53 protein-coding genes and 1 pseudogene (2 of these 54 cut by a window edge) are annotated in these 56,326 nt (G+C 61.6%); 35 read left to right on the top strand and 19 right to left on the bottom strand.

Features of this window, described 5'->3' with window-relative positions; translation table 11 throughout:
• Positions 1-582, bottom strand: the 5' portion of a protein-coding gene (locus BW989_RS03670) for a c-type cytochrome (protein WP_076585527.1). The gene continues 318 nt to the left of window position 1, outside the view; the window shows 582 of its 900 coding nt (coding positions 1-582); it begins with the start codon at positions 580-582; its stop codon lies off the left edge, out of view.
• Between the two features lie 121 nt (positions 583-703).
• Between BW989_RS03670 and yihA the strand changes: the two genes are divergently transcribed.
• A complete protein-coding gene (yihA, locus tag BW989_RS03665) occupies positions 704-1,330 on the top strand; it encodes a ribosome biogenesis GTP-binding protein YihA/YsxC (RefSeq protein ID WP_076585525.1) in 627 nt (208 codons plus the stop codon).
• Between the two features lie 26 nt (positions 1,331-1,356).
• Here yihA and BW989_RS03660 read toward each other — a convergent pair whose 3' ends face one another.
• Together BW989_RS03660 and BW989_RS03655 are read right to left on the bottom strand one after the other, a co-directional pair.
• Positions 1,357-2,379: an MBL fold metallo-hydrolase gene (locus tag BW989_RS03660; RefSeq protein ID WP_076586388.1), complete on the bottom strand. Its 1,023-nt coding sequence runs from the start codon at positions 2,377-2,379 to the stop codon at positions 1,357-1,359.
• Between the two features lie 81 nt (positions 2,380-2,460).
• The gene (locus BW989_RS03655; RefSeq protein WP_076586386.1) at positions 2,461-3,300 is read right to left on the bottom strand and encodes a helix-turn-helix transcriptional regulator; all 840 of its coding nucleotides are present in this window, start codon (positions 3,298-3,300) and stop codon (positions 2,461-2,463) included.
• A 102-nt stretch (positions 3,301-3,402) separates the two neighbouring features.
• On the opposite strand from BW989_RS03655, the gene BW989_RS03650 reads away from it, so the two are divergent.
• The 3 genes from BW989_RS03650 to fghA all read left to right on the top strand — a co-directional run bounded on the left by BW989_RS03650 (position 3,403) and on the right by fghA (position 6,807).
• Positions 3,403-4,767, top strand: a complete 1,365-nt coding sequence (locus BW989_RS03650; protein ID WP_076585523.1) for a glutamate--cysteine ligase — start codon at positions 3,403-3,405, stop codon at positions 4,765-4,767.
• Positions 4,768-4,864: 97 nt separating this feature from the next.
• The gene (locus BW989_RS03645) at positions 4,865-5,974 is read left to right on the top strand and encodes an S-(hydroxymethyl)glutathione dehydrogenase/class III alcohol dehydrogenase (RefSeq protein WP_076586383.1); all 1,110 of its coding nucleotides are present in this window, start codon (positions 4,865-4,867) and stop codon (positions 5,972-5,974) included.
• Positions 5,974-6,807: an S-formylglutathione hydrolase gene (gene fghA / locus BW989_RS03640; protein ID WP_076585521.1), complete on the top strand. Its 834-nt coding sequence runs from the start codon at positions 5,974-5,976 to the stop codon at positions 6,805-6,807. The genes BW989_RS03645 and fghA overlap by 1 nt, the downstream gene beginning before the upstream one ends.
• A gap of 40 nt (positions 6,808-6,847) precedes the next feature.
• Here the strand turns inward: fghA and BW989_RS03635 are convergent, their stop codons facing one another.
• From BW989_RS03635 to BW989_RS03605, 7 genes and pseudogenes are all read right to left on the bottom strand, one after another.
• Positions 6,848-7,522 (bottom strand): ABC transporter permease, encoded by a 675-nt coding sequence (locus BW989_RS03635; protein WP_076585519.1) that lies wholly within the window; start codon positions 7,520-7,522, stop codon positions 6,848-6,850.
• Positions 7,523-7,538: 16 nt separating this feature from the next.
• On the bottom strand, positions 7,539-8,066 hold the full coding sequence (locus BW989_RS03630; RefSeq protein ID WP_076585517.1) for an RNA polymerase sigma factor: 528 nt from the start codon (positions 8,064-8,066) through the stop codon (positions 7,539-7,541).
• Positions 8,067-8,171: 105 nt separating this feature from the next.
• On the bottom strand, positions 8,172-8,831 hold the full coding sequence (locus BW989_RS03625) for a Dph6-related ATP pyrophosphatase (protein ID WP_242651273.1): 660 nt from the start codon (positions 8,829-8,831) through the stop codon (positions 8,172-8,174).
• 23 nt (positions 8,832-8,854) lie between these two features.
• A complete protein-coding gene (locus BW989_RS03620; protein WP_076585512.1) occupies positions 8,855-9,190 on the bottom strand; it encodes a hypothetical protein in 336 nt (111 codons plus the stop codon).
• Between the two features lie 80 nt (positions 9,191-9,270).
• Positions 9,271-10,216, bottom strand: a pseudogene (locus BW989_RS03615) (DegV family protein).
• 105 nt (positions 10,217-10,321) lie between these two features.
• Positions 10,322-11,608, bottom strand: coding sequence for an amidohydrolase family protein (locus BW989_RS03610; protein WP_076585510.1), 1,287 nt, complete (start codon positions 11,606-11,608; stop codon positions 10,322-10,324).
• Positions 11,605-13,017: an amidohydrolase gene (locus BW989_RS03605; RefSeq protein ID WP_083688192.1), complete on the bottom strand. Its 1,413-nt coding sequence runs from the start codon at positions 13,015-13,017 to the stop codon at positions 11,605-11,607. Before BW989_RS03605 ends, BW989_RS03610 begins: the two co-directional genes overlap by 4 nt.
• A gap of 111 nt (positions 13,018-13,128) precedes the next feature.
• On the opposite strand from BW989_RS03605, the gene BW989_RS03600 reads away from it, so the two are divergent.
• A complete protein-coding gene (locus BW989_RS03600; RefSeq protein ID WP_076585508.1) occupies positions 13,129-13,671 on the top strand; it encodes a DUF924 family protein in 543 nt (180 codons plus the stop codon).
• A 7-nt stretch (positions 13,672-13,678) separates the two neighbouring features.
• Here BW989_RS03600 and grxD read toward each other — a convergent pair whose 3' ends face one another.
• Positions 13,679-14,602 (bottom strand): Grx4 family monothiol glutaredoxin, encoded by a 924-nt coding sequence (gene grxD / locus BW989_RS03595; protein WP_076585506.1) that lies wholly within the window; start codon positions 14,600-14,602, stop codon positions 13,679-13,681.
• A gap of 52 nt (positions 14,603-14,654) precedes the next feature.
• On the opposite strand from grxD, the gene BW989_RS03590 reads away from it, so the two are divergent.
• Positions 14,655-15,425 (top strand): polysaccharide deacetylase family protein, encoded by a 771-nt coding sequence (locus tag BW989_RS03590; RefSeq protein ID WP_076586379.1) that lies wholly within the window; start codon positions 14,655-14,657, stop codon positions 15,423-15,425.
• Here BW989_RS03590 and BW989_RS03585 read toward each other — a convergent pair.
• From BW989_RS03585 to BW989_RS03575, 3 genes are read right to left on the bottom strand one after another with little or no spacing between them, the layout of a single operon-like run.
• Entirely contained in the window at positions 15,422-16,108 is a 687-nt protein-coding gene (locus tag BW989_RS03585) for a class I SAM-dependent methyltransferase (protein WP_076585504.1), read from the bottom strand. The genes BW989_RS03590 and BW989_RS03585 overlap by 4 nt on opposite strands.
• Positions 16,105-16,725, bottom strand: a complete 621-nt coding sequence (locus tag BW989_RS03580) for an SGNH/GDSL hydrolase family protein (protein WP_076585502.1) — start codon at positions 16,723-16,725, stop codon at positions 16,105-16,107. Before BW989_RS03580 ends, BW989_RS03585 begins: the two co-directional genes overlap by 4 nt.
• Before the next feature lie 45 nt (positions 16,726-16,770).
• The gene (locus tag BW989_RS03575) at positions 16,771-18,018 is read right to left on the bottom strand and encodes an aminotransferase class I/II-fold pyridoxal phosphate-dependent enzyme (protein ID WP_076585500.1); all 1,248 of its coding nucleotides are present in this window, start codon (positions 18,016-18,018) and stop codon (positions 16,771-16,773) included.
• Positions 18,019-18,160: 142 nt separating this feature from the next.
• Between BW989_RS03575 and rsgA the strand changes: the two genes are divergently transcribed.
• The 7 genes from rsgA to BW989_RS03540 all read left to right on the top strand — a co-directional run bounded on the left by rsgA (position 18,161) and on the right by BW989_RS03540 (position 28,463).
• Entirely contained in the window at positions 18,161-19,255 is a 1,095-nt protein-coding gene (gene rsgA / locus BW989_RS03570; RefSeq protein WP_076586377.1) for a ribosome small subunit-dependent GTPase A, read from the top strand.
• Positions 19,252-20,514, top strand: coding sequence for a flavohemoglobin expression-modulating QEGLA motif protein (locus BW989_RS03565; RefSeq protein ID WP_076585498.1), 1,263 nt, complete (start codon positions 19,252-19,254; stop codon positions 20,512-20,514). The genes rsgA and BW989_RS03565 overlap by 4 nt, the downstream gene beginning before the upstream one ends.
• A gap of 65 nt (positions 20,515-20,579) precedes the next feature.
• Positions 20,580-22,865 carry an NADP-dependent malic enzyme gene (locus tag BW989_RS03560; RefSeq protein WP_076585496.1) on the top strand — a complete coding sequence of 762 codons (2,286 nt, stop codon included), beginning with the start codon at positions 20,580-20,582 and terminating at the stop codon, positions 22,863-22,865.
• Positions 22,866-22,875: 10 nt separating this feature from the next.
• The gene (locus BW989_RS03555; RefSeq protein WP_076585494.1) at positions 22,876-23,895 is read left to right on the top strand and encodes a glycosyltransferase; all 1,020 of its coding nucleotides are present in this window, start codon (positions 22,876-22,878) and stop codon (positions 23,893-23,895) included.
• Positions 23,888-24,670 carry a class I SAM-dependent methyltransferase gene (locus tag BW989_RS03550; protein WP_076585492.1) on the top strand — a complete coding sequence of 261 codons (783 nt, stop codon included), beginning with the start codon at positions 23,888-23,890 and terminating at the stop codon, positions 24,668-24,670. Before BW989_RS03555 ends, BW989_RS03550 begins: the two co-directional genes overlap by 8 nt.
• Positions 24,671-24,798: 128 nt before the next feature.
• Entirely contained in the window at positions 24,799-27,489 is a 2,691-nt protein-coding gene (gene aceE, locus BW989_RS03545) for a pyruvate dehydrogenase (acetyl-transferring), homodimeric type (RefSeq protein ID WP_076585490.1), read from the top strand.
• Between the two features lie 5 nt (positions 27,490-27,494).
• Complete coding sequence (locus BW989_RS03540; protein ID WP_076585488.1) at positions 27,495-28,463, top strand: polysaccharide deacetylase family protein; 969 nt, start codon at positions 27,495-27,497, stop codon at positions 28,461-28,463.
• 118 nt (positions 28,464-28,581) lie between these two features.
• Here the strand turns inward: BW989_RS03540 and BW989_RS03535 are convergent, their stop codons facing one another.
• From BW989_RS03535 to BW989_RS03525, 3 genes are all read right to left on the bottom strand, one after another.
• Positions 28,582-29,463 (bottom strand): NgoMIV family type II restriction endonuclease, encoded by an 882-nt coding sequence (locus BW989_RS03535; RefSeq protein ID WP_076585486.1) that lies wholly within the window; start codon positions 29,461-29,463, stop codon positions 28,582-28,584.
• Between the two features lies 1 nt (position 29,464).
• Complete coding sequence (locus tag BW989_RS03530) at positions 29,465-30,436, bottom strand: DNA cytosine methyltransferase (RefSeq protein WP_076585484.1); 972 nt, start codon at positions 30,434-30,436, stop codon at positions 29,465-29,467.
• Between the two features lie 80 nt (positions 30,437-30,516).
• Positions 30,517-31,752 (bottom strand): serine hydrolase domain-containing protein, encoded by a 1,236-nt coding sequence (locus BW989_RS03525; RefSeq protein ID WP_242651271.1) that lies wholly within the window; start codon positions 31,750-31,752, stop codon positions 30,517-30,519.
• Between the two features lie 135 nt (positions 31,753-31,887).
• Between BW989_RS03525 and BW989_RS03520 the strand changes: the two genes are divergently transcribed.
• The 15 genes from BW989_RS03520 (at position 31,888) to ubiE (ending at position 44,982) form a co-directional block, all read left to right on the top strand.
• On the top strand, positions 31,888-32,289 hold the full coding sequence (locus tag BW989_RS03520; RefSeq protein ID WP_076585482.1) for a baeRF12 domain-containing protein: 402 nt from the start codon (positions 31,888-31,890) through the stop codon (positions 32,287-32,289).
• 110 nt (positions 32,290-32,399) lie between these two features.
• Positions 32,400-32,951 (top strand): ATP-dependent protease subunit HslV, encoded by a 552-nt coding sequence (gene hslV, locus BW989_RS03515; protein WP_076585480.1) that lies wholly within the window; start codon positions 32,400-32,402, stop codon positions 32,949-32,951.
• Between the two features lie 111 nt (positions 32,952-33,062).
• Positions 33,063-34,436, top strand: coding sequence for an ATP-dependent protease ATPase subunit HslU (hslU, locus tag BW989_RS03510; protein ID WP_076585478.1), 1,374 nt, complete (start codon positions 33,063-33,065; stop codon positions 34,434-34,436).
• 130 nt (positions 34,437-34,566) lie between these two features.
• Positions 34,567-35,328, top strand: coding sequence for a hypothetical protein (locus BW989_RS03505; protein WP_129582804.1), 762 nt, complete (start codon positions 34,567-34,569; stop codon positions 35,326-35,328).
• Between the two features lie 128 nt (positions 35,329-35,456).
• A complete protein-coding gene (locus BW989_RS03500; protein WP_076586370.1) occupies positions 35,457-36,017 on the top strand; it encodes a sigma-70 family RNA polymerase sigma factor in 561 nt (186 codons plus the stop codon).
• Positions 36,014-36,775 carry an anti-sigma factor gene (locus BW989_RS03495; protein ID WP_076585476.1) on the top strand — a complete coding sequence of 254 codons (762 nt, stop codon included), beginning with the start codon at positions 36,014-36,016 and terminating at the stop codon, positions 36,773-36,775. The genes BW989_RS03500 and BW989_RS03495 overlap by 4 nt, the downstream gene beginning before the upstream one ends.
• A gap of 109 nt (positions 36,776-36,884) precedes the next feature.
• Positions 36,885-37,844, top strand: a complete 960-nt coding sequence (locus BW989_RS03490; RefSeq protein ID WP_076585474.1) for an acyl-CoA desaturase — start codon at positions 36,885-36,887, stop codon at positions 37,842-37,844.
• A complete protein-coding gene (locus tag BW989_RS03485) occupies positions 37,844-39,136 on the top strand; it encodes an NAD(P)/FAD-dependent oxidoreductase (RefSeq protein WP_076585472.1) in 1,293 nt (430 codons plus the stop codon). Before BW989_RS03490 ends, BW989_RS03485 begins: the two co-directional genes overlap by 1 nt.
• Complete coding sequence (locus BW989_RS03480) at positions 39,133-39,921, top strand: DUF1365 domain-containing protein (RefSeq protein ID WP_076585470.1); 789 nt, start codon at positions 39,133-39,135, stop codon at positions 39,919-39,921. Before BW989_RS03485 ends, BW989_RS03480 begins: the two co-directional genes overlap by 4 nt.
• Complete coding sequence (locus BW989_RS03475) at positions 39,918-41,195, top strand: SAM-dependent methyltransferase (RefSeq protein ID WP_076585468.1); 1,278 nt, start codon at positions 39,918-39,920, stop codon at positions 41,193-41,195. Before BW989_RS03480 ends, BW989_RS03475 begins: the two co-directional genes overlap by 4 nt.
• Position 41,196: 1 nt before the next feature.
• On the top strand, positions 41,197-41,736 hold the full coding sequence (locus BW989_RS03470; protein ID WP_076585467.1) for a DUF2878 domain-containing protein: 540 nt from the start codon (positions 41,197-41,199) through the stop codon (positions 41,734-41,736).
• Complete coding sequence (locus BW989_RS03465) at positions 41,733-42,506, top strand: DUF1295 domain-containing protein (RefSeq protein ID WP_076585465.1); 774 nt, start codon at positions 41,733-41,735, stop codon at positions 42,504-42,506. Before BW989_RS03470 ends, BW989_RS03465 begins: the two co-directional genes overlap by 4 nt.
• Positions 42,503-43,579, top strand: coding sequence for a cyclopropane-fatty-acyl-phospholipid synthase family protein (locus BW989_RS03460; RefSeq protein WP_076585463.1), 1,077 nt, complete (start codon positions 42,503-42,505; stop codon positions 43,577-43,579). The genes BW989_RS03465 and BW989_RS03460 overlap by 4 nt, the downstream gene beginning before the upstream one ends.
• A 1-nt stretch (position 43,580) precedes the next feature.
• A complete protein-coding gene (locus BW989_RS03455) occupies positions 43,581-44,114 on the top strand; it encodes a lipocalin family protein (protein ID WP_076585461.1) in 534 nt (177 codons plus the stop codon).
• 112 nt (positions 44,115-44,226) lie between these two features.
• Complete coding sequence (gene ubiE, locus BW989_RS03450; protein WP_076585459.1) at positions 44,227-44,982, top strand: bifunctional demethylmenaquinone methyltransferase/2-methoxy-6-polyprenyl-1,4-benzoquinol methylase UbiE; 756 nt, start codon at positions 44,227-44,229, stop codon at positions 44,980-44,982.
• A 42-nt stretch (positions 44,983-45,024) separates the two neighbouring features.
• On the opposite strand, the gene BW989_RS03445 is transcribed toward ubiE, so the two are convergent.
• Positions 45,025-47,283, bottom strand: a complete 2,259-nt coding sequence (locus BW989_RS03445) for a DUF5916 domain-containing protein (protein WP_076585457.1) — start codon at positions 47,281-47,283, stop codon at positions 45,025-45,027.
• Between the two features lie 166 nt (positions 47,284-47,449).
• Between BW989_RS03445 and BW989_RS03440 the strand changes: the two genes are divergently transcribed.
• Together BW989_RS03440 and BW989_RS03435 are read left to right on the top strand one after the other, a co-directional pair.
• Positions 47,450-49,396, top strand: a complete 1,947-nt coding sequence (locus BW989_RS03440) for a M1 family metallopeptidase (RefSeq protein WP_076585454.1) — start codon at positions 47,450-47,452, stop codon at positions 49,394-49,396.
• Entirely contained in the window at positions 49,393-50,103 is a 711-nt protein-coding gene (locus BW989_RS03435; protein ID WP_242651267.1) for a hypothetical protein, read from the top strand. Before BW989_RS03440 ends, BW989_RS03435 begins: the two co-directional genes overlap by 4 nt.
• Before the next feature lie 75 nt (positions 50,104-50,178).
• On the opposite strand, the gene BW989_RS03430 is transcribed toward BW989_RS03435, so the two are convergent.
• Positions 50,179-51,111, bottom strand: coding sequence for a carbohydrate kinase family protein (locus tag BW989_RS03430; protein ID WP_076585451.1), 933 nt, complete (start codon positions 51,109-51,111; stop codon positions 50,179-50,181).
• A gap of 153 nt (positions 51,112-51,264) precedes the next feature.
• Between BW989_RS03430 and BW989_RS03425 the strand changes: the two genes are divergently transcribed.
• The 5 genes from BW989_RS03425 to rodA form a co-directional block, all read left to right on the top strand.
• Positions 51,265-52,311, top strand: coding sequence for a rod shape-determining protein (locus BW989_RS03425; RefSeq protein ID WP_076585449.1), 1,047 nt, complete (start codon positions 51,265-51,267; stop codon positions 52,309-52,311).
• Between the two features lie 102 nt (positions 52,312-52,413).
• The gene (mreC, locus tag BW989_RS03420) at positions 52,414-53,427 is read left to right on the top strand and encodes a rod shape-determining protein MreC (RefSeq protein ID WP_076585448.1); all 1,014 of its coding nucleotides are present in this window, start codon (positions 52,414-52,416) and stop codon (positions 53,425-53,427) included.
• The gene (gene mreD / locus BW989_RS03415; RefSeq protein ID WP_076585446.1) at positions 53,424-53,909 is read left to right on the top strand and encodes a rod shape-determining protein MreD; all 486 of its coding nucleotides are present in this window, start codon (positions 53,424-53,426) and stop codon (positions 53,907-53,909) included. The genes mreC and mreD overlap by 4 nt, the downstream gene beginning before the upstream one ends.
• Positions 53,910-53,912: 3 nt before the next feature.
• Positions 53,913-55,865: a penicillin-binding protein 2 gene (mrdA, locus tag BW989_RS03410; RefSeq protein ID WP_076585445.1), complete on the top strand. Its 1,953-nt coding sequence runs from the start codon at positions 53,913-53,915 to the stop codon at positions 55,863-55,865.
• Positions 55,862-56,326 carry the beginning of a rod shape-determining protein RodA gene (gene rodA, locus BW989_RS03405; RefSeq protein WP_076585443.1) on the top strand. Its footprint extends 648 nt past the window's final position, so only the first 465 of its 1,113 coding nucleotides appear in the window; it begins with the start codon at positions 55,862-55,864; the stop codon falls past the right edge of the window. Before mrdA ends, rodA begins: the two co-directional genes overlap by 4 nt.

Raw genomic sequence — 56,326 nt, 5'->3', positions numbered from 1 at the left:
GTTGCCGCTGCCGCTGGGGCCGTGGCAGGCGAAACAGGCCGGGATGCCGCGGCTGGCGTCACCGACGCGGTACAGGTCCTGGCCCGGCTGGTAGAACTTCTGACCGTTGTAGGGGCTGGCCGGGTCGTTGATCACGGTGTCGATGGCGACGCCGGCACCGCTGCGCTGGGCGGCGTAGTGCGCGCCTACATCACGCATGTCCTGGGCGCTCAGTACATCGGCATAGGGCTTCATCAGCGACGCCAGGCCCGTGGTGCGGTGGTTGGCCTTGAACAGCGCCAGCTGCTTGGCGACATAGCGTTCCGGCATGCCGGCGATGCGTGGGGCATCTTGTTGCATGGCATTGCCGTCCAGACCGTGACAGGCGGCGCAGGCACCGGCCAGCGTACCGCCCTTCTGCGCATCACCCCATTGGGTCTTGGCCAGTGCGGCCACGGCGTCGGTGGCGGCTGCGGCGTCGATCGAGATGGTCTCGGCCGGCGCTGCTTCCGGCAGCGGATTCACAGTGGTCTGGGCGACGGCGACGGCGGCGACAGCCAAGATGGCCAGACCGGCGATGCCATAAACGCGGGCGTTGCGCATGTGGAGCTCCAATCGAAGACGCGTGCGACAGGGACGCATCGTAACCGTGGAATTATCGGCGCGACCCGGGCGTACGGTCAAACGGCCCGGTTCCGAGGCGGCCACGTGTCATTCTATGGGGATGTCGAATCCCTTTGCCCGCGCCCGCTATCTCCTCTCGGCCCATACTGCCCGCCAATTGCCTGTGGAGGGTGGCCGCGAGGTCGCCTTCGCCGGCCGCTCCAACGCCGGCAAGTCCAGCGCCCTGAACGCGATCTGCCAGCAGAACGCGCTGGCCCGTGTCTCCAAGACCCCGGGCCGCACCCAGCAACTGGTGTATTTCGACCTGCCGCCGTTTGCCGATATCTATCTCGTGGACCTGCCCGGTTACGGTTACGCCAAGGTGCCCAAGGAGATGCAGGAGCACTGGCAGGCCTTCATCGCCGACTATTTCGAGACACGGCGGTCATTGTCGGGTTTGGTGGTGGTGATGGATATTCGCCATCCGCTCAAGGAGTACGACCAGCAGATGCTGGGTTATGCGGTCCGGCGCGGCATCCCCGCACATGTGCTGCTGACCAAGGCCGACAAGTTGTCTCGCGGCGCTGCCGGCAACGTGCTTTTGCAAGTCCGTCGCGATCTGGCTGCGATGTTCGGCGATGCCGTCAGCGTGCAAGTGTTCTCGGGCGAGTCCAAGCAGGGTGTGGATGAAGCGCGCAGTGTGCTGCACGGCTGGCTGGAACTGGCCACGGCCAAGCGCGCCACTTGATGGGGCGATGCCGCTCAAGACAATAATCAGGGCGACGTAGGCAGCGGCGAATATTCCACCGGCAGCCAGGCATAGCCTTGGCTCTCGCGGCGCACATGCCCCAGCCCGGGGAAACTTACGTGCGCGGCGGCGATCCACCAATCTTCGCGTGCGGCGCGCTCGAGGAGGGTTTGTCTCGCCGGCACAGCATGGTTGGCATCCGCGTCATATTGATAATGCGCCTCCGGATGCGCGAATTGCGCGCGGTAATGCAGCGTATCGCCCCAGGCGAGCACGGGCTTCGCACCGATAGCATCAAACAGATACGCAGTATGTCCGGGCGTGTGCCCATGCACAGCCACGGCTTTCACGCCTGCGGGCAATGCATCCTTCGCGGTAAACAGGCGCAATCTGTCTTGCGCACGGTATGGCGCGACCGCGGCGCGCTGCATTGCAAAAAACATGCGCAATGTTTGTGGGACACCAGGGCGGTCTTCTGCTCCTTCGGCAGGGAAAGCTGCGCCATCCTCCCCAGGTAGCCACACCGTGGCGTTCGGGTAGGCTGCGTTGCCTTCGGCATCCAGTAATCCGCAAAGGTGATCAGGGTGCGCGTGGGTGATGAAGATGTCGCTTACCTCTGCCGGCCTGTAGCCGGCAGCACGCAAATTGGGCAATGTCTGCGCGAGGCCGGGGCCGAAGCATTGTGCGCTCCCGGTATCGACCATCATCAGGCGCTTGCCGTCGTTGATCAGAAAAACGTTCACCGAGGTCTGCAAGCCGTTCGCCGTTTCAGGGAGCAAGTCACGGTCAATCAACGCGTCGCGTGCTGCGGGCGTTATGCCGAGTAGCTGTGTGCGCGGCAAATAGAGCACGCCGTCGAACAACGCGGTCACCCGCAGATTGCCAATGGGCTGATGGTAATAACCCGGCGCTTGTTGTTGGGGGATGGGCGATGGCGCGGCAAGGTCGCGCGCGATGAGTGTTTCTGTAGCGAAAAGCTGGCAAGCAAGTGCAAGCATGGTCGCGCGGATGACGCGCGCAAAAGAGGTGCTGCGGGAGTTCGTTTGCATGATGATTCGCGCCGATGTCGTGGGGCGGCCAGCATCGCGCACCGATATTGCGCCGGGTGATCAAAAAAGCGCGTCAATCGCTCAGGCAGCAGCGTTGCCGATCTGTGCGGGGTCTAATCCGTAGCGGTCATGGAATCGATGCACGAAGCTGGACACAGACCGGTAGCCGACCTTAGCGGCGACGGTCTTGACCGGCCAGCGTGTGGTGTAGAGCAGCTCGATCGCGCAGGCGAGCCGCGCCGAGGCAATGATCTCGCGCAAGGATGTGCCTTCGGCAGCAAGCCTGCGACGCAAGGTCGGGCCGCTGAGTCCAAGCCTGTCTTCAACATCCTGTGATTGCCAATTGCGCGCAGGGTGCTCGGCGACCATTGCACGCAACTGGGCGGCAAGATTGGGCGGTGGTGGCAGCAGCATCGAGGCATGTCCGCGACGGCAGAGCTCCAGCACCACCGCGAGCATCGCTACCCGTGATTCGGTCTCTTGCCCGGCCTGCTGCGCGTGCAGCCAGCGGCGCAAAGGCTCGACGAAATCCGCAACATCGAATCGAGCGATGTCGTCCCCTTGTGCGTTGATAGGGACTTCCCATAACAGGCGTGCAGCAGCCATTACTTCCTCACATAGCGGGCCAAGCACGCTCAGATAGAGGCCGCTATCGGGATCTGGAATATTCACTACATCCAGCTGGCAGCGTCGCGTGATTACCAGCAAGTCACCAGGCACGAGTTCCAGCCTGAGGGTTGCCCCTGCGATGCGCTTGCGCCCCTGGAGCAGCACTGCAAGCGTTGGTCGCTCGACCTCCAGCCCCTTGGCGCCATGCTCATGTCGCGCGGTAATGCAGGGATGGCCGCCGTCAGTTGCCTGGGCTGCAAACGCGGCAAACGCTGCCAATAAAGCTTGCTTGGGCGTAGGGGCCAGATTCATGCCGCCGGATGCTACACCCACGCGCATGCGCCTGGTCACCTTCGACACTGCGAATGATCAAGTTGCCGAGCTATGCTGGCGGCACCTCTACGGATCTTGCCCATGTCAGGCCCCTCTGCCCAGAACGAAACACAGATCACCGACTACCGCCAGCTGGTGGACGTCATGGCTTCCGGCGAAAAGCCGCCCGCGGATTGGCGCATCGGTACCGAACACGAAAAGTTCGGTTTCCGTCTCGATGATCTGCGTCCGCCGACCTTCGACGGCCCGCAGGGCATTGAAGCCTTGCTGAAAGGGCTGACCCGCTTCGGTTGGCAGCCCTATGAAGAAAACGGCCAGGTCATCGCACTCTCGCGGGATAACGCGTCAGTGACATTGGAGCCGGCGGGCCAGTTGGAACTCTCCGGCGCGCCGCTCGAAACCATCCACGACACCTGCAAGGAGGTTGGCGGCCACTTGCGCGAAGTGCGTGAAGTCGCGGACGAGTTGGGGCTCGGCTTCCTCGGCATGGGCTTCCAGCCCAAATGGCGGCGCGACCAGATGCCGTGGATGCCGAAAGGCCGCTACAAGATCATGCGTGACTACATGCCCAAGGTTGGCAAGCTGGGCCTGGACATGATGACGCGCACCTGCACCGTGCAAGTCAACCTGGATTACGCCAGTGAAGCTGACATGGTGAAGAAGTTCCGCGTGTCGCTGGCGTTGCAGCCGGTCGCGACTGCATTGTTCGCCGACTCGCCCTTCACCGATGGCGAACCGAATGGCTATCGCAGCTATCGCTCGCACATCTGGACCGATACCGATGGCGACCGCACCGGCATGCTTGATTTTGTGTTCGAGGATGGCTTCGGTTACGAGCGTTACGTTGATTACCTGATTGATGTGCCTATGTACTTCAGTTATCGCAATGGCGAATATATGGATCTCGCCGGCCGCTCGTTCCGCAAGTTCCTTGCCGGTGAATTGGACGAGTTGCGCGGCGAATTACCAACCATGCGCGACTGGAACGATCACATGACCACGGCGTTCCCGGAAGTACGGCTTAAGAAATACCTGGAAATGCGGGGCGCCGATGGCGGGCCGTGGGGTCGGCTGTGTGCGCTGCCTGCGTTTTGGGTGGGCCTCTTGTATGACGATGCCGCCCTGGATGCCGCGTGGGACCTGGTCAAAGATTTCACCATGGCTGAACGTCACGCATTGCGTGACGGCGTGCCCAAGCACGGTCTGGCGTTGCCATTCCGTGACGCCACCATGCGCGAGTTGGCGATCGAAGCCGTGAAGATATCCATCGCGGGCTTGCGCCGTCGCGCGCGGCGCAACATCGCAGGGCAAGATGAAACCGCTTTCCTCGATACGCTGATCGAAATCGCCGAGGCCGGCCAGACCGCCGCTGATCGCAAACTCGCCCTGTTTCATGGCGAGTGGAACGGCGACATCGATCGCGTGTTCAAGGAATTTGCGTACTAAGGTGCACCTGTTCGCCAGTCATCCAAATGGATGACGATATTGATATTGATGCAACAAGGAGTTGACGATGAATGACACATCCACCGCCGGGCAAACGATCAAATCCCGTGCCGCCGTCGCGTTCGCCGCAGGCAAGCCGCTGGAGATCGTCGATATCGACGTGGCCCCGCCCAAGGCCGGCGAAGTGCGCGTGCGCATCACCCACACCGGCGTTTGCCACACTGATGCTTTCACCTTGTCCGGTGATGATCCGGAAGGCCTGTTCCCGGTGGTGTTGGGGCATGAAGGCGCAGGCATCGTGGTCGATGTCGGCGAGGGCGTGACCAGTGTCAAACCAGGCGACCACGTCATCCCGCTCTACACCGCCGAATGCGGCGAGTGCCTTTTCTGCAAATCGGGCAAGACAAATTTGTGCACCTCCGTGCGCGCAACGCAGGGCAAGGGCGTGATGCCGGACGGCACGTCCCGTTTTTCGTACGAGGGCAAGCCGCTCTATCACTACATGGGCTGTTCAACCTTCAGCGAGTACACAGTAGTTGCCGAAGTGTCCTTGGCCAAGATCAACCCTGACGCCAATCCAGAGCACGTCTGCTTGTTGGGATGTGGCGTCACTACCGGCATCGGCGCGGTGCACAACACAGCCAAAGTGCAGGAAGGGGATTCCGTCGCCGTGTTCGGCTTGGGCGGAATTGGTCTTGCCGTCATCCAGGGCGCACGTCAGGCCAAGGCAGGTCGCATCATCGCCATCGATACCAATCCGTCGAAGTTCGAGATGGCGAAGGAGTTTGGTGCGAGTGACTGCGTGAATCCGAAAGAGTACGACAAGCCGATCCAGGAGGTCATTGTCGAGATGACCGGCTGGGGCGTAGATCATTCCTTCGAATGCATTGGCAACGTCAACGTGATGCGCGCCGCGCTAGAATGCGCGCATCGTGGCTGGGGTCAGTCGGTGATCATCGGCGTTGCTGGGGCGGGTCAGGAAATTTCTACGCGGCCCTTCCAGTTAGTGACTGGCCGCAAGTGGATGGGCACCGCATTCGGTGGCGTGAAAGGTCGCAGTCAATTGCCAGGCATGGTGGAAGACGCGATGAAGGGCGACATCCAACTCGCACCTTTCGTCACTCATACGATGCCGCTGGATGGCATCAACGAAGCCTTCGATTTGATGCATGAGGGCAAGTCGATTCGTTCGGTGGTTCATTACTAATGATGCGCATAGAACATCACGTCTGCTTTGGCGGCGCGCAGGAAGTTTGGCAGCATCATTCCGATGTGCTGGGTTGCGACATGCGCATCGGTGTATACCTGCCGCCGCAGGCGAAAGACGGCCCGTGCCCGGTGTTGTACTGGTTGTCCGGGCTTACCTGCACCGAGCAAAACTTCATCACCAAGGCAGGTGCGCAGCGATACGCGGCAGAGCACGGCATCATCCTGGTCACGCCGGACACCAGTCCGCGTGGCGATGATGTCGCCGACGCAGAGGGTTACGACATCGGAAAAGGTGCAGGCTTTTACGTCAACGCGACCGAGGCACCATGGTCTGCGCATTACCGCATGTATGACTATGTCGTCGATGAACTACCTGCGTTGATCGAGGCTAGCTTCCCGGCAAACGATGCACGCGCCATCAGCGGGCATTCGATGGGCGGGCATGGTGCGCTGGTGATTGCATTGCGCAATCCGACCCGCTATCGCAGCGTGTCCGCGTTCTCACCGATCGTGGCACCCTCGCAAGTGCCTTGGGGGGAGAAGGCGTTCACGACGTACCTGGGCGCAGATCGTGATGCGTGGGCGCTGTACGACGCTACGGCTTTGGTGTCGAGTGAATTGAACGAGCGGCTACCCTTGTTGATCGAGCAAGGCCGCGATGATGAATTTCTTGCCAATCAACTCAAACCTGAGTTGCTTCAACTTGCAGCAGAAGCGCAGGGTCAGCCAATCACGCTCAACCTGCGCCCGGGCTACGACCACAGCTATTATTTCATCGCCAGTTTTATCGGTGAACACATCGTCTATCACGCCCGTGCAATGAAGGCGTGATTGGATGTAGAGTCGGCATGCACCCGGCTCTGCATCAAACTCACTCTTCGACGAATTTCTTGAGCTCATCCAGCCTGCGTTGCGCACGCGCCAGGCTGCGGCCCGTCACCGCGTCATCCATTGCGCTTGCCAAGCGTGGACGCATGGGGCTGCGCGACCAACGGTGAAACCACCAGGTCCCGAGTAGCCCAGCCACGCCGACGGCAAACATGATGCCGATCGATGCACCCATGTTGGCGTAGAAATTCACCTGCGCCAGCCAGTAGAACAACGTCGTCATGAAAGGGATCCAGAACAGCCACCACACCAGGCCAATGGACATGCCTCCCATGATGTAGAGCTTGCGTAGCCTGGCCAATTTTATTTGTGTGTCGGCCAGGGATTCACCGCGATCAATCTGCGCCAACATCCCCAAGGCCATGCCGGCCAATGCAATGCACAGTACGCCATAGACTTGAACGATGATGGCGGAATAGAACATGGCACTACCATCGCGCAACGCGCTCCACACCGAGACACCCAGCGCAATACAGAGGAGGCCAAACAGCATCTGCAGTGTTTGCCCAAGCCAAAGCGGCCACATGCCCCATTGGATGCGCGCGATACCGCGGCGACGTTCTTGCCGCAGAGTCAGGTCGCCCTGCTTGGCTAGGTGTGCCTCCAGTTTTTGGAAGCTGTGCTTGAGTGCGTCGAAATCGATTTCGGTCGTGGTCATGGCTTGGTTTCTTGGTTCATGCGGCGGCAAGTGTGGTACGTAGGCGGTCTTTCAATCGGGTTAGCTTGGTGCCGACGTTGCTTTCCGAGATGCCGAGTACTTCGGCTATCTCGCGGTGGCTGCGTTCGTCCAGATACAACATCAGCAATGCACGATTCATCGGATCCAGGCTTTGCATCGCGCGTTGCAGCAGCGCGAGGTGTTCGTCGTCTTCGTGGCTCTGTGTGGAAGCTTCACAATCGTGTAGGTCGGGGTCGTAGGCAATATGGTGGCGCCGTCGGCGGGTTTCGCCGCGCACATTCGAGATGGCCACGTTCAAAGCCACGCGATACATCCAGGTCGAGAACGGACGATTGATGTCGTATGTCGGCCATGCCTGCCAGAGCGCGGCCACGATGTCCTGCATCAGGTCGTCGCGGTCATGCGGGCTCCACGCGTAGCTACCCGCGACTTTGCGCACGATGCCGGCATGGGCCTGCAGCTTGGCTTCGAAGTTGGCATCGATGGTGTGGCGATCCATCGTGGATGTTGGCGCGCTGGGCATGGGGGGTGTCGCGATCAAAAAGGTGTCGAAGAGGTGGTTCGCACGAACGCGTCAAACATCACACATCCTCCCCGGACCCGACATCTGCCGAGCGACGAAACCAGGTTAGCTGGCCAATACCCAGTCGGTGTAGGCGAAGCGTTGGTCGCGCAGCGTGGTCTCGCCCTGGTTGAGGGTGAGCGGTCGGGCGAACATGGGTCCGGCATAGACGCAGGTGTGGAACTCGCCGTGTTCTCCGCAGGGGTCGATGTCGCAGGGAAGTTCGGCCAACAGATCGAAATCGAAGTGGCGGCCTGCAAAACGTGCATCGAGTTGTCGGGTATCTACGCAGCATAAACTCGCGCGCAATCCGCCCGCGATCATGTCCCGCGCAAGCGTATTGGTATCAGCGCCAAACAACGGGTAGTGAGTTTGCCAGCCATGCCGGGCGCAGAGCGCGTTGCGCCAATCGCGCACATCGGTCAGCAGCAAATCACCGAAGGCGATGTCTTGGATGCCCGGCCAGCGCGCTTGCGCTTCGGCCAAGGTGTTGGCGAAAGCGGTTTCGTAGGTGGTGTTGTCGGCCTGCTGAGGAATCCAGCTTTCCAGTACGGGTAGCCCGGCAACTTCCGCCTGGGCATGCAGGACATCACGGCGGATGCCCTGCATCGAGATGCGATCAAAGCCTTCGGTGAGCGTGGTCAGCAGGCCGACGACTTCGACGCACCCCTCTTGGCGCAGCGTGTGCAAAGTCCAAGCGGCATCCTTGCCACCGCTCCAGGCCAACAGCAGGGGTGTCGGGGTGTGGCTCAGGACGCGGTGACGTCGCGCAACTGCCAGTAGGTGCCGGCCAGCAAACGCAGGCGGTGCTTGAGGACATCGCCGGAGAGTATGGTCACGGCTTGCAAATCGATATGCAGATCGTCCTGGGTACCGGTGACGACGGCGTTGGGATCGGTCGCGGCGAGTGCGGGATCGACGTCATCGGGTTCGTCTTGCGTTGCCAGCCATTTTTGGAACACGCCGCCGGTGCGTAGGGCATCTTGCAGTTCTTCGGCAAAGCCTTGGGCGCCGTGCGAATGAAAGCCGAATTCACCGCCCACGCGGGCTTTTTCCGGATCGGGCAAGGTCAGGTAATAACGCATGGGGTTGTGCTCCGTGTTGGGTACGCCGCAGGGGCGCAGGTTATTAGGATAACGTGCGCCGGGTGACGATCGCACGCACCTCACGCCAACTTAAGCGGGCCTTCCTTGCAGTAGGCGGCGGTCAGCGCACCTTTACCGATATTGATGACGCCGGTCAGACCAAGCATGGATTCGATCACTTCCACGCCATGCTCTTGGCAGGTTGTGATCAGATTCTTGTAACCCGGCAGATTGCGCATATCGTCGAGTTCACCGCCATAGCTGATGCAGACGGCATCGACCATCAATTTACTGCGGACATTGAGCGCGATGGTGTCGAATAACTTCTGCGCGGCGGGCTCGAACCCGCGGACCTTGGCAACCGGCGTGGTTTTGCCGCGATGTGCGTGGACCAGCGGTTTTACAGCCAGTGCGGTGCCGAGCATGGCGCTGACCAGGCTCACGCTGCGATCCCCTTTTTTTGCGGCCACGGTTGCGCATGTAGTAGAGATCGGGCGTCACTACGAGGCCTCGGGTCGAATTGACTACGCGCTCCAGCCGGGTGCGAATACGCATCGGGCTTTCACCGGCCTTGCGTTGGCGCAAGGTGTCCCAGGCGGGTAGCGCCTGACCGGCGAAAAGATTGCCGGTGTCCTGCACGCGCAGCGCGAACGGCGTGTTGTTACCCGCAGCGCGGCGAATCTCGTGATAGTCGTTGAGGATGCCGAAGCTGGCTTGCACTGCGCGCTCGTAGATTGGGCTGCGGCTGGACGCGATGGTCTGGCAGAACACGTAATCGTACTCGTGCACGAGTTTGCTCAGGAACAGCTCGCGGATCTGGTCCACGGTGTACGGAATGGTCTCGGCTTCGGCCGCATCCTTGGCAATGTCGCTTTCCATGAACTGCCGGGTTACGTCCGAATTACGGGTGTCCAGCGTCATGTGGTCTCCAATGCGCACGGCAATCGGCAACACGACAACGTTTTCGTCCGCAATCATTTCATCCGGCAGATCACAGCCGGCATCCACTACCAAACCTATGCGCATAGTTCCCCCTTTAATTCTCAGATAAAGTGGGTTCCGGTGACATGACCACGCACGATAAGTGACGCGGCGCACACATTGCGTACGCTAGCGAAGGGAGAGCCCTATTCACCGAGAGTACGCGGGAGGCAGTGCGGTCTCGTTGCGATGCAGATAACGATCACGCAGCTCGGTCTGACGCGACTTCATCGGCGTGGCGCGGCCGCCCATCCACACCTGGGTGGCGGTATGCGCAACGTCCAAGGGGTCGCCGGTCCATAGCGCTAGGTCGGCGCGTCGGCCGACAGCAATTCCGCCCACTTCATCGCCCACGCCGAAGGTCTGCGCAGGCACGCGGGTGAGCCCGGCCAGTGCGGCTTCCCATGGCATGCCGTAGGACACGGCGTTGCCGGCGACCTGTCGCATCTTGCGCGCATAGTGAGAACCGCTATCGCTCAAGGTAAAGGCGACATCCACGCCCGCGTTGCTCATGCGGGCGGCGTTCTCAAGCGTGGCGCCGATCTGGTCGAAGTCGCCTGGCAGGTTGGCCAAGGTATCGACGAACACCGGCACCTTGGCCGCGGCGATGCCATCCGCCACCTTCCAGCCTTCGCTGGCACCGACCAAGGCGATGCGGACATTGCGCGCCTTCGCCCAGCGCAGCACGCGGCGGATGTCCGAGGCGCGGTGCACGCCCACGGCCACGCGGCCACCGCCGCCGAAATATTTCGCCAACGTGGCCCGCCCTGCGGGCGTCAGCAATGCGAATTGCGAATCCTGCGGAATGCGGCCACGCACTTCGTCGATCAACTGGTCGAGGATCATCCATTGGCCCGCGCGCGAGCCGCCGGTGAGATTGGCACCATCGCCGCCTAACGCGATGAACAACACCTTCGGGCCGATGGGATCCAGGCTGCCATCGAAACGTACTGCGCCGCCCTGGCCACCGATGAACGAGCCGCCGGAATTCGGGCTTGCCGCGAGCATCGTCCAACCGAAGCCTTCCACGCGCGCGACCGGGATCAGCACCGACTCCGGGTTATAGGCCGTGGTGACATCGAACTCCGGACGCACCTGCATGTCCTTGTTGCCACTGCCGAGCGACAGACGGTGATCGACGGTCGCGGATTCGCCGCTCACCTCTTCTACGCCGATGTCGTTGATGCCGGCAAACAGCGCAGGCGTCAGCGGCTTGCCCTGCGCATCCAACACGGGCGCGTTGCCGCCATTGAGGCCACGGCCAATCGCGCTGATCCGGCCGTTGCGCACCAGCACATCAGTGCCTTGCAAGGTGCCTTGGCTGGTTGCGGTGTGCACGGTGGCGTTGCGGATCAGCAGGTCCTGCGCCAACACGGTGGTGGAGGCGAGCGCCAGTGCGCCGCCGATGGCGAGTTGTTTCATCATCAGGCGCTTCATTTCGCTTCTCCCTGCATCAGGTCCTGGCCCAGCATGAAGTCGGATTTGGGTTGCAGCTTCGGATCGCGGCGATCAAACAGCTTGGCGCCATCGATATAGACCTGCTCGGCTTGTGCATAACTGGAGAACGGGTTGCCGTTCCACACCACCACATCGCCCATTTTGCCGGGCTCCAGCGAGCCAGTGACATCGTCGATGCCCATCGACTTGGCCGCGTTGATGGTGAGCCAGCGAATGGCGTGCTCGGGGCTGGTGTCGATGCCGATGCGTCGGCCATTCGCCATTACCTTGGCCGCTTCCTGGTTCAAGCGCTGGATGCCTTCACCCGAGTCGCTATGCACGATGGCGCAGCCGCCGGGCGCACGATCGACCAGCAGGATGTTCTCCTGGATGCCGTCGAAGCTCTCCATCTTGAAGCCCCACCAGTCGGCCCACAGTGCGCCGCAGACGCCTTCCGCGCCCAGGCGATCGGCCAGCTTGTAGGCCTCGACGCCGTGGTGGAAGGCGCTGATCTTGAAGCCGAACTCCTTGGCCAGATCCAGCATGATCGCCATTTCGTCGGCGCGATAGCAGTGGTTGTGCACGCGGATGTCGCCGTTGATCGCACCGGCGAGCGAATCCATCTTCAGGTCGCGCTTGCCACCACTGTCCTTGTTGGAGTCCTGCGCGCCCTTGCGCTTCTTCATATATTCGGCGGCATCAGTGAACGCTGCACGGAAACCGGCGATGTTGCCCATGCGCGTCGACGGACCGCCGCGGCTGCCATACACGCGCTTGGGGTTTTCACCGCAGGCCATCTTCAGGCCCCAAGGCGCGCCGGGGAATTTCATCCCTTGATACGTCGTGCTGTAGACGTTCTTGAGCGTCACCCCGCGACCGCCGATCAGGTTGGCCGAGCCCGGCAGGATCTGCAGCGAGGTCACGCCGCCCGCGAGCGCGGCGGCAAAACCCGGGTCCTGCGGCCAGATGGAATGCTCGGCCCAGACCTGTGCGGTGACGGGTGAGGTCGCTTCGTTGCCATCGCTGTGCGCCGATGCCGCGGGGCTGGGATACACACCCAAGTGCGAATGCACGTCGATGATGCCGGGGGTGATCCACTTGCCGCTGGCATCGACACGCACTGCATTGCTGGGGGCTTCCAGATTCGCACCGACGGCGACGATCTTGCCGTCCTGCATCAACACGCCCGCGTTTTCGATGCGACCGCCCTTTCCATCCAGCACGGTCGCGCCGGTGAGCAACACCGGCCCGGACGGGATGCGTTTATAGGTGCTGGGGTACGGATCATCGGTGAACAGCGGCGCGCGCGTTACGCTGCTGCCATCGCCCTCTGCTTGCTTTGCCGGTGGCGTACTGGCGCAGGCGGCCAGGATCAGGGCCGCACAGGCGGCAAGGGCGGTCTTTTGCATGTCGTGATTCCCCGTGTGAACGCTCAACCTAGCCCGTGCGGGCGGGCCTGCCAACCCTGCCAAAAGTCCGGGGGGATAGACTGGCTTCACGTTTCAGAGGTGAGTGCACCCATGGTTGATGCGAATCCTGCAGAGATCGTTGCGTTCTGGCGTGATGCAGGCGCGCCCAAATGGTTCAACGGGGGGCAGGAGTTCGATGCCGACTGCCGTCACCGCTTCGAAGAGGCGCATCAGGCCGCCGCGCGCGGGGAATTGGCAGCTTGGTTGAACGATGCCGAGTCGTCATTGGCTTTGTTGATCCTGCTGGACCAGATTCCGCGCAATATTTATCGGGATAGCGGCCACGCGTTTGCAACCGATGGCCTGGCCCGACGTTACGCCCGCGAGGCGCTCAAGGCAGGCCACGACGCGCATTGCGAAGCCGATCTGCGTGGCTTCTTCTACCTGCCGTTCGAGCATTCGGAATCGATGGCCGACCAGCATCGCTCAGTCGAGTTGTTCGCCGCCCTCGACAACCACGTGATGTACGAGTTCGCGCTCAAGCACCGCGAGGTGATCGAGAAATTCGGGCGCTTCCCGCATCGCAATGCTGCGCTCGGGCGTGTCAGTACACCGGACGAGTTGGCATGGCTGGAAGCGGGCGGCGGGTTCTGAAGTCGGATCAGTAGCGCGGCACGGCCGGGTCAAACGCCGCCCACGCATCGATGCCGCCGACGACGTTGTAGACCTCGCCAAAACCCAGTTGGCGGAAATGCTCCGCCGCTTGCGCGCTGCGTCCGCCGTGGTGGCAGAGGAAGGCGATGGGCGTGTCTTTCGGCAAGGCTTCGATTGCCTCTACGCCATCATCCAAATCACGATGTGCAACTGGCGCGATTGCCAGCGATCGTTCATCGCGCGGACGCACATCCACCAGTGTCAACGTACCCGTGCGCACGCGCGCCTCGGCTTCGGCGGGGCTGAGATTGCGCACTGGCTTAGGCGCATTCGGGTTATCGATGATGAGGCCCTTGCCGCGTGCGTCATCGGCGAAATCCAGCGTCAGTCCATCGGCGCGGCGCAGGTCGCTGACTGGAAACTGCAGGGTCACACCATCGACATTCACCAGTACCGCATGATCATCGGGCTGCACCAGATGCAAGCGCGTACGGAAATTCGGGTCGATGGCGATCTCCACCACCATCTCGCCACCGGCATCGCTGATGGCTTGTTTCAGCATCGCCTGCGCGCTGGGCGTGACCGTGACCTGTGGCGGCGTGCGGTCGGGCGGCGGCAGGCCGAGCGCCTGCTGCAACTCGCCGCTCGCGGCCATCTGCACGATGATGTCGCTGCCGCCCACCAACTCGCCGCCGATGTACAACTGCGGAATCGTTGGCCAATCGCCGTAATGCTTGATGCCCTCGCGGATCTCGGGGTCAGAGAGCACGTCCACGTGTGCGAAGGACACCCCCAAGCCTTTCAATGTGCCAGCCGCTTGCGAGGAGAAGCCGCATTGCGGGGCATCCGGCTGGCCCTTCATGAACAGGACGATGCGATTTGCGGCGAGGAGGTCGTCGATACGCTGGCGAAGTGCGGGATCGAGGGACATGGCGATGGCTCCGGGGGAATGCGTCAATTCTACGCCGTGGCATGATTTGTCGATGCAAGACGCCCAGCTACATCAACCGCCCACACGTCCGTATCGCTGGTGGCTATGGCTTGTCGCCAGCCAGTTAGTGGTCGCATGGGTGTGGTGGCGGCTCGGCTGGCAGATCGGACTGCCCTTTATGGTGGCGACGCATCTGCCATTCTGGTGGGGCGTGTTGTGGCCGTATTCCCGGATGTACGGCCCGGTGCTGAGCCGATTGCCGGGCGATGCGCCACGCGTATGGCTGACCATTGACGATGGCCCTTCGGCTGACACGCGCACCTTGCTGGACATGCTCGATGCGCACGATGCGAAAGCGACGTTCTTTTTGGTGGCCGAGCGTGCCGCCGCACGACCCGATCTGGTCAAGGAAATCGTGTTGCGCGGCCATGACATCGGTAACCACAGCAATAGGCATCCGCAGGCTTGGTTCTGGGCGTTGGGGCCGCGCCGCATGCGCGATGAAATCAGCAGCGCGCAAACGACATTGACGGACTTGGCCGGCCGCGCACCACGCTGGTTCCGCGCCGTGGTGGGGATGTCCAACCCATTTGTGCAGGCACCGTTGCGCGACCTTAATTTGGCGCGTGTCGCCTGGAGTGCGCGTGGGTTCGATGGCGTGGGGCGTAGTGCGGATGCGGTAATGTCGCGTCTGAAACCGAGCCTCTCGCCAGGCGCCATCGTATTGCTGCACGAAGGTGGTGCGGATGGGCGACACATCGAAGTGATGCGCCGCGTGCTTGAAATACTCGAAGATCGCGGGCTGCGAGCGGAGCTGCCTTAAAGCTGGCTTTCTGCGGGCTTTTCAGCCACCACCAGCCAATTGTTGAACGGCGTGTTGCCGTGCAATGGCTTGAACTGCGCAGTCAAGCTGTGCCGATCAAAACGCGCGCGCAACTCTTCAAGGCTGGGATAACGCGTCGGACGTGCCCGCATCCAACCCCATAGCGAAGACAATCGATCGACCAAGACGGTGATACCGGCGCGGGCGCTGCCGTCGGTCAAACCAGTTCGAATGATGAGTTTTCCACCCGGTGCCAAACGCGCGATGGCCGATTCCACAAGCGCATTCTGGCTGGTGGTATCGGGCAGGAATTGCAGCACATCCAAAATGCAGACATCGCCGAAGTGAGCGGGCAAGCCGCTGGCTGCGTCGCCTACTTCAAAGCGCGAGTTATCGAGGCCTTTGCGTACACGGCCCGCCTCTGCGTATTTGATTTTCCGCGCATCGAAATCCACCCCGAGGTAGGGTGATGCAATGCCATCCGCACGCATGCGCTGAGCGAGCAGCCCGATGCCGCAGCCAACATCCAGCACAGGCAGAGTGCGGCCGCGCAAGGCATCGCATACGCCGTCATAGAGTGGGTCGGTCGCGAGTTTGCTCAGCGCGTAGTAATAGTGGTGTCGGTCAAATGGGCGCGACGGGTCCAGAAAGGCGCGTGCGATGGCGCGATGCTCAGCTTTCATGCGCCCTGCAGTGCATTGCGCCCGGCGGACAGGGCGAGACGCGTCCATTCGGCGTATTGCGTCGCCGAGGGGTGCAGCCCGTCATCTACCAGCATGCCGGGAGTGCTGCCCAGTTCGCGGCTGAGCGGTGTGATATCGACGAAGGCCGCGCCGTGCGCTTCGCACATCGTGTGGATGTGGGTGTTGTAGGCATCCAACTCGTGCGCGACGGTCGCGGCGTCACGGCCCTCTTTCGCGGCATACGGCGTCGTGCCCCAGTCGGGTATCGATAGCACCGTCACCCCTGCAGCCCCGCGCTTGCTCAACAATTCCGCACGATGGAACAACGTGTCGAAGCCGGTGGCGAATTCGGGTAGCGGGCGATGCCGGTATTGATCGTTCACGCCGATCAAAAGGCTGACGAAATCCCACTCGCCATTGACCAAGGCGGCCTCGTCCATCGCATGAGCCAACTCGTCGGTGGTCCAGCCGGTGGTGGCGATGATGTGTGGGTCACGCAATGGAATCTGCAGTTGTCGTAAAGCCGTGGCGAGTTGCACCGGCCAGCGGGCCGTTTCGTCCACGCCTTCGCCAATGGTGTAGCTGTCGCCGAGGGCGAGATAGCTGAGTGTCGTCATCGAATCCTTCCGTTGGCGTTTTTTACACCCTGCCACAGTCTCGTGTCAGGCGCTCGCACGCTGGCGAACGGCTGCATCGGCGCGGCGCGAGAGCACGCGATCAATGCGTTTGAACACATCGCGTAATTGATCAGCTTCCGGCAGCAGGGTGACGCGGAAATGATTGCGATACGGTACGTTGAAGCTGGAGCCCGGTACGATCAACACGTCCTCGTGCTCTAGCAATTCCAGCGCGAAGGCATGGTCGTCAAAGCCTTGTGCGGCGTCGCCCACCACCTGCGGGAATCCGTACAGCGCGCCTTGCGGTGGCACCAGCGACAGATGTGGGCTGGCCTCGCAGCATTCGATCAATGCGCGCCGCGTTTCGTACAAGCGTCCGCCTGGCGCAGTCAGTGCGCTGACGGTATCGCCGCCGTGCAGTGCGGCGCGAATCGCGAATTGGCCCGGCACGTTGGCGCACAGGCGCAGCGCGCCGAGCAGGTCCAGCGCGTGGTGATAGGGGCCGATCACGGTCGGGTCACCCGACAACATCGCCCAGCCCACGCGCCAGCCACAGGCGCGATGCACTTTTGACAGGCCGCCGAAGGACAGGCAAGGCAAATCACCCGCTAGCGGTGCGAGGGGCTGGAAGGTGGCGTCGTCGTACAGGATGTGGTCGTAGATCTCGTCCGCCATCAGTACCAGTCGGTACTTGCGGGCGATGGCGACGATTTTTTCGAGCAGCTCGCGCGGGTAACTGGCGCCGGTTGGGTTGTTCGGGTTGATCAGCACCAACGCGCGGGTGCGGCTGGAAATCAGCTTCTCGATCTCGGCCGGATCAGGCAAGAAACCGTTTTCCGGGCGACAGGCGTAATACACCGGGCGGCCATCGTTGAGGATCGTCGCTGCCGACCACAGTGGATAGTCGGGCGAGGGCAGTAGTACTTCATCGCCTGGGTTCAGTAGCGCACGCAGGGCGATGTCGATGAGTTCGCTGACGCCATTGCCGATAAACACGCGTTCGGGCGATGCATTCGGCGTGCCGCGTTCGCGGTGGAATTCGGCCACGGCCTCGCGCGCGTCGGGCAGGCCCTGCTGATGCGTATATGGGTCGGTCTGTTCGATCTGGTCGGCGATCGCGCGTTGCAGGTGCTCCGGCGCGCGGAAGCCAAACGCGCCCGGGTTGCCGATATTGAGCTTGACCAAGGTGCGGCCTTGCATTTCCAGCTCTCGGGCTCGCCGGGCCAGTTCTCCGCGGATCTCGTAACGGACTTCGGACAGGCGATGGCGGGTGGCGAGGGCAGGCGATGACATCGGCAGAGGTGCGGGCAGTTGAATTGAGCCGCGAGCGTAGCGCAAAGCACGCATTCACGCCGCACTGCGCTGCCTGGGTTCATTAGAATCGCGGGATGAAGACCTGCCGCTCCTTCGCTTGAACCTCGACGTCGACGCCCTGATGGGGATCGGCTGGCCCGCGCGCGATGCCTGGCCGGCCGGATGGGAGGCCGTCATCGCTGAACAGCCAGCAGCCCGCCCGGCGCGGGTCACCGAGCAGCATCGCTCGGGGTACGTGGTCGCTGAGTCCATCGACGATGCGCAGTCGGCCGAATCACTGCCCGATTGGCAGCGCCCGCGTTGCGAGCCGACCAGCCGCGCGGCCGTCGGTGACTGGGTGTTGGTGGAAGGCGAGGCCGGCAAGTTGCGCATCGTGGCGCTGTTGCCGCGTATCAGCGTGATAAAGCGCGCGGCGGCGGGAGAACACTACAAGCAGCAATTGATCGCAGCCAACGTCGACACCGCGTTCGTGGTCACAGGGCTGGATGCGGATTTCAACGTGCGACGCATCGAACGCTATCTGCTGCTCTTGAAAGGCGGCGGCGTGGAGCCCGTAGTTGTGTTGACCAAGCAAGACATCGCGAACGATGCGCCCGGCGCCGTCGCTGCACTGGCGATGCTGGCCGAGCAGGACATTCCCGTGCGCAGCATCAATGCGCGCGAAGCCGATAGCGTCGCCGCCTTGCACCCATGGCTTGGCCCGGGCAAGACGGTGGTGCTGGTGGGTTCGTCAGGGGCGGGCAAGTCAACGCTGACCAACACGTTGCTAGGCCGCAGCAAAATGAAGACGGCGGCGGTGCGTGAAAGCGATGCGCGCGGTCGCCACACCACGACGCACCGCGCCTTGATCGCGATGCCGCAGGGTGCGTGTTTGATCGATACACCGGGCATGCGTGAGCTCAAGCCCACCGGCGAAGAGCAGTTGGACGAAGCGGCCTTTGCCGATGTCGAGGCCTTGGCCGCGCAATGCCGCTTCCGCGATTGTCGCCATGAAAACGAGCCTGGTTGCGCCTTGCTGGCTGCCGTCGAGCGTGGCGAGCTGGACCCGGGCCGATTCGCCAACTACCTGAAACTACGCGATGAGTTGGCCGCTGCCGCGCAGGTGCTGGAAACGCGTTTGGCGAAGCCCGCCGAGGTGAAGAAGCCGCCCAAGCGCCCTTCACCGCGTCAAAGCGACGATGACGATTACGGCGACGAGTACGATCACTTCAGATGAGCGACCACGACGACATCAGTCATTACGCGGGACTCGACGCGCGCATGCTCAAGGCGGCGCGCAGCCTTCGCATCCTCACACTGATGAGTTGGCCAGCCAGTTTCCAGCAACCCTTTCTGGAAAGTTGGCATGCAGGTAATCCGCAGTTGCCGCAAGTCGAATATCCGAAGCATGATTTCTCGGATGCGCGGCGTGAACTGGATGCCGTGGCCGAAGAGGCTGATGTCACCCATCCACTGGGCCTTTACTTGTGCGAGTCCGCGCGCAGCTGGTCGACCGCCGCGCGCATGCTGGAAGTGCTGGGCACGAGCGAGGTCGCCAAATATTCCATCGAGCTCTACGGCCAGCCCGACCAGCCCTTGCCCGGCAATGGCCCGACCACCCGCGAGGCAGCGCAGCATTTCATCGGCATCGCCAGCGAGCTGGACCACGAGTTGCTCTCACCCGAGGAAACCGTGCCGATTTCAGCCATCGCTCTGCAGTTGCAACTGCAGCAGGTACTCGATGACTTCTTCGATGGCAGGATGATCACCGTCGAGCTGGACCCGGACCTGATCGCCAAGGCCGCGGCAGGTGCGACACGTATTCGTCTGCGCTCCAGCGCAATATTCACCGACTACGACCGCGACCAGTTGTTGCAGCACGAAGCCTTCGTGCATTCGCTGACCGCATTGAATGGCCGCTTGCAGCCTTCGCTGAAGAGTTTGGAATTGCCATCGCCTCGCACCACCGCAACTCAGGAAGGGCTCGCGACCTTTGCCGAGCAAATCACCGGCAGCACCGACATCGAACGGATGAAACGCGTCAGCTTGCGCATCGAGGCGGTGGCGATGGCGCTGGATGGTGCCGACTTCATCGATGTCTTCCGTTATTTCCTTGAAACCGGCGGCCAGCGGGAGTCTGAGAGTTTTGCCTCGGCGCAGCGCGTGTTCCGCGGCGTGCCGACCACGGGTGGCGCGGCCTTCACCAAGGACACGGTCTACCTGCGCGGTCTTGTCGGCGTGCACACCTTTTATCGCTGGTCGCTCAGGCAGGACCGCCTGCGGTTGGGGCGCTTTCTGTTTGCGGGGAAGATGACGCTGGAGGATGTTCAGCGTTTCGAACCCTTGTTCGATGCCGGGGTGTTGGCCCCGCCACGCTGGCTGCCGCGTTGGGCCGCACGCGCCAATGGCCTGGCCGGGATGCTGGCCTTCTCGCTCTTCGCCAACAAAATCCGGCTGGACCAGATTTCCGACCAGCTGACCCTCAACGACGTCTGATCGCAGGCCGGCTGGCGGCAGGGCGGCGTTACAATCACGGCACGTCCCCCATGGATTGATGCGCGATGTCGCAGCAGGAAGATCTGAAGAACGCCGCCCTCGAGTACCACCGCCTGCATCCGCCGGGCAAGATCGCGGTGAACGCGACCAAGCCGATGGTGACCCAGCGCGACCTGTCGCTGGCCTATTCGCCGGGCGTCGCCTACGCCTGCGAGGCGATCGTCGAAGATCCGAACGCCGCCAGCGAGATGACCGCGCGCGGCAATCTGGTCGCGGTGATTACCAACGGCACCGCGGTGCTGGGCCTGGGCGACATCGGCCCGCTCGCCGGCAAGCCGGTGATGGAAGGAAAGGGCATCTTGTTCAAGAAGTTCGCCGGCATCGACGTATTCGACATCGAAATCGACGAGCGCGACCCCGACAAACTGGTCGAGATCATCGCCTCGCTCGAGCCGACCTTCGGCGGCATCAATCTGGAAGATATCAAGGCACCGGAATGCTTCATCGTCGAGCGCAAGCTGCGCGAGCGGATGAACATCCCGGTCTTCCACGACGACCAGCACGGCACCGCGATCATCGTCGGTGCCGCGGTGCTCAATGCGTTGGAAGTTGCCGGCAAGAAAATCGAAGACGTGAAGTTGGCCACCACCGGCGCAGGCGCGGCGGGTATTGCTTGCCTCGACATGCTGGTGGCGCTGGGCATGAAGCCCGAGAACATCGTCGCGTTCGATCGCGGCGGCGTGATCCATTCGGGGCGCGAAGACCTGGACCCCGACAAGCGCCGCTATGCGCGCGACACCGACAAGCGCACGCTCGAGGAGATCGTCAACGGCGCGGACCTCTTCCTCGGACTGTCGGCGGGCGGCATCCTGAAACCCGAGATGGTCGCGACGATGGCCAAGCAGCCGATCATTCTGGCGCTGGCCAATCCGCATCCGGAAATCCTGCCGGAAGAGGCCAAGGCCGTGCGTCCGGACGCGATCATCGCCACCGGCCGCAGCGACTATCCCAACCAGGTAAACAACGCACTCTGCTTCCCCTACATTTTTCGCGGCGCGCTGGATGCGGGCGCGAGTGAAATCAACGAAGCGATGAAGCTCGCCTGCGTGCGTGCGATCGCTGCGCTCGCAAGGATGGAGGCAAGTGATCTGGGCAGTGCCTACGCGGGTGAGGTGCCGAAATTCGGCCCGGAGTATTTGATCCCGCGCCCGTTTGATCCGCGCCTGATCCAGGTGATTGCACCGGCCGTCGCGCAAGCGGCGGCGGACTCTGGCGTGGCCGCGCGCCCGATCACCGATATGCCGGCCTACGAAGAGAAGCTGGGCCAGTTCGTGCACAAGACCGGCTTGATGATGAAGCCGGTCTACGAGCGTGCGCGGGCTGATCGCAAGCGCGTGGTGTACGCGGAGGGCGAGGAATACACCGTGCTGCGTGCCGTGCAGACGGTGATCGATGAGAAGCTGGCCTACCCGATTTTGGTCGGTCGCCCGGAAGTCATCAGCCGCCGCATCGAGAAATTCGGCTTGCGCATGCGCCCCGGCGTGGATTTCGAGCTGACCAACATCAACGATGATCCGCGCTTCAACGAATACTGGCAGGCCTATCACGCACGCAACGCGCGCAAGGGAATTACGGAAGATGCAGCGAAGAATTTGATTCGCTCGCGCCCCACTTTGGTTGCCGCCTTGATGGTCGAGCGTGGTGAAGCCGATGCGCTGATTTGCGGTGTGGTCGGCCGTTATCACAAGAAGCTGGGCTATCTGCTCAGTGTGTTCGATTTCGAACCGGGCGTGACGGGAACGGCGGCGATGACCGGCGTCATCAATGACGATGGTGCGTGGTTCTTTGTCGATACGCATGTGCAGGTGGACCCGTCTGCCGAGCAGATCGCGCAGGCGACGATGCAGGCCAGCTGGCGGTTGAAGCTGTTCGGCATTGAGCCGAAGGCGGCGCTGCTCTCGCACTCCAACTTCGGCAGCCATCTGGATGCCTCGGCGGCGAAGATGCGCCGTGCACGAGAATTGATCGTCGAGAAAGTGCCCAAGCTGGAGATCGATGGCGAGATGATGGCCGACACGGCGTGGGACGAAGCGCTGCGTCAGCGCATCTTCCCGACGACGACGCTGAGCGGGCGCGCCAATCTCTTGGTCATGCCGAATCTGGATGCAGCCAACATCGGCTACAACTTGATTCGCGTAGCGACCGGCGGTGTGGCGATCGGGCCGATCCTGATGGGGCTTGATAAACCTGCGCACGTATTGACGCCTGCGGCAACGCCCCGCCGTGTGGTCAACATGACGGCGATTGCAGCGGTGGATGCGCAATTGCGCGCTGCGAGACGAGCACGTTAAGGGCATACGCATGGATGCGCGCCGGCCCTCGCTGAATGTGATCGCATGGAACAATGGCGTGGGTCTCAGCCGCGACATGACGCTGCTGCAGGAAGCCTTGTCCAAAGCAGGTTTCGACGTCAGCCTGACCCGCATCGGTCGCGGAAAGCTGCGCAAATGGTTTCGTCCATCGCTGGTGCGTGCACGCCATGCCCTGCGTCGCATGCTGGGTAGATCGCCCAGACATGACGCGACCTTGATGCTTGAACATATTCGTCCGGAAGAGTTCGGTGGTGCGCGATTGCATTTCTTCGTGCCAAATCCAGAGTGGTGTCTTGAAAGTGATTTGGTGGTTTTGCCGCAAATCGATGCAGTGCTGACCAAGACGCACCACGCCAGCGAGATTTTTTCCAAGCGGGGTCGGCCGGTTTCGCATATCGGATTCACCAGCGAAGATCGCCACGACCCATCCGTTCCGCGTGAGCGTGCGTTCTTCCATCTCGCCGGGCGCAGTGCGAACAAGGGCACGGCGGCGTTGTGCGCGTTGTGGGCAAGTCATCCCGAATGGCCGGTGCTGACCATCGTTCAAAGTCGTCGCAGCGCAGTGCCGGTCACGCAAGCCGAGAACATCGATTACCGGCTGGATTATCTGGATGATGCCGAGCTACGCCGGCTTCAAAACGCACATTGGTTCCATCTTTGCCCTTCGGAAACCGAAGGTTTTGGCCATTACCTGCTCGAGGCGATGAGTGTGGGCGCCATCGCCATCACGACGGATGCCCCGCCGATGAATGAGTTGGTCGCTTGCGAACGTGGCCTGCTGGTTCGGTATGCAAGGACCGGTACGCAGAATCTTGCGACCACGTTCTATTTCGATGAAGTTGCAATGGAAGCGGCGATATCCGCTGCGATAGCAATGACCGAGGACGAAGTCCGCGCCATGGGCGCATCGGCACGCGATTGGTTCATTGCAAACCACCAGTCTTTCCCCCAGCGCCTTCATGCAGCCGTTTCGCCGTTGCTGACAGCCGCGTCGGCCTCGCATGGCTAATTGCAAGCTTTGCGAATCGAAGGCGAATGAGTGCGGGCGCAAGCTCATCCTGGATAAATACGATGCGCGCTACCTGCGTTGTAGCGCATGTGACTATGTCTGGGTCGAATCACCGCATTGGCTGGACGAGGCGTATTCCAATGCCATCGCTGCACTCGATACCGGCATCGTGGTCCGAAACCTGTGGTTGCGCGATGCCTGCTGTGCACTGTTGGGCAGCAGCTTCCGTGACGTCAAGACGCTGGTGGATCACGGCGGCGGTACCGGCCTGTTCGTCCGCTTGATGCGTGATCGCGGGCATGACGCGTACTGGTCGGACAAGCATTGCGACAACTTGCTGGCGCGCGGTTTCGATGCCGATCCGGAGGCGCGCTACGACCTGCTCACCGCTTTCGAGTTGGTCGAGCATCTGGAAGAGCCCATGGTCGAGTTCCAGCGCCTATATGCTCGCGCGCCCAGGTTGCTGATCTCCACCGAGCTTCAGCCCAGCGACCCAGGGCGACTGATGGACTGGCATTACCTGGCACCCGAGGCAGGCCAGCACATTGGATTTTTCACTCGCCGGAGCCTGGAAGTGGTGGCGGAACGGCTTGGCCTGGTGTTGTCCAGCAACAACCGCAATTTGCATGTGCTTGCGCCCGATCGCGTCAGTGATCGCTGGCTCTACCTTTTGCGCAAACCCGTGTGGGCCTCGAAATGGGCATGGATGGGCAGTCGCAAGGGATTGGCGCATCGCGATACCGAGCTCCAGTTGCGGCGTCTCCGGGGCGGCTGAGGCAAGATTGGTCACATAGCTGCGGCATCGATAAATATTGCACGGGTAATAATAAAATCCGTACGTTTGCGTGTGCGCTGGCTTGCTAGACTCGCCCTCATCCAAGACGAAACGATGGCAGGGTGCCCATGAACTGGCTCAACGAAATGCTCCAGAACGATCCTGATCCGACCGAAACCCGCGAATGGGTGGAGTCGATCAAGTCGGTGATCGATGTGCAAGGCCCTGAGCGCGCACATCAGCTCTTGGAAGGCATGGTGGAGCTGACTCGCCGCGCTGGCGCGCATCTGCCGTTTGCGCCGACCACCGACTACATCAACACCATTCCTACGCGCCTGGAACCCAAGTTCCCGGGCGATGCGCAAATGGAGTGGCGCATTCGCTCGATGATCCGCTGGAACGCGATGGCCATGGTGGTCCGTGCCAACCGCAAGCCGGGCGATCTGGGCGGTCATATCGCCAGCTTCGCGAGCTCGGCCACGTTGTATGACGTTGGCTTCAACCATTTCTGGCGTGCACCGTCGGAAAATCACCCGGGTGACCTGCTCTACATCCAGGGACACAGCTCGCCGGGTATCTATGCGCGCGCCTTCCTCGAAGGCCGCATAAACGAATCGCAGCTTGATCACTTCCGCATGGAAGTCGATGGCAAGGGCATCAGCTCCTATCCGCACCCGTGGTTGATGCCGGATTTCTGGCAGACGCCGACCGTGTCGATGGGCCTCGGCCCGCTTGCCGCTATCTATCAGGCGCGTCATTGGAAGTACATGGAAGCGCGCGGCCTGATGCCGAAGTCCGACCGCAAGGTGTGGTGCTTCCTGGGTGATGGCGAGACGGACGAGCCGGAAAGCCTGGGTGCGATTTCGGTTGCCGGTCGCGAAGGTCTGGACAACCTCGTCTTCGTCATCAACTGCAACCTGCAGCGTCTTGACGGCCCGGTGCGCGGCAACGGCAAGATCATCCAGGAGCTGGAAGGCAACTTCCGCGGCGCTGGCTGGAACGTGCTGAAACTCGTCTGGGGCAGCTACTGGGATCCGCTCCTCGCGCAAGACCGCGACGGCATGCTGAAGAAGTTGATGATGGAAACCGTCGACGGCGAATACCAGAACTGCAAGGCCTTCGGCGGTGCGTACACGCGCGAACATTTCTTCGGCAAGTATCCAGAGACGGCAGCGCTGGTCGCGAACATGTCGGACGAGGATATCTGGCGTTTGAATCGCGGTGGCCACGATCCGCACAAGGTCCACGCCGCCTATGACGCCGCGATGAAAACCGAAGGCATGCCGACCGTGATCCTGGCCAAGACGGTCAAGGGCTATGGCATGGGCACGGCGGGCGAAGCGCTCAACCCGACCCACCAGACCAAGAAGCTGGATGACGATTCGGTGCGCACCTTCCGTGATCGCTTCAAGCTGGACATCCCGGACGAAGCCTTCAAGGACGGCGCGATTCCCTTCCTGCACCCGGGGAAGGACTCGCCGGAAGTGCAGTACATGCTGGAGCGTCGCAACGCGCTGGGCGGCTTCCTGCCGCAACGTCGCCAGAAGGCCAGCACCTCGCTTGAAGTGCCGCAGCGTGATGCGTTCGAGCGCCTGACCAAATCCAGTGGCGAGCGCGAGATCAGCACGACCATGGCCTTCGTGCAGGCGCTCTCCATCGTGCTCCGCGACAAGCAAGTGGGCCCGCGTTGCGTGCCGATCGTCGCTGACGAGGCGCGCACCTTCGGCATGGAAGGCTTGTTCCGTCAGCTGGGCATCTATGCGCCGCGCGGGCAGAAGTACAAGCCGGTCGATGCCGACCAACTGATGTTCTATCGCGAGGACGCGGCCGGCCAAGTGCTGGAAGAAGGCATCACCGAAGCCGGCGCATTCGCCTCGTGGATGGCGGCGGCCACCAGCTACAGCACCAATGATGTGCAGATGCTGCCGTTCTACATCTACTACTCGATGTTCGGCTTCCAGCGCATCGGCGACTCCGCCTGGCAGGCCGCGGACATGCGTGCGCGCGGCTTCCTGCTGGGCGCCACCGCAGGCCGTACCACGCTCAATGGCGAAGGCCTGCAGCATGAGGACGGCCAGAGCCACATCCAGTCCAGCTTCATTCCCAATTGCCGCAGCTATGACCCGACCTTCCATTTTGAGGTGGTCACGCTCCTACAGCACGGCATGCAGCGCATGTTGACCGAACAGCGCGATGAGTACTGGTACCTCACGCTGATGAACGAAAACTACACCCACCCCGACATGCCCGAAGGCAGCGCCGACGGCATCATCAAGGGCATGTACTTGCTCAAGGATGCGGGCAAGGCGAAGAAGGGCGAGCTGCGCGTGCAGTTGATGGGCAGCGGTGTGATTTTGCGCGAGGCCATCGCGGCGGCGGAGTTGCTGGATGCCGAATTCGGCATCAAGTCGGATATCTGGAGTTGCCCGAGCTTCACCGAGCTCGCGCGCGATGGCGAAGATGCGACGCGATTCAACCGTCTCAACCCGCAGGCCAAGCAGAAGCGCGTGCCCTACGTGACCGAGTTGCTGGCGGGTCGCGCCGGTCCGGCGATTGCCGCGACCGATTACGTGCGCACCTTCGCCAACCAGATCCGCGAGTTCGTGCCGATGCGCTACGTGGTGTTGGGGACGGATGGCTTCGGCCGTAGCGACACGCGCGCCAACTTGCGTCGCCACTTCGAGGTCGATCGCTTCCACATCGCGCAGGCTGCAGTGTCTGCGCTGGCCGAAGAGGGCAAGCTGACCGACAAGGATGTGGCGCGTGCGATCAAGGCGTGGGGCATTGACGGAGCCAAGCCAAACCCGATCACGGTCTGACACGCATGCGTTGGCTGATGTGGGTGCTGTGCCTGCTGCTGGCCATGCCGGGGTGGGCGCAGCACGTTCAGAATGATCGTCGTATCGCCATCACCATCGATGACCTGCCGATGCAGGCGATGAGTTCGGCGCCCGCTGCTGATTGGGCCGAGTGGCACACGAAGTTGATGGCCCAGCTCAGGCTTGCGAACGCACCCATCACAGGATTCGTCAACGAAGAGAAGCTGCAGATCGATGGCCAAGTCGACCCTGCGCGTTTGGCCATGCTGGACGACTGGCTGGAAGCGGGATTTGATCTGGGCAATCACACCTATGCGCACAAAAGCCTGCATGACATCGGTGTGCCTGCCTTCCAGCAATCCATTTTGGATGGCGAGCGACAGCTGCGCCCCTTGATGGCCAAGCACGGCAAGTCGCCAAGATGGTTTCGCCACCCGTTTCTACGCAACGGCACTACGCCTGCGGACAAGCAGGCGATGGACGAATTCCTGGCCCAGCATGGATATCGCGTTGCGCCTGTCACCGTGGATAACAGTGAGTGGGTCTGGGCAATCGCGTATCGACGGGTGTTGAATGGCGAGACGCAAGTCAAAGACCGCGACGCAGCATTGGAGCGGCTGCGCTTGGGTTACGTGCCCTACATGCTCAACAAGCTGGATTATTACGAAGCGCAATCGGTTGCATTACTCGGCTACAAATTGCCGCAGGTCTGGTTGATGCACACGAATGAGCTCAATGCCGATACGTTCGCGGAGTTGATCGCCGCTGCGCGGCGGTGTGGCTACACGATGATCACGCTGGAGGAAGCCATGCGTGACCCGGCTTACCAACGCCCTGATGGCTACACCGGCAAGTGGGGTCCCAGTTGGCTGCATCGCTGGGCGATGGCGGAAAAGAAGCCGAAAGATTTCTACAAGGGCGAGCCGGTCGTGCCGCAGTGGGTGCTGGAGATGGCGCAGGTGGAATCGGAGTAGGTCAACGCCTGCTATCGATTAGCAACAGTCTTCATTGCGCGCTAAGCCAGACAAGGAGTTTTAAATGTGCTCATGCTGTAGTTAAAGGAAGAAGCAGGACACGCTGAAAGCAACCATCCTATACGGCCAAGTCTAGGGGGAGGTCAGAGATGTCTTTCAGTCGCTTCCCCTCGACCATAATTCGGAGAAGGTCGTCGGAGTCAGAAATTTTTGTGCCTGGGGAGTCGGAAAGCTCTGACACTGTTTCAATCAGCTCGTGGAGAGCGAAATGGTATACGCAATCTATATCACCAGTCCCTAGCGCTAGAGATGCTAATCGACTCGGTGTAGGCTCACCCGTGACAACTACTATGTGAGGCTGGCGCCCTTTTCTGTTGCGTATAAGGTTAAGTGCTTCAGACCGCGCGTTCTGTGCGCGGTCACTCCGCAGAGTCCATTTGGTGCTGATGCTGGCATGCAATAGAGGCGGTCGGCCCAGGCTCCTGTCTCTTAAATCCGATCTCAAAGCGACTTCAGAGTCAACGATGTGACCGATGCTGTTAATCACCGCATCAGTTTCCGGTTGTCGTGTTATTACGACATCAGGAGTGATCGTGTAATCGTTCCCAAGAGCGGCAGATAACTCCAGGTTCCCCTTCGCTGCCTCGGTCAATGCAGCAAGGTGTTCATACTGGGAGTATTTCGAAATTTCAGAGCCACCCCTACTTTTGATCTGGCGGACATCCCAAGTCCCAGGCCTAAGATTCGAAAGATTAGGGAATGTGTTTGAGATAAATAGTGCAACGACTTCTTCGAATTTGTTGCCCGAAGTTTGTGCGACAGTTCTTACGCCATTCTCTGCAAGAAGTTTTTGAGCAATTCCCGACGCAATGTTGCAGCTTGATGCGCTGCTTCTGTCTGCATTGCCAGGAACTCCCGAGTCATCGATTTGTAGGATGCTGGCAAGGAGCCGCTTGTGGAAGTCCTTTCTGGCTCTCGCAATTAGCGATAACTGAGACACTTTAGGCGACCTTCTTGTGCTGTTTGGCTGCAGTCACGATGGCCTCATAAATTGCTTGAGCCACAGCGTGTGCTACAGGGGGAGGGAAAGCATTTCCAATTTGACGATAAGTTGCTGTCTTTCGGCCAAAAAATTTCCAGTCGTCAGGGAACCCTTGAATGCGCGCGGCCATTCTGGTGGTCAATCGAGGCATTCCAACGAAATTCCTTTCTGGAGGTGCATCTGCTAATCCGCGCCCATCAACTCCTAATGAAGCCCAAGCGGCACGCGCGCGTGTTGGTCCCAAATCTGGGCCGCCATGCTTTTTTGATCCCCCGACCAGTGTAGGTGCCACGCTACTGGCGTTATGGGCCCACTTCTTCGCCCCGCGCCATTTGGATTCGCTCATTAGATCGAAGAGAGATTCACCGACGGTGATTGGAGGGAGGTCGCTGGGAGTTGGCCAGCTGAAATATGGAGCAATATCTTTGCGCAACCCCACAAAAACGACTCTTGGGCGTAGTTGTGGCACACCATAGTCGCTGGCATTCAGTAGGCGCCAGCTGGCTACGTAGCCAAAATCTTCCAGTTGCTTTTCAACCTTGTATCGATAATCCTCAAAAACAGCGTCCAGCAATCCTCGAACGTTTTCGAGCATGACAGCTTTTGGACGAACCTCTTTAACAATTCTAATGGCTTCAGGAAATAGGTCGCGCTCATCGTTCTCGCCCAGCTGCTTTCCTGCTTTCGAGAAAGGTGGGCACGGAACTCCCCCTGCGACCAAGTCCACTTGGTCGCGATAGTCCGATGCATCAAAATCGCGAAGGTCACCTTCAAAAACATGCCACGTCGGCCGATTTAGACGAAGAGTGTTGCACGCGGCATGTTCAAGCTCAACTAAGCAAAGGTGCTCGAATCCAGCCTGTTCTATTCCCAATGCCTGGCCGCCCGCGCCTGCGCATATTTCAATTGATGTCAGGCTGGACTTCTTCATGTCAACCACTCAGTTGTAAAAGCTAAAGGTACTAGTATTGAGTCGCGCGAACTGCGACTCATGTCATTGTAATGGTTAGCTCACCAACCCGCCGCCCCGACTTCTTCCACTCGGCTAAACGCGGAATGCGTGCCGCTTGAATCATTCGGTACGCCGGTGGCGAAGTAGGCGACGCCCGTGCCGGCTTGCTTGTCGATCCACAGCCCTGAGAGCAGGCCGTAGGCATTGCCGCTATGCCCCATGCGTGGGCGACCATCGCCAAACAGATCATCGCGGCAGCGTTTCCCATCGCCTTGGGCGAGATGCTGCATCGCCAGGCCATAGCTGCAGAAGAACCCGCCCCGGCTGGGTTCGTCTTCTTCGCCGATGGCGCCGTTGCTACCGTCGAAGCGCCACACAGGTGTGGTGAGCACCCGCATCGAGGCGGGGGAAAGGATGCGAACGCCATCCAATGCGCCATCGTTCAGCAACAGTCGTCCGACCGTTGCGAGGTCTCGCACCGAAATGCGTAGACCACCTTGTGGCGAAAACAGTGCGCCGTTTTGGCCTGCACGCCACGTGGACAAGTCACAGCTGCCGTCGCTGGCGGCAATTGCCGGGCAGTCCGGGCGTGCGCCCTTCAAGTCGTCTTTTTGTGCTTGACCCTTGGCGTCGTACAGCACGACGGCGCGATTGATCGCTGCATCGCTGCAGCCCGACCAGTTGAAGCAGGCATCGAGTTTCATCGGCTCCAACACCAGGCGTCGCATCAAGTGGTCGAAACGCTCATCGGTAGCGCGTTCCATCAGCTGCGCGACCAGTGGGAAGTTGAGATTGGTGTAGCGGAAGTATTGACCGGGTGGACGCGCGGCATCCCAAGCATAAGCCTTGTTGGTGATGTCGCGAATATCGCCGCCCACCGGGACATTCCAGTATCCGGCAAGATCGGTAAGGCTCGAGGTATGCGAGAGCAGCATCCGCAAGGTGATGGGCGCATCGGGGAATGCCGGGTTGCGCAATGACCAGCCGAGCGTATTGGACACATCGGCATCGAGATCCAGCTTGCCTTGTTCGACCAAGCGCATCACGCCGATCGCCACCACAAGTTTGGAGATGGAAGCGATGCGAACCGGGTCATCGATGGTCAGTGTACGGCCCGCCTTGACATCGGCCAGGCCTTCCGCGCGCACATCGGTGAATCCGTTGCGGTCGAAGGCGATACGTGTGCGGGCTACGGGTTCGGCAAAGGTTGTAGTCGATGCGACGGGCGGAGGTGAATGCGGCGCAGTGGCGCAGGCCATCAGAGACAACATCAACACAGTGCACAGAATGCGCATCGCTTCAATCCCGCGGCCAACGAACACACACAGAGTATTCCACTACAGCTTGTCGGTGAAGCGTGGACCTATGCACATGGGAGTAACGCCAGCTGGCGTAAATTGCAGGGTTCATGATTAAAGAGTGGTTTTGATATGTCGATGATCCCCAGTGGCACGATGGTGGTGGTGGCAGATGGAAGGCAGGCGCGGGTATTCCGCAACTACGGCGACACGCGTGGTTTGAAGCTCCAGCAGGATCAGGCGCTGGATGCGGAAATCGCGCAGGGCAACGGACCATCGGGCTCGCAACCGCAAGAGAACGATGTCGGCGAAGCTGTATTTGCGAAGGTGTTGGCCGAGCGCATCAACCAGGCAGCCAAGCGCCATCGCTTCGATCACATCGTCCTGGTGGCTGATCCGACTACCTTGGGCGAGATGCGCCCGCAGCTTCACCACGAAACCAAGCAGCGCATGTTGGCCGAAGTCGCCAAGGACTGGACCAACACGCCGCTGGAGCAAGTCGAGAAGGCGCTGTTCGAATTGCGTATTGGCTGACTTGACGCTTCTGGGCAGGCGCTCGCGTCATTGCTGAATCCATCGGTAATGCGTCGCTCTTGAAGGGGGCGGCGCAGGGCCCCATCTCCGAAGTTCAACCCGGAGGCCTTATGGATCCCAGCCAAAATCCCAACGTATTCCATGCCACTACCATCGTTTCGGTTCGCCGCGGTGACCGTGTGGTGATTGCCGGCGACGGTCAGGTCACTCTTGGCCACACGGTGATGAAATCGAACGCGCGCAAGGTGCGGCGATTGGGTGAAGACGGACAGGTGTTGGCCGGTTTTGCTGGCGCCGCTGCCGATGCATTCACTTTGTTTGAACTCTTCGAAGCCAAGCTGCAGAAGCACGGCCAGCTGACTCGCGCTGCGGTGGAAATGGCGAAGGATTGGCGCACCGAGCGTCGATTCGGCAAATTAGAGGCACTGCTCGCGGTTGCCGACAAGGACACCTCGCTCATCATCAGTGGCACGGGTGACGTGATCGAGCCGGAGGATGGTTTGATCGCGATCGGCTCAGGCGGCATGTATGCGCTGTCTGCTGCGCGCGGCTTGCTCAAGCACACGGAACTCCCTGCACGCGATATCGCCGTGGAATCGCTCAACATCGCGGGTGATGTGTGCATCTATACCAACCGCAACATCGTGGTTGAAGAGCTCTGATCACAGGCTCGGTGGGCGGCACGGGCAATCCGATCCAGCCGCTCCCCGATACGTGTTTTGTGGATCGGACGGCCCGCACCTCTCGCGATAAACAATGGAAAGCCAAATCCCATGCAAAAGATCGATAACAGCTCCGCCTCGATGACGCCGCGAGAGATCGTCGCGGAACTTGACCGCCACATCATCGGCCAGAACGACGCCAAGCGCGCGGTGGCCATCGCGTTGCGTAATCGCTGGCGCCGCATGCAGTTGGAAGACGAGATGCGCCGTGAGGTGATGCCTAAGAACATCCTGATGATCGGGCCGACCGGCGTCGGCAAGACCGAGATCGCCCGCCGCCTGGCGACCCTGGCCAACGCGCCATTCGTGAAAGTGGAGGCCACGCGCTTCACAGAGGTCGGCTACGTGGGCAAGGATGTCGAGCAGATCATCCGGGATCTTGCCGATACCGCAGTCAAGCTCTACCGCGAACAAGCCAAACAGCGTGTGCGCACGCAGGCAGAGGAGCGCGCAGAGGACCGCATCCTGGATGCGCTGTTGCCGCAGCGACAAACAGCCACCAGTTTCGGTTTCAACGTGGACGAAGCGGCCAAGGACGAGCCTTCCGCCGTCGAGAACGACACGCGACGAAAATTTCGCCAGCAGTTGCGCACCGGCGCGTTGGATGAGCGCGAAATCGAAATCGAGACTTCGGTGAACATCGGCGTGGACATCATGGCGCCGCCCGGCATGGAGGAAATGGGCCAGCAGCTGCGTTCGATGTTCTCCCAGCTCCAGGGCGGCAAGACGCAGAGCAAGAAGCTCACCGTGAAGGCGGCGCGGGCCCTGCTTATCGAAGAGGAAGCCGGCAAGCTGGTCAATGAGGACGAAGTGCGTGAAGCCGCCATCGAAGCGTGCGAGCAGCACGGCATCGTCTTCATCGACGAGATCGACAAGGTCGCCAAGCGCAGCGAAGGCATGGGTGCGGATGTCAGCCGCGAAGGCGTGCAGCGTGACTTGTTGCCGTTGGTGGAAGGCTCGACCGTCAGTACCAAATACGGCCCGGTAAAGACCGACCACATCCTGTTCATCGCATCGGGCGCGTTCCATTTGGCCAAGCCTTCGGACCTGATTCCGGAGATGCAGGGTCGCTTCCCGATCCGTGTTGAATTGAATGCACTCACGAAAAACGACTTCGTGCGCATCCTGACCGAACCCAAGGCCGCGCTTACCAAGCAATATGTCGAGTTGATGTCGACCGAAGGTCTGCGTTTGCGCTTCGCAGAAGATGCCGTCGAGCGTCTGGCCGAGATTTCCGCGACGGTCAACGAGCGGCAGGAAAACATCGGCGCGCGTCGCCTGCACACCGTGCTGGAGCGCTTGTTGGATTCGCTGAGTTTTGACGCGCCCGACAAGGGCGGGGAAGTCGTCATCGATCGCGCCTATGTCGATGCCAAGCTGGGCGATCTGGTGCAAGACCCGGACATGAGCCGTTACATCCTCTGACTTGCTGCACCAACGCAAATAACTGAACCGAATTCCCGGTCATCTTCCGCCAGGGTCGTGACCGGCCATCAGGGTGCATCCCTTTGGGTCTTGCCGCCGTAGGTAACGGCAAGACCTCAGGGAGAACGACATGCGAATGGCCATCCTCGCGGGCGGCTGGGTGACAGCGGCACTCGTGTGCCCCGCCATGGCTGTCGCCAGCGTGCAGCAATACCAGGGGGATGCCACCGATGCACAGGGCCGCGTGCTCTATCACGAGGTGCACTACCTCTACCAGCAAGCAGGCGCGGCGCGGCGCTTGGTCTTGTATCGCTGCCCTGATGGCAAACCGTTTGCACGCAAGACCGTGGCAGGGGACGGTGCCACGCCGAATTTTGCCTTCGTCGACGGCCGCGATGGTTACGAAGAAGGCGTGAAAGGCGCAGGCGCGCAACGCCAAGTTTATTGGCGCGAGGGTAGTGGCAAGCCGATCAAGCGAAAGCCAGTGCAGGCAGGCGGTAGCAAGGTTTTCGATGCCGGGTTCGATGCCATGGTGCGGCGGCATTGGACCCCTTTGATCGCGGGCAAGGCGATCAAGGCGGATTTCCTCATCCCCAGTCATTTGCGGACCTTGGGCTTGAGTTTGCAGGGGCAGCGTGACGGCGATGTGTTGCGGCTGCAGATGCGACCTTCCGCCTGGTATGGCTTCGCGGTGCCGCCGATTCGCTTGGTCTACAGCATCGGCGACCAATGGATGTCACGGTTCTCGGGAGTTGGCACTATCCGCGACGGCGTAGGTCGTCATCGCGCTGTACAGATCCACTTCCCAAGGCAGGCCTTGCAGGCGGGCGTGCATGCCGATGAGCTGACGCGTGCCCTCGCGGCGCCGTTGGTGGGGCGTTGCGCGGCATGACGATCGCCACGCCGGCACCGGCAAAGTGGGGGCGTGGGCGGCGCCTTCACGCGCCCTTGTGGCATAAAGCCAGCCTAGCCAGACACCATCGACTGACCAGGGGCCGCGGACCTGCGGTGAAAGCACGCATGAGCAATGCCACGACCAGCACCGCCGATCCCATTGCCGCGCTCCTGCAAGATGTCGCTGCGGGACAGCGTGATGCTCTGGAGCGTTTGTATCGCGATACCTCGTCGACCTTGCTCGGCATCTGCATGAAGCTGCTGCGTGATCGCGAGGAAGCCGAGGACGTGCTGCAAGAAGTGTTCGTGACGGTGTGGGCCAAAGCCAATCAGTTCGATGCCGCGCGTGCGCGCGGGATGACGTGGCTGGGCTCGATCGCGCGCAACCGATCCATCGATCGCTTGCGTGCGCGGCCACAGGCCACCTGGGTCGACATCGACGACACCCCCGGCTTGGCCGATGAAGGCATGGGCCCGGTCGGCCACGCGGCGCAGGCGCAGGATCGTAGTCGCCTCGACCACTGTTTCGGCGAGCTGGATGACAACCGCCAGCAGCTTATTCGCACCGCTTTCTTCGAAGGCGTGACGTACGAGGAACTGGCGCATCGGCATGATTCACCCCTTGGCACGGTGAAGAGCTGGATTCGTCGTGGCCTGCAGCAGCTCAAGGCGTGCCTGGAACGATGAGCACGATCTTGCCGCCCACCGAGCTGCCGCCCGCCGACGACATCCTTGCCGGTGAATACGTGTTGGGTGTGCTGGATGCTGGCAGCCGACGTGCGGTGGAATCCCGTATCGAACGTGAGCCCGGATTCGCCGCCTTGGTCATGCAATGGCAAACGCATTTCGAGCGTTGGTTGATGATGCCAACGCCTGTGCAACCCTCGCCGCACCTGTGGCCCGGCATCCGTCGGCAATTGGGTTGGTCGGCGGTCGAGTCCGTTGATGCAACGCCCGGTCTCTGGAACAGCGTCGGTTTCTGGCGAGGCGCCACCGGCTTGGCATTGGCCGCGTCCGTGGCGGCGATTGCATTCGGCTTGCGTCGTCCCGAGCCCCTCGCGCCGCCCCCGCCCGTCGTCGTCACCACGCCTGCGCCGAGCGACGTGCCGCGCCCCGTCACCGTGCTTGCCGACGATGGCGGCCGCACGGGCTGGGTGGCCAGCTTCAGTGGTGATCGCAAGACCGTGGTGATGATGCCCGTGCCTGGCGATGCCTTGCCGCAAGGCGAGGCCCATGAGTTGTGGCTGATTCCGGAAGGCCAGGCGCCACGTTCGCTGGGCGTCGTGTCCGGCGACCAACGTCACAGCATCGACATCCCGGATGCGCTGCAGGCGGAGATCGCCGCAGGCACCATCCTGGCGATCACGGTGGAGCCGATGGCCAGCATCCCGCATGCGGCGCCGACCGGTCCCATCGTGGCCAAGGGCGTGGTGGCGCGGATCTGATCAAGTCCGCGGCATCCCGCCAATACAAACTCAGTTCCTGCCAACCTCGACTGCATCCAGCGGACGGATTTCTGCGTAGATCCTCTGGACACCAATTCCCGGGATCGCGATGCCTGCACCAGACCAGCACGATGACACGACAGTCCCCGCCGGCCGACGATGGTCTGCGGCAGTGCTGCGCTGGGTCGATACCGAGGCCAGCGCAACAGATGATGCGCGTGATCCGGACCGCATCGATTGGCTGCGTGCCTTGCCTTTTGCCGGTATGCATCTGGCCTGCCTGGGGGTGATCTGGGTCGGCGTGTCACCCACCGCATTGTGGGTGGCACTCGCGCTTTACGTGGTGCGGATGTTCGCGATCACCGGCTTCTACCATCGCTATTTTTCTCATCGTGCGTACCGCGCGTCGCGCGCAGCGCAGTTCGTCTTCGGGGTGGTCGGTTCGAGCGCCGTACAACGCGGACCGTTGTGGTGGGCGGCGCATCATCGCCATCACCATCGACATGCAGACTTGGAGGTGGATTTGCATTCACCGCGGCATGGGTTTTGGCGCAGTCACATGCTGTGGTTCTTGACCCCGCGCGGCTTCCGCACCGACCTCAGTCGCGTCCCGGACTTGGCGAAGTTTCCCGAGCTTCGCTGGTTGGATCGTTTCGATACCGTCGTCCCGGTGTTGCTGGCCGTGTCCTTGTACGCAGTAGGCGCAGTGCTGGAGCAGCGTGCGCCTCACTTGGACACCAATGGCCCGCAACTGTTGATCTGGGGTTTCTTTGTATCGACCGTGGTGCTTTTCCACGCCTCGGTGACGATCAACTCGCTGGCGCACCGCTTCGGGCGTCGTCGCTTCGATACACGCGATGACAGCCGCAACAACTGGTGGCTGGCCCTGCTTACGCTGGGCGAAGGCTGGCACAACAACCATCACTTTTATCCGGGCAGTGCGCGGCAGGGGCTGCGTTGGTGGGAGGTGGATGTCACTTACTACGGCCTGAAGCTGCTGGCGATGCTGCGCGTCGTGGGTGATTTGAAGTCGTATCCCGCTTGGGTCACGGCGAGGGAGGTGGCCTGATGCGCATCGCCGTCATCGGATCCGGCATCTCGGGCCTGGCCAGTGCATGGCTGCTGTCCGCGCAGCATGACGTCGTGCTGTTCGAGGCCAATGATTATCCGGGAGGACACACGCACACCCATGACATCGAATTGAATGGCCAGCACTATGCGGTGGATACGGGTTTCATCGTCCATAACCCGACGCACTATCCGCTGCTGACTGGATTCTTCGACGCATTGGGTGTCATTTCCCAACCCACCACCATGAGCTTCTCCGCGCAGGAGGAGGCCAGCGGCATCGAATACAACGCGACATCGCTCGACACCTTGTTCTGCCAACGACGCAACCTGTGGTCGCCACGATTTTGGTCGATGCTGCGCGACCTGCGTCGTTTCTACAAAGAGGCCCCCGCGTTGCTGTCGCAGACCGGCTCGGGCCCGACGCTGGGCCAGTATCTGGACGAAAATCGCTACGGCGAAGCATTTCGTGACCTGCATCTGGTGCCGATGGCCAGCGCATTGTGGTCCTCGCCTGCGGACCGCATCCTGCGCTTCCCGGCGCAGTACTTGGTTCGTTTCATGGCCAACCATCACATGCTGCAGATGACGGGTCGGCCCGAGTGGCGGGTAGTGACAGGCGGATCACGCAGTTACGTGGATGCGTTGACAGCGCGCTGGCGTGTCGACTTGCGCCTGTCTACGCCGGTGCGCAGCATCCATCGCGATGAGGCGGGCGTGCGCGTGGCCACTGACGGTGGCGAGGAGCGATTCGACCAAGTGGTCATGGCCTGTCACAGCGACCAGGCCTTGCGCTTGCTGGCGGATGCCGACGCGTGTGAGCGGGGCGTGCTGGGCGCCATCGCCTACCAAGCCAACGATGTCGTGCTGCACACGGATGCCCGCGTGTTGCCGCGTGACCGCAAGGCATGGGCGGCGTGGAATGCGCATGTGCCTGCCAAGCCCGGGGCCGAATGTACGGTGAGCTATTGCATGAATCTGCTGCAATCGCTGGAGGCGCCGGAGCCTCTGATCGTCACCTTGAACCGCACCGAGGACATCGACCCGACCCGAGTATTGCGTCGCATGCGTTATGACCATCCCGTCTACAGCCGTGGATCCGTCGCCGCCCAGTCACGCAGGGCTGAAATACAAGGCAAGCGCCGCACCTGGTTCGCGGGTGCCTATTGGGGATGGGGTTTCCATGAGGACGGCATTCGCAGTGCGGTGGAGATGGTTGCAGCGATGGGGATGCCGACCACATGGCCGGCGGGCGATCCCGCTGCGAGTGAAAGCGAGCGCGTGGCGGCATGAGTCAGGCACTGGCGAGCGCCGTGTACGAAGGACGCGTGCGACATCGTCGCCATGTTCCGCGCGCGCACGCTTTCACCTATCGCATGGCGCAGCTCTACTTGGACTTGGACGAAATCGACGATGTGTTCCGGGGCCGATGGCTCTGGTCGGCTGGCCGTCGCAATCTGGCGGAATTCAGACGCAGTGATTTCATCGAGCCCGCAGAACTTTCGTTGGCCGATGCGGTGCGTCAGCGCGTCAAGCAAGCCTGCGGTGATGAGGTCGAAGGGCCGATTCGCCTGCTCGCACATTTGCGTTATGGCGGTCATGTTTTCAATCCGGTGAGCTTCTACTACTGCCACGCTGCCGATGGGCAGCGCTTGACGCATGTGGTGGCCGAGATCACCAACACGCCATGGAAAGAGCGACATGCCTACGTCCTGCCGGTGGCGGAGGCAGAACGCAGGGGGCGCGCCTTGCATTGGGATTTCGCCAAGCGCTTCCATGTCTCGCCGTTCATGGCGATGACGCGTGATTACCACTGGTCGTTCACGCCGCCTGCGGATGACTTGCATGTACACATGAAGGTGCTGGACGCCGCTCGGGTAGAGTTCGACGCGGATCTCCAGCTGCAACGACGGCCACTCGATGGCGACGCATTGGCGCGTGTGTTGATGCGATACCCGTTGATGACGATGCGGGTCGTGGGCGCCATCCACTGGCAGGCACTCAAGCTCTGGCTCAAGCGCGTGCCTGTGCATGACCACCCCCAACACGCCGTCACCCGGCAAGAGGACAACGCATGAATGCCTCCATCGACAGCTTGTCGTCGACCCGCGCGCGCTTCGGCGCGTGGGATCGATTCTTGCGAACGCGACTGCTGGCGTCGGTTGGCCAGCTGCGGGGCGGACGTCTGGAAATCCATGACCCGCTAGGGCAGGTGACAGCGGGAGACGAGCGGAGTGACACCATCATTCGCCTTCACATCAACGATGCAGGCTTCTACCACGCAGTGGCGACCCGCGGCAGCGTGGGCGCGGGCGAGTCCTATATGGACGGCGCATGGCGATGCGATGACTTGGTGGGCCTGATTCGATTGCTGGTCCGCAATCGTGATTTGCTCGACCGGATGGAGACAGGCATGGCACGCTTCGGCGGCATGGCCATGCGCGGCGTGCATGCATTGCGCGCCAATACGCGCGCGGGCGCGCGCCGCAACATCGCAGCGCATTACGACTTGGGCAACGATTTTTTCCGCCTGTTCCTCTCCGAAGACATGATGTATTCCTCCGCGTTGTGGGCGCACGACGCAGATACGCTGGAGGCGGCCTCCGAGCGCAAGCTCGCGCGGATTGCCGAAAAATTGCAGTTGGGCCCCGCGGATCACGTGATCGAGATCGGCACGGGGTGGGGCGGCTTTGCCCTGCATGCGGCAGGTCGATACGGCTGCCGGGTCACCACCACCACCATCTCGCGCGAGCAATACGAACTGGCGAAGGCGCGCATCGCCGAGGCGGGCTTGCAGGATCGTGTCGACGTCTTGCTATCCGATTACCGAGACTTGCGGGGGCAGTACGACAAGCTGGTGTCGATCGAGATGATCGAGGCCATCGGGCATGCACAACAACGCGAATATTTCGGCCAGATCGGCAAGTTGCTGAAGCCGGACGGACGCGCGCTGATCCAAGCCATCACCATCGAAGACCATCGCTATCAACAAGCGCTGAATAGCGTCGACTTCATCAAGCGGCATGTGTTTCCCGGCTGCTTCATCCCTTCGATCAGCAGCATGCTGGAGGAGAAGACGAAAAGCACTGATCTCGCCCTCGTCCACTTGGAAGACTTCGGCAGTTCCTACGCCAAGACCTTGCAAGCTTGGCGCGAGCGTTTCTTGTCGCGATTGGATGAGGTGCGCGCGCAAGGCTATGACGAACGCCTGATCCGCATGTGGGAGTTCTATCTGGCCTATTGCGAAGGGGGCTTCCGCGAGCGCTCCATCGGCGTCGCGCACCTGCTCTTCGCCAAGCCCGATTGCCGCGATGCCGATTACCTGCCCGGACTGCATCGCCTCGAGGCCTGACATGCGCGCATGGATCAATGCCATCGGGTATCAGATCGCATCACTCATCGTGATCCATGGCGCAGGCATGGGGCAGGCGTGGCGCGGCATCCTCGCCTGCGCGGTTTTCGTGGCCCTGCAATTCGCCTTCAGTGATTCACGCCGCGGCGACCTGATGGCGATGTCGTGCGCCTTCGTGATCGGCTGCGTGCTGGATGGTGTGTGGTCTGCGACAGGATGGGTTGAATACGCATCGCCCAGCCCTGCTTGGTTCGCTCCGGCCTGGATACTGGCCTTGTGGGTGGCCTTCGCGATGACCTTCAATCATTCATTGCGATGGATGCGCGGTCGTCCGCGAATGGCGGCGGTGCTGGGCGCCGTGGGTGGGCCATCGGCGTACTGGGGCGCGGAACGCGTGTTTTCTGCGGTCACGCTGCCATCCCCACCGTGGTTCACCTTGGCCGCATTGGCCATCGGTTGGGCGATTGCGGTGCCGCTGATCGCGCATATGGCGGCGATGGATCCCGCGACGCGTGTGCGTCGCCAAGGAGCGACGACATGAAGGCATGGTGCGTGGTGTTGGTCGTGGCGATCATCGCGCAGGTGCTGGCCTGGGCGTGGCAGCGACGCACGGGCAATGCAACGTTGGTGGATGCCGTGTGGGCGTTCGGTTTGGGCGTGGCCGCCTTGATCATGGCCTGGTTGGGCGAAGGGGCTACCTTGCCGCGCCTGCTGTTAGCGACGATCGCAGGGCTCTGGTCGATGCGTTTGGGGCTGCACCTGGTCAAGCGCGTGCTGGGCGAGAGCGAGGATGGCCGCTACGCCTATCTGCGCCAGCATTGGGGCAACGATCAGCGCAAGTGGTTCGGTTTCTTCATGGCGCAGGCGCTCTTGATCGCGCTGTTCGCGTTGCCGTTTGTCCCCGTTGCCGCGAATCCGGAAGGTGACTTCGGCGCCACCGATGTCTTCGCCATCGCGATCTGGGTGATCGCGGTGGTGGGCGAGTGGCGGGCGGATGCACAGCTGGCCGCGTTCCGCGCCAATCCCGCCAACCGCGGACAAGTCTGTCGAGTCGGCTGGTGGCGATATTCGCGTCATCCCAATTATTTCTTCGAGTGGGTGCACTGGTTCGCTTATCCCTTGCTTGCGTGGGGGGCGCCGATGGCGTGGTTGGCGTGGCTCGGCCCGATCCTCATGTACATCTTCCTGCGTTGGCTGTCCGGCATCCCGTGGACGGAGGCGCAGTCCCTGCGCAGCCGCGGCGATGCGTATCGCGAGTACCAACGCACGACCTCGATGCTGATCCCGTGGTTTCCAAGGAGTCCCCGATGAACGCACTGATCGCGAATGAACTCGCGACCGATCACCCCGCTCCCGGCTTGCTGGGCTTGGCCGAGCGCGGTTGGTTGCCCGATCCCGTGCTGCGCTACGGGATTCGCCGCTTGTGCGCGGATCGACTGCGCGAGGAAAGCGCTGGTGGCGTTGAAGTGGTGGCAGACCGCATGGCTGCACGCATCGCGGGCTTGCGCGAGAGCCCGGTGGCCGTGCACGTGGATGCGGCCAATCGCCAACACTACGAACTACCTGCCGACTTTTTCCGCCAATGCCTGGGCCCGCGGCTGAAGTATTCCAGCTGCTATTACCCGACCGGAAAGGAAACCTTGGCACAGGCCGAGGAAGCGATGCTCGCCCTCTACAGCGAACGTGCCGCGCTTGCTGACGGCCAAGACATCCTGGAGTTGGGCTGCGGCTGGGGTTCGCTCACCTTATGGATGGCCGAACACTATCCGAATGCCCGCATCACGGCGGTATCCAACTCTGCGCCGCAACGGGCCTTCATCGAGCAGCGCTGCCGCGAGTCGGGGTTCCACCATGTCAAGGTCATCACCCAGGACGTCAACACCTTGCCATTGCCCGAAGCGTCGTTTGATCGCTGCGTGTCGATCGAGATGTTCGAGCACATGCGCAACTACCGCACACTGATGGGGCGCATCGGCGCCGCACTGCGCCCGGGCGGAAAGTTGTTCGTGCATATTTTTTGCCATCGCGAATTCCTCTATCCGTTCGAAACCGAAGGCGAGGACAACTGGATGGGGCGCCATTTCTTCACCGGCGGCCTGATGCCGGCCGCGGACACCCTGCTGCATTTCCAGGAGGCGCTGGCCATCGAACGTCGTTGGCTGGTCGACGGCACCCATTACGAGCGCACGTCCAATCATTGGCTGGAACGTCAGGACGCGCAGAAAGACGCCGTGATGGCCACGCTGCAACCGGCCTACGGCGATGCCGCGCCGTTGTGGTTTCAGCGTTGGCGCATGTTCTGGATGTCCTGCGCCGAATTGTTCGGCTACGACCAAGGCCGGGAATGGATGGTTGCCCACTATCGTTTCAACCGGGAGGGATGACATGAAGAAGTCTGCCTTGGCCGCTGCGTTTGGTCTGTTGTTGACGAGCTGTGCCAGTTCACCGCCCACCATCCCGCCCGTGTCGCAGGTGGATCTGCCGCGCTTCATGGGCAAGTGGTACGTCATTGCCCACGTCGAGGGGCCCTTCGACAAGGGCGCACACAATGCCGTTGAGACTTATGCGTTGCGACCGGATGGCCGCATCGCCACGGTTTACCAACAGCGCAAGGGCAGCTTCGATGCGCCTGAAAAAACCATGCACCCCGTCGGCCGCGTCGTGCCCGGCACCGGCAACGCCGTGTGGGGGATGCAGTTCATGTGGCCGATACAGGCCGAATACGTGATCGTGGATATCGCCCCTGATTACAGCGACACGATCGTTGCGCGCAGCAAACGCGATTACGCGTGGATCATGGCGCGCACGCCCATCATGGATGAGGCGCGTTACCGGGCCTTGGTCAAGAAGTTGGTCGACATGGGCTACGACGCCAGCCAGTTGCGTCGTGTCCCGCAGCGGTGGCCGGCCGGACATTGAGCCCGTGCCTCAATGCGTCTGCGTGATGTCGCGCAGACGTTGGGCGGGCATCGACTCGGGCCTTCATCGGCCGTTGGCATGCGCGCTGCCCACGGGGTGCGATAATCACGGCATGGACGACAAAGACCAAAGCACCACCCATTTCGGCTATCGCGACGTTCCCACCGGCCAGAAGCAGAAGCTGGTGGGTGAAGTGTTCACGTCGGTCGCCTCCAGCTACGACTTGATGAACGATTTGATGTCGCTGGGCATCCATCGTGTGTGGAAGCGTTACTTCGTCGCCACCGCGCAGGTGAAGCCGGGGGATCGCATCCTCGACCTGGCAGGTGGTACCGGCGACATCGCCGCGCTGCTGAAAGACCGCGTTGGTGAAAAGGGTGAACTCGTCCTTGGCGACATCAATGTGTCGATGCTGAAAGTCGGACGCGACCGCATGACTGATCGCGGCAATGTACGCGGCTTCGAATACGTGCAATGCAACGCAGAGAAACTACCGTTTCCTGATGCCAGTTTTGACTTGGTGACGATCGCCTTCGGCCTGCGCAACGTCACCGACAAGGATGCCGCGTTACGCGAAATGCATCGTGTTCTGAAGGTGGGCGGGCAGGCGCGCGTGCTGGAATTTTCGGAAGTCACCGCGGCGTGGTTCAAGCCGATCTATGACTTCCACTCCTTCAACATCCTGCCAAAACTCGGCAAGTTGTTCGCCAACGATGCGGATAGCTACCAATACCTGGCGGAATCCATTCGCAAGCATCCACCGCAGGAAGAATTGAAGGGCATGATGCAGGCAGCGGGCTTCGCGCGGGCCGGCTATCGCAATCTAAGCGCCGGCATTGTGGCCATCCACACGGGCTACAAGGCCTGATGCAAAAGGCCCGCGATCCACACGGGCCGTTGTACACCTAGATCAGGGCTGCCAGCCGTAGCTGAGTTTCACGAACAAGCTACGCGTGTTGCCGAACATGTCCGGATTGTCATCGTCCATGAAGGCGCCATAAGAGCCGCCGGCATAAACCGCGGTGCGCGGATTGACCTTGTACGAATAGACCATCTGCGCAGCCCAATCACGCGCCTTCTCATTGACCGGGAAGGCATAAAGCGCGGGATTGCGCTCCACTTGGCTGCCTTGCAGGGTCAGGCGCAGGCGTTGGCGCGGGGTGAACTGCCAGCTGCTGCCCGCGTTGAGCACCATGGTCTCGAATGCGGTGCCGCCGTCGCGACGCATCTCCTGATGCACCAAGCTCCAGTCGGTCGCCACGCCGCGCCCGATATTCGCATTGCCCCAAAATTCGACCATCGTGCGCTTGCCGGTTTTTTCGGCAGCCAGGTCAAGCATCGTGCCCGCATTCAAATACAGGCCTAGCTGCAGCTTGGCGTTGGGACGGAAGTTGGTGTTGATATCGGCGTAGCGTTCATCAAACAACTGGCCGCGCCAGAAACGCTTGCGTGCCATGCCATGTAACGAAAGGCTGCTTTGCATCGGTCCTTGCGTTCCGATGGACCCTTCGAGTTCGCGCTCCAGCAGCTGGCCATCAAAGCGGTGGGTGACATCGAAGTCCGCCCTTAGGTTGATGCGGTTGAACGATTTGCCATCGAGAAACCAGCTGTAGCCACCGCCGATCAGGGACTTCTCGTAGCCCACCTGGCCCATGAAACCCAGATCTGCTCGGAAGCCGGGGTCGATGTCCATGTGCCAGGTATTGAAGCTCCAGTTGCGATTGCCAAAGCTGTATTCCATGCGCCAGGCATCGCCGCTTGGCGTGTCGTCGTTGCCCAGCTCGTTCGCGTAAGCATTGACGATGCGCATCGGGTATTCGGACTGGCTGTGCAGGAACTGCGCTTTCGCCGTGTGCGCATCCTTCTGCCAGCGCGCATCCATGCCGACGACATTGTTGGCGTAGTCATCGCCTTGGCGGAACGTGCCGATCACGCCGATGCTGGCGTTCTTGTTGATGTCATGACGATAGCGGCCCACGGCGACGTTCGCGTCCTGGTCCAGCTGTTCGAAGCGCGAGCCCAACACGCCCGGCACCAGTAACAGGGTGGTGGCATCACGCGCGATAATCGCTCCGTATGCGCCATTCGTTGTGCGACCGGTGGTGCGTAATCCGAAGTCCGGGTCGGCGATCTGGCGCGTGTAAAGCACATCGAACTGACTGGTGAAGTAGTCCGCGCCTTCAAGGAAGAACGGGCGCTTCTCCTGATAGAACAGCGCGAAACTGTTGTTGACATCGAGTTGCAGCTGATCGGTTTCTACCTGTGAAAAGTCCGGGTTCAAGGTGGCGTTGAGGGTCATCGCAGGCGAAGGTGCCCAACTCACGTCTACGCCTGGCTCGATCGAGCTGTCGCCGCTTTGCCAAGGCTGGCCAGCTGCATTGCGGAGCTGCGATTTGCCCATGGTGAGCGTAGGCACCACTTCGATATTGCGACCCTGTTGCGCGCCGGCCATCCCGTCATACTTGGTCCATTCGCACAGGAAGCAATTGGATTTGCGCGGCACCTTGTGGCTGGTCAATTGATGACGCTTGTCGCGCGGATAATTGCGGAAGAGCGAGATCCCCCAACGTTTGTCGCCCGGATTATTGCGAAAGCGCAGCGTAGAGAACGGGATGCGCATCTCGACGTTGTAGCCCTCTTCCGTGAGCTTGCCCGCGCTGCTCCACAAACCGTCCCAGCTTGCGTCTTCGTTGCCGGTGGTCGCGTCGTTGATTAGGTCTGCCTGCACGCCCAGCGGATTGACGATCAATTCATAGCCACGGCGTTGGTCGTTGAAGGTATCCAAGAACACGCCAACCCAGTCGTCGTTGAAGGCGCTATCGCGATCGCGCAGGTGGGCGCGGATGGCGCTTGGATCTGGATCCAGTGCTTGGAAGCTGAGGTACAGCGCATCAGTGGTGTAACCGATGCGCACTGTGGTCTTGACCGGTGCCGGCGTGTTGTCGCCGGGCTGGATGTCATAGGCGATTTCCTGCACCAAGGCGCCTTCCCACGCGGCATCGTCCAGAACACCGTCGATCGAGATCTCGCCCTGCAGCTGCGGGATACGCCCGCCCGGGATGTAATCGGCTGTTGCAGTCGGGGCAGCTTGGTCTGCTTTTGCAGCCTGGGCAGACAAGGCGGATGCCAGCGCGATGGCGATGAGTGTTGGGACGGGGCGCGCAGCCATGACATGAGCCGGTAGGTTGAAGTGATGGATAGGATCAACGCGCTAGCGATTGGCGTCCCATGCCAAAAGTCCCCCCGTGCCGAAAGTCGGGTGCAGTGATGCGTGGTTCACGCCCGCGTGACGATGGCGGCTAAACTCGGGGTTTCCCCATTTGCGAGACTGCTCCATGCGCCATTCCGTGCTGATGCTCTCCGTTGCCGCCGTATTGATGGCCGGCTGTGCGAAACAGGAATCCGCCCCGGCCCAGCCGACGGCCACGACACCTCCCCCCGCGACCAATGTGACGCAGGCAGCCGTGGTGTTGGATGAACATTCGTATGCAGAGCCGGGCAAGGTGCGCACCAAGGATCTGGCGCTGGACTTGGGTGTCGACTTCGGCAAGAAAGAATTGGCAGGGACCGCGACCTACACGCTGGAGTGGGTCGACAAGAGCGCGACGCAGTTGGTGCTGGACACGCGTGACCTGACCATCGTGAAAGCCGAGGGCGAAAATGCAGCAGGCCAGTGGCAGCCGCTGAAGTTTGCGTTGTCGCCAACGGCAGACAAATTGCTCGGCAGTAAGCTCACCATCGAAACGCCGGAGCGTCCCGGCAAGGTGCGGGTGACGTATCACACCTCGCCGAATGCTTCCGGCCTGCAGTGGCTGGAGCCGTCGATGACCGAAGGCAAGAAGTCGCCCTTCATGTTCAGTCAGTCGCAGCAGATCCACGCACGCAGTTGGGTGCCGCTGCAGGACACCCCGCAAATCCGCTTCACCTATACCGCGCATGTCACCAGCCCGAAGGACGTGATGGTGTTGATGAGCGCCGACAACGATCCGAACGCCGCACGTGATGGCGATTACAGCTTCAAGATGCCGCAGCCGATTCCGTCCTACTTGCTCGCGATCGCCGCAGGTGACCTGGTGTTCAAGCCGATCAGCGCGCGTAGCGGCGTGTGGGCCGAACCGGCGATGGTCGACAAGGCGACCAAGGAATTTGAAGACACCGAGAAGATGATCGTCACCACCGAAAAGTTGTACGGCCCGTACCGTTGGGACCGCTACGACATGCTGGTGCTGCCGCCGTCGTTCCCGTATGGCGGCATGGAGAACCCGCGCCTGACCTTTGCCACGCCGACTGTGATCGTTGGCGACAAGTCGTTGGTTTCGCTGATCGCGCATGAATTGGCGCATAGCTGGTCGGGCAACTTGGTCACCTTCGCGACCGATCGCGATGCATGGCTCAACGAAGGCTTCACCACCTACGTGCAGGGCCGCATCACCGAGGACATGTACGGCAAGGATATGGCCGACATGGAGCATGTCATCGACCGCGACGAGCTGAAGAAGGAATACACCACGCTTGATCCGAAGCTGCAGGTGATGGCGCTGAAACCCGGTGAGCTGGCCGATCCCGATGGGTCGTCATCCGCCACCGTCTACACCAAGGGTGCGTGGATGTTGCAGTGGCTGGAGCAAAGCTATGGCCGCGATGTGTTCGACCCCTTCTTGAAGGGTTATTTCGATCACTTCGCCTTCCAGTCGATCACCACTCAGCAATTCCTTGACTACATCAAGGCCAACTTGATCGACAAGCATCCGGGCAAGGCCACGTTGGCCCAGATCGAGTCGTGGATCTACAACCCGGGTATCCCGGATTTCGCCCCGCAAGTGCAGGCGCGTCCGTTCGCCGTGGTCGATACCGCACGCACCTCATGGTTGCAGGACAGCAAGTTGCCGGCATCTCAGCTGACCAGCGAATGGTTTACGCAGGAGTGGGTGCATTTCATCGAAGGCTTGCCGGATACCCTGCCGCAGGAACAGCTCAAGCAGCTGGATGATGCGTATCACTTCACGGGTACTGCCAATGGCGAAGTCGCGATGCGGTGGTATCCGCTCACCGTGCGCAGTGGCTACGTGGAGGCGCGCCCCGAGATAGCCAAGTTCCTCGAGCGCGTGGGTCGTCGCAAGCTGATCATGCCGACCTACGGCGCGTTGGTCGCCTCGCCGGATGGCATGGCCTTCGCCAAGCAGGTGTTCGCCAAGGCCAAGCCGGGCTATCACCCGATCACCACCGGTTCGGTCGAGGACACCATCGCCAAGGCTGAAGCAGGCGGCAAGGCGGCGAAATGATGCGTTGCCTGCTATTGCCTGTTGCGCTTGTCGCCGCACTCACCGCCTGCAAGAAGGAAGATCCGCAGGCGGCGGCTGCAGCGCAAGCTGCAGCACAGGAAGCTGCAGCGGCACCGTTCAAGAAGACGTTTGATGAAGCAGTTGCCGGCGAAAAATGGGAGCTGGCGCTGTCGCAGGCAGATCAATTGCGTCAGCGCTATCCCGACACGCAAATCGCGAAGGAAGTGCTGCCGCAGTTCGCCGAGGTGGAGAGCAAAGCAAAGGCGGCCCGCGCCGAACGACGCCTGCAGAATCTCTGGGACTATCAGGATGTCGCAGCGGGCAAAGGGCGTCAGCTGAGCGCGTCAATCATGGCGAAGGATCGCATCGACATCGATAACGGGCGCAGCACAGTGCAGTTGATTTTTCGTGATCATCCCGAGTGGGGGCGCTCCAGCTACCTGGTCATGCAACGCGGTGACTTCAATTGCTACAGCGGTTGCAAGTTGAAACTGATGGTCGATGGCAAGCCGCGCACGTTGGCGGGCTCGCGTCCCGACACCGATGAAGCTATCGCGATGTTCATCGAGGACGAAAGACCGCTGTGGCGCATCTTCAAGTCGGCAAAAGAAGTCAGCATCGAATTCCCGGTGAAGCCTTCGGGCACGCGGAGCGCCACGTTCGAGACCGGCGGTCTGGATCCGACGCGTTTGCCTGAGTGGAATTGATGCGGCTTACCCGCGCATTGGGCAAACAAAAACGCCGGCGAAATGCCGGCGTTTTCATTCAGGCCATTCGTTCGGTCAGATCGAATAGCCGAACTGCTTCTGGAACTCCGCAGAGAATTCATCCCAATTGAAGCGCTGGTTCTGCGTGCCGTGGTGGCAGACCTTGAGTGCGCCCATCAAGTTACCGATGCGGCCGATGGTCGGCCAGTCGTGCCCCTTCTGGATGCCGTAGATCAGGCCCGCGCGGAACGCATCGCCGCAGCCGGTCGGATCGACCACGGCTTCTTCTTGCGCCGGGGGCACGTTGACGCTGATGCCGTCGTGGAAGATGTCGCAGCCCTTCGGACCGCGCGTCACGATGAAGGCTTTCACCTTGCGTGCGATCTCGCGCTCGTTCCACCCAGTGCGTTCTTGCAACAGGTTGGATTCGTAGTCGTTGGTGATCACGTAATCGGCCAGCTCGACAAACTCGCGGAACTCCTCGCCATTGAACAGCGGCATCGCCTGGCCCGGATCGAAGATGAAGGGGATGCCGGCGTCGAAGAACTCGCGCGCGTTCTGCAGCATGCCCTCGCGGCCGTCCGGTGCCACGATGCCGAGCGTCACACCGGGCACGTCGCGCACGTGGTTGAGGTGGCTCTCGCCCATCGCGCCCGGGTGGAAGGCGGTGATCTGGTTGTTATCGTGGTCGGTGGTGATGAAGGCCTGCGGCGTGTAGCTATCCGGCAGCTCCCTCACGTGGTCCAGCGGGATGCCGAGCGCATCGAAATGGGCGCGGTAGGGGCCGAAGTCTTGACCGACCGTTGCCATCGGCAGTGGCTTGCCGCCCAGCAAATGCAAGTTGTAGGCGATGTTGCCGGCGCAGCCGCCAAACTCACGACGCATCCGCGGGACCAGGAAGGACACGTTCAAGATGTGTACCTTGTCCGGGAGGATGTGGTTCTTGAATTGGTCCGGGAAGACCATGATGGTGTCGTAGGCCAAGGAACCGCAAATCAGTACGGACATGGGTGCTGCTCGTCGAAGATCGGCATAGGGTAGCCCGTGTGGGCCAACGAGGCCACGAAAAGCGGTAATAAATAACGATTCCGGAACGCCGAGGCGGCTGATTTTCGCTAGACTGGCACGCTTCTCCCTGCCCCCAAACGAGCCCCCGATCCAATGTTCAAAAAGCTGCGCGGCATGTTCTCGAATGACCTGTCCATTGACCTGGGCACGGCCAACACCCTGATTTACGTGCGCGGGCAGGGCATCGTCCTGAACGAGCCGTCGGTGGTGGCGGTGCGGCAGGACCGGATGTCGGGTGCGGCACGATCAGTGGCGGCGGTGGGGGCCGAGGCCAAGCAGATGCTGGGCCGTACCCCGGGCAACATCACCACCATCCGGCCGATGAAGGACGGTGTCATCGCCGATTTCACCTATACCGAGGAAATGCTCAAGTACTTCATCAAGAAGGTGCACAAGAGCCGCTTCCTCAAGCCCAGCCCACGGGTGCTGATCTGCGTGCCGTGCGGCTCGACCCAGGTTGAGCAGCGCGCGATCAAGGAATCCGCGCTCGAAGCCGGTGCGCGTGATGTATCGCTGATCGAGGAGCCGATGGCCGCGGCGATCGGCGCCGGCATGCCGGTGACCGATGCCTATGGCTCGATGGTGATCGATATCGGTGGCGGCACCACCGAAGTCGCGGTGATCGCCCTCAACGGCATCGTCTACTCGCAGTCGGTGCGCATCGGCGGCGACCGTTTCGATGAAGCGATCATCAACTACGTACGCCGCCACCACGGCATGCTGATCGGCGAGGCCACGGCCGAGCGCATCAAGCTGGAAATCGGCTGCGCCTATCCGCAGCAGCAGACGCGCGAAATGGAAATCTCCGGCCGTAATCTGGCCGAGGGCGTGCCCAAGGTCATCAAGATCAATTCCAATGAGGTGCTGGAAGCACTGCGTGAGCCCCTGTCTGGCATTGCCGCCGCGGTGAAGCAGGCACTTGAGCAGACCCCGCCGGAGCTGTGCGCCGACGTCGCTGAGCGCGGCATCGTGCTGACCGGCGGCGGCGCGCTGTTGCGTGACCTGGATCGCCTGCTGTCCGAGGAAACCGGCCTGCACGTGATGGTGGCGGATGATCCGCTGACTTGCGTGGCACGCGGCGGTGGTCGCGCGCTGGAGTTGCTGGACAAGCACGGCAACGAGTTTTTCGCCCACGATTGACCCATAACGGCCCGCCTTGTGCGGGCCGCGCGGCCCCTGGGGCGGGTCGCGCAGCTCGATCACCCGCCCCTTCCATCCGCCGAACCGGACCAGACCTAGACCGTGCCGCCGTACGCAGGATCCCCCGCTTCCCGTCCGCAAGACATTGCCGGCAGCCTGCGCCTGCTGGGCTATCTGGCGCTGGCCCTGTCCTTGGTGTTCCTCGATCAGCGTCTGGGGTGGTTGAAGCAGATCCGCCAGGCATCAACTTTATTGGTGCAGCCGCTCTGGCAGGTGGCCGGTCTGCCGGCACGCCTGGGCGAAAAGGTCCGTAGTGATGCGGTGACGCGTGGGCAGTTGGCGAATGACAACCGTGTATTGCGCAACGCCTTGCTGATGTCCGGCGCGCAAGTGGCGCGGCTGGAATCGGCCGCGACCGAGAACGCACGCTTGCGGGCGATGCTGGGCGTGGCCGAGCAGGGCGGGTTGGAGGTCCAGTTGGCGCCGATCCTCGACATCGACCTTGACCCGACCCGCCAGCGATTGGTGTTGGATGCAGGCAGCAATCAAGGCGTGCGCATGGGGCAAATGGTGCTGGATGCCGGCGGCCTGCTGGGCCAGGTGATTGCCGTACAGCCCGGCACGTCGACCGTGTTGCTCCTGACCGACCCCGATCACGCGGTGCCCGTCGAAGTCGCGCGCAGTGGGGTGCGCTTGGTGGCCTATGGGCGAGGCGATGGCATCTCGCTGGCCAATGTCGCGCGCACGGCGGATATTCGGGTGGGGGATGTTGTGCAGACCTCCGGTTTGGGCGGCCGCTTTCCACCCGGCTTCAAGGTGGGTACTGTCGAATCGCTGCGGGCGGATGACAGCCGCGCCTTCCTGACCGGGGTGCTGCAGCCAGCGGCGGGTTTGGACCGAGGCCGCGAAGTCCTGTTGCTGCGCGAAGTGCGCAAACCGCTGCCGCCGGTGACATCGCCTCCTGTTGATACAACAACGAGCGCGGCACAGCCGACGTCGGTGCCGACATCTGCACCGACTGCTGCACCGGCTTCATCAGCTTCGAATGCAGCCAGGGACATCGCATCTCCCAACACCACATCTGTGCAACCCCCAACCACGGAACCTGCCCGATGAAACGTGGGCAAACCGGCTATGGCTGGATGTTTGCCAGCGTCGTGTTGGCGGTGTTGCTGGCGCTGCTGCCGTTGCCGGAAACCCTGGCGCCATTGCGACCGTATTGGCTGGCGTTGGTAGTGGCGTATTGGGTGCTGGAAAATCCGGATCGTGCAGGCCTTGGCTTTGCCTTCATGGCTGGCTTGATCGCCGATATCGCCCAGGGCGCGATTCTGGGTGAGCAAGCGCTGCGGATGGTGATCCTCGCTTTCATCCTGGATCGTTTCCGTACGCGACTGCGCTTTTTCCCGGTCTGGCAGCAGGCTTTGGTGATGGGTGGATTGCTGGTCAACGACCGTATCGTCTCTGCCATCGTGCATGTGCTGGTGAGTGCGCCGCAGGCCGATGCGATGTACTGGCTTTCGCCGCTGACCGGTGCACTGATGTGGGGCCCGGTGTTTGTGATGCTGGATGCACTGCGGCATGGCCGCCGACGGGGCTAGGCGATGTGGAGGGGTAGCCGCCGCTGGGTGAAGAATCGCGCGTTGGAGGCCGAGCAATTCCGTCGCCGTGCGGTGTTGGGTTTCATCATCGTCGCGGCCAGTTTGCTGGGTTTGGCGGCGTGGTATTTCCGCTTGCAGGTAGTGCAGCATGAGCGCTTTGCGGCGCAGGCCGAAGCCAACCGCATCAAGCCGCGGCCCATCGTGCCGGGGCGCGGACTGATCTATGACCGCAAGGGGCGCATCCTGGCGGACAACATCCCGGCCTTTCGTCTGGATGTCACGCCCGATCGCGCCGGTGATTTGGACGAAGTACTGGCGCGGATGTCAAAGCTGATCGCATTCACGCCTGAAGACCTGGAAGCGTTCGCCGAAGCGCGCAAGTCCGCGCGCAGGCATCGCCCGATCACGTTGAAGTTGCGCCTGACCGAGGATGAGATCGCACGATTCGCAGTGGATCGTTGGCGTTATCCCGGGGTTGATTTGGTGCCGTACTTCAGTCGCGTCTATCCCTATGGTGATTTGTTCGCGCATGTGATCGGCTACGTCGGTCGCGTCGATGTGCGCGACCGCGAGCGGTTGGATGAAACGGCGGCGGCGTTCAGCCATATAGGCAAGACGGGGCTGGAGCGTTATTACGAGGACGCCCTGCGCGGCAGCGTGGGCTTCGAGCGCATCGAGACCAATTCCGATGGCCGCGCGATCCGCACCTTGGGTGTGGTGCCCGCGACGCCCGGTACCGATCTGCGCCTGTCCATCGACATCGACTTGCAGCGCGCGATGGTCGCCGCGTTTGGCGAGCTGGAAGGCACCGCCGTGGCGGTCGATCCGCGCACGGGCGAAATTCTGGGGTTGGTCAGCTTGCCTGCCTACGACCCCAATCTTTTCGTCAACGGCATCTCGCACGCCGATTACAAGGCGCTCAACGAGAACCCGTCGCGGCCGCAGTTCAATCGCGCAGTGCTCGGCGGCGTGGCGCCGGGCTCGACCATCAAGCCGCTGCTCGCGCTGGCTGGTTTGGATAGTGGCATCCGCACACCCGAGGACAGGGTGATGTCCAAAGGCATGTTCTACCTGCCCGGCCAGCGTCGCGGCTACGGCGACTTGCATCATGGTTGGACGGACCTGCGCAAATCGATCTACGAATCGGTCAACACGTATTACTACCAGCTGGCGATGGACATGGGGATCGACAAGTTCGATTACTACATGGACCGCTATGGCTTCGGCAAACCGACCGGCGTGGACTTGTCGGGCGAGATCGGCGGCATCCTGCCATCGCCTGCGTGGAAGGCCAAGAACGCACCCAAACAAGGGCGTTGGTATACCGGCGACACGGTGATAAGCGGCATCGGCCAAGGCTATTGGAAGGCGACAACCTTGCAATTGGTGCAAGCGACCGCAGCCATGGGCAATGGCGGCTTCTTGCGTCGCCCGCACTTGGTGAAGGACACGCGCAAGGGTTTCGAGGCGCCCTGGCTTGCGACGCCGCAACCCGAGCCCTCGCGCATCAGTGACAGTCCTGCGCATCTGGAGGCCGTGCGCGAAGGCATGGTGGCCACCGTGCACGGCCCCGGCACTGCGACCAATATCCGCTACGGGCTGGATTACCTGATCGCCAGCAAGACCGGTACCGCGCAGGTGGTTAGTCGGCGGCACGGGCAGGGTGCGATCAACCCCAAAAGCTTGCCGATGCATCTTCGTCACCGTGCGTTGTTCATCGCGTATGCGCCGGCCTACGACCCGACCATCGCGATAGCCGTCGCGGTTGAAGGCGGTGGTTATGGTGCGTCCACGGCGGCGCCTATCGCGCGCAAGATCCTGGATGCATGGATCAGCGGCAAATTGCCGGAAGGTGTGCAGGCTGATACCACACGTGACTCCAGCATACCCGCATCGCAGCAACCGCCAGCGCAGCCAGTCGCGTCGGCCACCAGTGCGCCGGAAGCAACGCCATGAACCCCTTGCTGCGTTGGCTTACCGATGTCGTGATGCGCATGTTGCGCACGGTCGACCTGCCTTTGCTGGGCGCATTGATCGGCCTGATGGCGGTGAGCTTGGTGGTGATGTACAGCGCGGGCGGCGACGGCATGGATTTCGTCCTGCGGCAGGGCGCGCGCTTCGCGATTGGCCTGGTGGCGATGTGGGCGATTTCGCGGATCACCCCGCAAACCCTGCGCGCTATCTCGCCGGCCGCTTACGCGCTCTCCTTGTTGCCATTGATCGCGGTGTTGTTCATCGGTACAGGCCGTCATGGCGGACACTGGATCAATCTGGGCGTGTTCTACTTCCAGCCATCGGAGTTGATGAAACTGTCCTTGCCGATGATGCTGGCCTGGTACCTGGACCGCTCGGTGCTGCCGCCGCGCTTCCCGACATCGGTGACGGCGCTTGCGATCATCGCGCTGCCCGTTGCGTTG

The organism is Solilutibacter tolerans, from assembly GCF_900155935.1.
GTDB lineage: Bacteria > Pseudomonadota > Gammaproteobacteria > Xanthomonadales > Xanthomonadaceae > Solilutibacter > Solilutibacter tolerans.
The sequence above is the reverse complement of the archived record's forward strand: the minus strand, read 5'-3'. Positions and strand labels throughout refer to the sequence as shown.

Excerpts from the sequence above, each read along its gene's own strand:
- yihA (WP_076585525.1), top strand. The coding sequence starts at position 704 with ATGTCGAATCCCTTTGCCCGCGCCCGCTATCTCCTCTCGGCCCATACT.
- BW989_RS03660 (WP_076586388.1), bottom strand. The coding sequence starts at position 2,379 with ATGCAAACGAACTCCCGCAGCACCTCTTTTGCGCGCGTCATCCGCGCG.
- BW989_RS03655 (WP_076586386.1), bottom strand. The coding sequence starts at position 3,300 with ATGAATCTGGCCCCTACGCCCAAGCAAGCTTTATTGGCAGCGTTTGCC.
- BW989_RS03650 (WP_076585523.1), top strand. The coding sequence starts at position 3,403 with ATGTCAGGCCCCTCTGCCCAGAACGAAACACAGATCACCGACTACCGC.
- fghA (WP_076585521.1), top strand. The coding sequence starts at position 5,974 with ATGATGCGCATAGAACATCACGTCTGCTTTGGCGGCGCGCAGGAAGTT.
- BW989_RS03635 (WP_076585519.1), bottom strand. The coding sequence starts at position 7,522 with ATGACCACGACCGAAATCGATTTCGACGCACTCAAGCACAGCTTCCAA.
- BW989_RS03630 (WP_076585517.1), bottom strand. The coding sequence starts at position 8,066 with ATGCCCAGCGCGCCAACATCCACGATGGATCGCCACACCATCGATGCC.
- BW989_RS03620 (WP_076585512.1), bottom strand. The coding sequence starts at position 9,190 with ATGCGTTATTACCTGACCTTGCCCGATCCGGAAAAAGCCCGCGTGGGC.
- BW989_RS03610 (WP_076585510.1), bottom strand. The coding sequence starts at position 11,608 with ATGAAGCGCCTGATGATGAAACAACTCGCCATCGGCGGCGCACTGGCG.
- BW989_RS03605 (WP_083688192.1), bottom strand. The coding sequence starts at position 13,017 with ATGCAAAAGACCGCCCTTGCCGCCTGTGCGGCCCTGATCCTGGCCGCC.
- BW989_RS03600 (WP_076585508.1), top strand. The coding sequence starts at position 13,129 with ATGGTTGATGCGAATCCTGCAGAGATCGTTGCGTTCTGGCGTGATGCA.
- grxD (WP_076585506.1), bottom strand. The coding sequence starts at position 14,602 with ATGTCCCTCGATCCCGCACTTCGCCAGCGTATCGACGACCTCCTCGCC.
- BW989_RS03590 (WP_076586379.1), top strand. The coding sequence starts at position 14,655 with ATGCAAGACGCCCAGCTACATCAACCGCCCACACGTCCGTATCGCTGG.
- BW989_RS03585 (WP_076585504.1), bottom strand. The coding sequence starts at position 16,108 with ATGAAAGCTGAGCATCGCGCCATCGCACGCGCCTTTCTGGACCCGTCG.
- BW989_RS03580 (WP_076585502.1), bottom strand. The coding sequence starts at position 16,725 with ATGACGACACTCAGCTATCTCGCCCTCGGCGACAGCTACACCATTGGC.
- BW989_RS03575 (WP_076585500.1), bottom strand. The coding sequence starts at position 18,018 with ATGTCATCGCCTGCCCTCGCCACCCGCCATCGCCTGTCCGAAGTCCGT.
- rsgA (WP_076586377.1), top strand. The coding sequence starts at position 18,161 with ATGGGGATCGGCTGGCCCGCGCGCGATGCCTGGCCGGCCGGATGGGAG.
- BW989_RS03565 (WP_076585498.1), top strand. The coding sequence starts at position 19,252 with ATGAGCGACCACGACGACATCAGTCATTACGCGGGACTCGACGCGCGC.
- BW989_RS03560 (WP_076585496.1), top strand. The coding sequence starts at position 20,580 with ATGTCGCAGCAGGAAGATCTGAAGAACGCCGCCCTCGAGTACCACCGC.
- BW989_RS03555 (WP_076585494.1), top strand. The coding sequence starts at position 22,876 with ATGGATGCGCGCCGGCCCTCGCTGAATGTGATCGCATGGAACAATGGC.
- BW989_RS03550 (WP_076585492.1), top strand. The coding sequence starts at position 23,888 with ATGGCTAATTGCAAGCTTTGCGAATCGAAGGCGAATGAGTGCGGGCGC.
- aceE (WP_076585490.1), top strand. The coding sequence starts at position 24,799 with ATGAACTGGCTCAACGAAATGCTCCAGAACGATCCTGATCCGACCGAA.
- BW989_RS03540 (WP_076585488.1), top strand. The coding sequence starts at position 27,495 with ATGCGTTGGCTGATGTGGGTGCTGTGCCTGCTGCTGGCCATGCCGGGG.
- BW989_RS03530 (WP_076585484.1), bottom strand. The coding sequence starts at position 30,436 with ATGAAGAAGTCCAGCCTGACATCAATTGAAATATGCGCAGGCGCGGGC.
- BW989_RS03525 (WP_242651271.1), bottom strand. The coding sequence starts at position 31,752 with ATGCGCATTCTGTGCACTGTGTTGATGTTGTCTCTGATGGCCTGCGCC.
- BW989_RS03520 (WP_076585482.1), top strand. The coding sequence starts at position 31,888 with ATGTCGATGATCCCCAGTGGCACGATGGTGGTGGTGGCAGATGGAAGG.
- hslV (WP_076585480.1), top strand. The coding sequence starts at position 32,400 with ATGGATCCCAGCCAAAATCCCAACGTATTCCATGCCACTACCATCGTT.
- hslU (WP_076585478.1), top strand. The coding sequence starts at position 33,063 with ATGCAAAAGATCGATAACAGCTCCGCCTCGATGACGCCGCGAGAGATC.
- BW989_RS03505 (WP_129582804.1), top strand. The coding sequence starts at position 34,567 with ATGCGAATGGCCATCCTCGCGGGCGGCTGGGTGACAGCGGCACTCGTG.
- BW989_RS03500 (WP_076586370.1), top strand. The coding sequence starts at position 35,457 with ATGAGCAATGCCACGACCAGCACCGCCGATCCCATTGCCGCGCTCCTG.
- BW989_RS03495 (WP_076585476.1), top strand. The coding sequence starts at position 36,014 with ATGAGCACGATCTTGCCGCCCACCGAGCTGCCGCCCGCCGACGACATC.
- BW989_RS03490 (WP_076585474.1), top strand. The coding sequence starts at position 36,885 with ATGCCTGCACCAGACCAGCACGATGACACGACAGTCCCCGCCGGCCGA.
- BW989_RS03485 (WP_076585472.1), top strand. The coding sequence starts at position 37,844 with ATGCGCATCGCCGTCATCGGATCCGGCATCTCGGGCCTGGCCAGTGCA.
- BW989_RS03480 (WP_076585470.1), top strand. The coding sequence starts at position 39,133 with ATGAGTCAGGCACTGGCGAGCGCCGTGTACGAAGGACGCGTGCGACAT.
- BW989_RS03475 (WP_076585468.1), top strand. The coding sequence starts at position 39,918 with ATGAATGCCTCCATCGACAGCTTGTCGTCGACCCGCGCGCGCTTCGGC.
- BW989_RS03470 (WP_076585467.1), top strand. The coding sequence starts at position 41,197 with ATGCGCGCATGGATCAATGCCATCGGGTATCAGATCGCATCACTCATC.
- BW989_RS03465 (WP_076585465.1), top strand. The coding sequence starts at position 41,733 with ATGAAGGCATGGTGCGTGGTGTTGGTCGTGGCGATCATCGCGCAGGTG.
- BW989_RS03460 (WP_076585463.1), top strand. The coding sequence starts at position 42,503 with ATGAACGCACTGATCGCGAATGAACTCGCGACCGATCACCCCGCTCCC.
- BW989_RS03455 (WP_076585461.1), top strand. The coding sequence starts at position 43,581 with ATGAAGAAGTCTGCCTTGGCCGCTGCGTTTGGTCTGTTGTTGACGAGC.
- ubiE (WP_076585459.1), top strand. The coding sequence starts at position 44,227 with ATGGACGACAAAGACCAAAGCACCACCCATTTCGGCTATCGCGACGTT.
- BW989_RS03445 (WP_076585457.1), bottom strand. The coding sequence starts at position 47,283 with ATGGCTGCGCGCCCCGTCCCAACACTCATCGCCATCGCGCTGGCATCC.
- BW989_RS03440 (WP_076585454.1), top strand. The coding sequence starts at position 47,450 with ATGCGCCATTCCGTGCTGATGCTCTCCGTTGCCGCCGTATTGATGGCC.
- BW989_RS03435 (WP_242651267.1), top strand. The coding sequence starts at position 49,393 with ATGATGCGTTGCCTGCTATTGCCTGTTGCGCTTGTCGCCGCACTCACC.
- BW989_RS03430 (WP_076585451.1), bottom strand. The coding sequence starts at position 51,111 with ATGTCCGTACTGATTTGCGGTTCCTTGGCCTACGACACCATCATGGTC.
- BW989_RS03425 (WP_076585449.1), top strand. The coding sequence starts at position 51,265 with ATGTTCAAAAAGCTGCGCGGCATGTTCTCGAATGACCTGTCCATTGAC.
- mreD (WP_076585446.1), top strand. The coding sequence starts at position 53,424 with ATGAAACGTGGGCAAACCGGCTATGGCTGGATGTTTGCCAGCGTCGTG.
- mrdA (WP_076585445.1), top strand. The coding sequence starts at position 53,913 with ATGTGGAGGGGTAGCCGCCGCTGGGTGAAGAATCGCGCGTTGGAGGCC.